This window comes from Microcoleus sp. B13-B6, assembly GCF_036705405.1.
Classification (GTDB): domain Bacteria; phylum Cyanobacteriota; class Cyanobacteriia; order Cyanobacteriales; family Microcoleaceae; genus Microcoleus.
Genome location: NZ_JAUBUJ010000014.1, coordinates 49,908 through 106,949 on the forward strand (window position 1 = coordinate 49,908; position 57,042 = coordinate 106,949).

General features: G+C 46.0%; 59 protein-coding genes and 1 pseudogene (1 of these 60 cut by a window edge). 39 read left to right on the top strand and 21 right to left on the bottom strand.

The genetic code is table 11. From position 1 onward, the window contains the following. Positions 1–1,540: DUF4114 domain-containing protein (locus QUB35_RS08700; RefSeq protein ID WP_333141212.1), on the bottom strand; the 1,540-nt coding region annotated here is incomplete at its 3' end. 703 nt (positions 1,541–2,243) lie between these two features. Here QUB35_RS08700 and QUB35_RS08705 point away from each other — a divergent pair. The 4 genes from QUB35_RS08705 (at position 2,244) to QUB35_RS08720 (ending at position 9,649) form a co-directional block, all read left to right on the top strand. Further along, positions 2,244–5,762 carry a hypothetical protein gene (locus QUB35_RS08705; protein WP_333141215.1) on the top strand — a complete coding sequence of 1,173 codons (3,519 nt, stop codon included), beginning with the start codon at positions 2,244–2,246 and terminating at the stop codon, positions 5,760–5,762. Between the two features lie 106 nt (positions 5,763–5,868). Then, entirely contained in the window at positions 5,869–8,739 is a 2,871-nt protein-coding gene (locus QUB35_RS08710) for a zinc-dependent metalloprotease (RefSeq protein ID WP_333300602.1), read from the top strand. Positions 8,740–8,897: 158 nt separating this feature from the next. Beyond that, positions 8,898–9,326 (top strand): element excision factor XisH family protein, encoded by a 429-nt coding sequence (locus QUB35_RS08715; RefSeq protein WP_333141219.1) that lies wholly within the window; start codon positions 8,898–8,900, stop codon positions 9,324–9,326. Further along, positions 9,302–9,649 (top strand): XisI protein, encoded by a 348-nt coding sequence (locus QUB35_RS08720; protein ID WP_333141221.1) that lies wholly within the window; start codon positions 9,302–9,304, stop codon positions 9,647–9,649. Before QUB35_RS08715 ends, QUB35_RS08720 begins: the two co-directional genes overlap by 25 nt. A 105-nt stretch (positions 9,650–9,754) precedes the next feature. Here the strand turns inward: QUB35_RS08720 and QUB35_RS08725 are convergent, their stop codons facing one another. From QUB35_RS08725 to QUB35_RS08755, 7 genes and pseudogenes are all read right to left on the bottom strand, one after another. Beyond that, positions 9,755–10,378 carry a Uma2 family endonuclease gene (locus tag QUB35_RS08725; RefSeq protein ID WP_333141223.1) on the bottom strand — a complete coding sequence of 208 codons (624 nt, stop codon included), beginning with the start codon at positions 10,376–10,378 and terminating at the stop codon, positions 9,755–9,757. 133 nt (positions 10,379–10,511) lie between these two features. Then, positions 10,512–10,718 (bottom strand): hypothetical protein, encoded by a 207-nt coding sequence (locus QUB35_RS08730; RefSeq protein WP_333141225.1) that lies wholly within the window; start codon positions 10,716–10,718, stop codon positions 10,512–10,514. A 200-nt stretch (positions 10,719–10,918) separates the two neighbouring features. Then, positions 10,919–11,347, bottom strand: a complete 429-nt coding sequence (gene arr, locus QUB35_RS08735; RefSeq protein ID WP_333141227.1) for an NAD(+)--rifampin ADP-ribosyltransferase — start codon at positions 11,345–11,347, stop codon at positions 10,919–10,921. A 104-nt stretch (positions 11,348–11,451) separates the two neighbouring features. Further along, entirely contained in the window at positions 11,452–11,907 is a 456-nt protein-coding gene (locus QUB35_RS08740) for a nuclear transport factor 2 family protein (RefSeq protein WP_333141334.1), read from the bottom strand. Positions 11,908–12,034: 127 nt separating this feature from the next. Next, positions 12,035–12,271: pseudogene (locus QUB35_RS08745) on the bottom strand (DUF433 domain-containing protein). A 94-nt stretch (positions 12,272–12,365) separates the two neighbouring features. After that, entirely contained in the window at positions 12,366–12,566 is a 201-nt protein-coding gene (locus tag QUB35_RS08750) for a DUF2283 domain-containing protein (RefSeq protein ID WP_333141229.1), read from the bottom strand. Beyond that, positions 12,556–12,765, bottom strand: a complete 210-nt coding sequence (locus QUB35_RS08755) for a DUF433 domain-containing protein (protein ID WP_333141231.1) — start codon at positions 12,763–12,765, stop codon at positions 12,556–12,558. Before QUB35_RS08755 ends, QUB35_RS08750 begins: the two co-directional genes overlap by 11 nt. Before the next feature lie 60 nt (positions 12,766–12,825). Here QUB35_RS08755 and QUB35_RS08760 point away from each other — a divergent pair, with 60 nt between their 5' ends. From QUB35_RS08760 to QUB35_RS08780, 5 genes are all read left to right on the top strand, one after another. After that, the gene (locus QUB35_RS08760) at positions 12,826–12,954 is read left to right on the top strand and encodes a hypothetical protein (protein ID WP_333141233.1); all 129 of its coding nucleotides are present in this window, start codon (positions 12,826–12,828) and stop codon (positions 12,952–12,954) included. A 54-nt stretch (positions 12,955–13,008) separates the two neighbouring features. Next, positions 13,009–13,134 carry a hypothetical protein gene (locus tag QUB35_RS08765; protein ID WP_333141235.1) on the top strand — a complete coding sequence of 42 codons (126 nt, stop codon included), beginning with the start codon at positions 13,009–13,011 and terminating at the stop codon, positions 13,132–13,134. Between the two features lie 366 nt (positions 13,135–13,500). After that, complete coding sequence (locus tag QUB35_RS08770) at positions 13,501–14,271, top strand: CPBP family intramembrane glutamic endopeptidase (protein ID WP_333141237.1); 771 nt, start codon at positions 13,501–13,503, stop codon at positions 14,269–14,271. 133 nt (positions 14,272–14,404) lie between these two features. Next, positions 14,405–15,610 carry a transposase gene (locus tag QUB35_RS08775; RefSeq protein ID WP_333141239.1) on the top strand — a complete coding sequence of 402 codons (1,206 nt, stop codon included), beginning with the start codon at positions 14,405–14,407 and terminating at the stop codon, positions 15,608–15,610. Next, the gene (locus QUB35_RS08780; protein WP_333141241.1) at positions 15,610–16,167 is read left to right on the top strand and encodes a DUF1349 domain-containing protein; all 558 of its coding nucleotides are present in this window, start codon (positions 15,610–15,612) and stop codon (positions 16,165–16,167) included. The genes QUB35_RS08775 and QUB35_RS08780 overlap by 1 nt, the downstream gene beginning before the upstream one ends. A gap of 151 nt (positions 16,168–16,318) precedes the next feature. On the opposite strand, the gene QUB35_RS08785 is transcribed toward QUB35_RS08780, so the two are convergent. The 3 genes from QUB35_RS08785 to QUB35_RS08795 all read right to left on the bottom strand — a co-directional run bounded on the left by QUB35_RS08785 (position 16,319) and on the right by QUB35_RS08795 (position 17,394). Next, positions 16,319–16,597 (bottom strand): Photosystem I reaction center subunit PsaK, encoded by a 279-nt coding sequence (locus QUB35_RS08785; RefSeq protein WP_333106132.1) that lies wholly within the window; start codon positions 16,595–16,597, stop codon positions 16,319–16,321. A gap of 297 nt (positions 16,598–16,894) precedes the next feature. After that, positions 16,895–17,107: a chlorophyll a/b-binding protein gene (locus QUB35_RS08790; RefSeq protein ID WP_333041855.1), complete on the bottom strand. Its 213-nt coding sequence runs from the start codon at positions 17,105–17,107 to the stop codon at positions 16,895–16,897. Positions 17,108–17,181: 74 nt separating this feature from the next. Continuing rightward, positions 17,182–17,394: a hypothetical protein gene (locus QUB35_RS08795; RefSeq protein WP_333141244.1), complete on the bottom strand. Its 213-nt coding sequence runs from the start codon at positions 17,392–17,394 to the stop codon at positions 17,182–17,184. Between the two features lie 291 nt (positions 17,395–17,685). On the opposite strand from QUB35_RS08795, the gene hflX reads away from it, so the two are divergent. Next, the gene (gene hflX / locus QUB35_RS08800) at positions 17,686–19,278 is read left to right on the top strand and encodes a GTPase HflX (RefSeq protein ID WP_333141246.1); all 1,593 of its coding nucleotides are present in this window, start codon (positions 17,686–17,688) and stop codon (positions 19,276–19,278) included. 599 nt (positions 19,279–19,877) lie between these two features. Here hflX and QUB35_RS08805 read toward each other — a convergent pair. After that, complete coding sequence (locus tag QUB35_RS08805; protein ID WP_333141248.1) at positions 19,878–20,117, bottom strand: hypothetical protein; 240 nt, start codon at positions 20,115–20,117, stop codon at positions 19,878–19,880. A gap of 484 nt (positions 20,118–20,601) precedes the next feature. Here QUB35_RS08805 and grxC point away from each other — a divergent pair, with 484 nt between their 5' ends. The 8 genes from grxC (at position 20,602) to QUB35_RS08845 (ending at position 31,236) form a co-directional block, all read left to right on the top strand. Then, positions 20,602–20,865: a glutaredoxin 3 gene (gene grxC / locus QUB35_RS08810; RefSeq protein ID WP_333141250.1), complete on the top strand. Its 264-nt coding sequence runs from the start codon at positions 20,602–20,604 to the stop codon at positions 20,863–20,865. Between the two features lie 67 nt (positions 20,866–20,932). Continuing rightward, positions 20,933–21,892, top strand: coding sequence for a glutathione synthase (gene gshB / locus QUB35_RS08815; protein WP_333141336.1), 960 nt, complete (start codon positions 20,933–20,935; stop codon positions 21,890–21,892). Between the two features lie 205 nt (positions 21,893–22,097). Then, positions 22,098–22,244 (top strand): hypothetical protein, encoded by a 147-nt coding sequence (locus QUB35_RS08820; protein ID WP_333141252.1) that lies wholly within the window; start codon positions 22,098–22,100, stop codon positions 22,242–22,244. Next, entirely contained in the window at positions 22,220–23,359 is a 1,140-nt protein-coding gene (locus tag QUB35_RS08825; protein ID WP_333141254.1) for a Gfo/Idh/MocA family oxidoreductase, read from the top strand. The genes QUB35_RS08820 and QUB35_RS08825 overlap by 25 nt, the downstream gene beginning before the upstream one ends. Positions 23,360–23,834: 475 nt before the next feature. After that, the gene (locus QUB35_RS08830) at positions 23,835–25,646 is read left to right on the top strand and encodes a CHAT domain-containing protein (RefSeq protein WP_333141256.1); all 1,812 of its coding nucleotides are present in this window, start codon (positions 23,835–23,837) and stop codon (positions 25,644–25,646) included. A gap of 167 nt (positions 25,647–25,813) precedes the next feature. After that, positions 25,814–26,395, top strand: a complete 582-nt coding sequence (locus QUB35_RS08835) for a hypothetical protein (RefSeq protein WP_333141258.1) — start codon at positions 25,814–25,816, stop codon at positions 26,393–26,395. Between the two features lie 389 nt (positions 26,396–26,784). Continuing rightward, a complete protein-coding gene (gene iscB / locus QUB35_RS08840; RefSeq protein WP_333141260.1) occupies positions 26,785–28,089 on the top strand; it encodes an RNA-guided endonuclease IscB in 1,305 nt (434 codons plus the stop codon). Positions 28,090–28,728: 639 nt separating this feature from the next. Then, positions 28,729–31,236: a glycosyltransferase family 2 protein gene (locus tag QUB35_RS08845; RefSeq protein WP_333141262.1), complete on the top strand. Its 2,508-nt coding sequence runs from the start codon at positions 28,729–28,731 to the stop codon at positions 31,234–31,236. 234 nt (positions 31,237–31,470) lie between these two features. Here the strand turns inward: QUB35_RS08845 and QUB35_RS08850 are convergent, their stop codons facing one another. The 3 genes from QUB35_RS08850 to QUB35_RS08860 form a co-directional block, all read right to left on the bottom strand. Further along, a complete protein-coding gene (locus QUB35_RS08850) occupies positions 31,471–32,898 on the bottom strand; it encodes an ABC transporter substrate-binding protein (protein ID WP_333141264.1) in 1,428 nt (475 codons plus the stop codon). Positions 32,899–33,118: 220 nt separating this feature from the next. Next, positions 33,119–33,286, bottom strand: coding sequence for a hypothetical protein (locus QUB35_RS08855; RefSeq protein WP_333141266.1), 168 nt, complete (start codon positions 33,284–33,286; stop codon positions 33,119–33,121). Positions 33,287–33,508: 222 nt separating this feature from the next. Further along, a complete protein-coding gene (locus QUB35_RS08860) occupies positions 33,509–33,790 on the bottom strand; it encodes a hypothetical protein (protein ID WP_333141268.1) in 282 nt (93 codons plus the stop codon). A 528-nt stretch (positions 33,791–34,318) separates the two neighbouring features. Here QUB35_RS08860 and QUB35_RS08865 point away from each other — a divergent pair. The 11 genes from QUB35_RS08865 (at position 34,319) to QUB35_RS08915 (ending at position 40,332) form a co-directional block, all read left to right on the top strand. Beyond that, positions 34,319–35,233, top strand: a complete 915-nt coding sequence (locus QUB35_RS08865; RefSeq protein ID WP_333141270.1) for a heme A synthase — start codon at positions 34,319–34,321, stop codon at positions 35,231–35,233. A gap of 298 nt (positions 35,234–35,531) precedes the next feature. After that, positions 35,532–36,509: a heme o synthase gene (locus QUB35_RS08870; protein ID WP_333141272.1), complete on the top strand. Its 978-nt coding sequence runs from the start codon at positions 35,532–35,534 to the stop codon at positions 36,507–36,509. A 79-nt stretch (positions 36,510–36,588) separates the two neighbouring features. Beyond that, positions 36,589–36,822, top strand: coding sequence for a hypothetical protein (locus QUB35_RS08875; RefSeq protein WP_333141274.1), 234 nt, complete (start codon positions 36,589–36,591; stop codon positions 36,820–36,822). Between the two features lie 64 nt (positions 36,823–36,886). Further along, a complete protein-coding gene (locus tag QUB35_RS08880) occupies positions 36,887–37,222 on the top strand; it encodes a DUF6883 domain-containing protein (RefSeq protein WP_333141276.1) in 336 nt (111 codons plus the stop codon). A gap of 10 nt (positions 37,223–37,232) precedes the next feature. Beyond that, positions 37,233–37,472 (top strand): DUF4926 domain-containing protein, encoded by a 240-nt coding sequence (locus tag QUB35_RS08885; RefSeq protein ID WP_333141278.1) that lies wholly within the window; start codon positions 37,233–37,235, stop codon positions 37,470–37,472. A gap of 123 nt (positions 37,473–37,595) precedes the next feature. Beyond that, the gene (locus QUB35_RS08890) at positions 37,596–37,832 is read left to right on the top strand and encodes a DUF433 domain-containing protein (RefSeq protein ID WP_333141280.1); all 237 of its coding nucleotides are present in this window, start codon (positions 37,596–37,598) and stop codon (positions 37,830–37,832) included. 185 nt (positions 37,833–38,017) lie between these two features. Further along, on the top strand, positions 38,018–38,764 hold the full coding sequence (locus tag QUB35_RS08895) for a uracil-DNA glycosylase family protein (protein WP_332997913.1): 747 nt from the start codon (positions 38,018–38,020) through the stop codon (positions 38,762–38,764). A 180-nt stretch (positions 38,765–38,944) separates the two neighbouring features. Then, entirely contained in the window at positions 38,945–39,160 is a 216-nt protein-coding gene (locus QUB35_RS08900; protein ID WP_333141282.1) for a hypothetical protein, read from the top strand. Positions 39,161–39,224: 64 nt separating this feature from the next. Then, entirely contained in the window at positions 39,225–39,641 is a 417-nt protein-coding gene (locus QUB35_RS08905; protein WP_333141284.1) for a hypothetical protein, read from the top strand. Between the two features lie 14 nt (positions 39,642–39,655). Further along, on the top strand, positions 39,656–39,985 hold the full coding sequence (locus tag QUB35_RS08910; RefSeq protein WP_333141286.1) for a DUF433 domain-containing protein: 330 nt from the start codon (positions 39,656–39,658) through the stop codon (positions 39,983–39,985). Next, on the top strand, positions 39,982–40,332 hold the full coding sequence (locus QUB35_RS08915; protein WP_333141288.1) for a DUF5615 family PIN-like protein: 351 nt from the start codon (positions 39,982–39,984) through the stop codon (positions 40,330–40,332). The genes QUB35_RS08910 and QUB35_RS08915 overlap by 4 nt, the downstream gene beginning before the upstream one ends. 203 nt (positions 40,333–40,535) lie before the next feature. Here QUB35_RS08915 and QUB35_RS08920 read toward each other — a convergent pair whose 3' ends face one another. Beyond that, positions 40,536–41,213: a DUF2834 domain-containing protein gene (locus tag QUB35_RS08920; RefSeq protein WP_333141290.1), complete on the bottom strand. Its 678-nt coding sequence runs from the start codon at positions 41,211–41,213 to the stop codon at positions 40,536–40,538. A gap of 254 nt (positions 41,214–41,467) precedes the next feature. On the opposite strand from QUB35_RS08920, the gene QUB35_RS08925 reads away from it, so the two are divergent. From QUB35_RS08925 to QUB35_RS08935, 3 genes are all read left to right on the top strand, one after another. Continuing rightward, entirely contained in the window at positions 41,468–42,631 is a 1,164-nt protein-coding gene (locus QUB35_RS08925) for a baeRF3 domain-containing protein (protein ID WP_333141292.1), read from the top strand. Between the two features lie 18 nt (positions 42,632–42,649). Next, the gene (locus QUB35_RS08930; RefSeq protein ID WP_333141294.1) at positions 42,650–43,342 is read left to right on the top strand and encodes an SRPBCC family protein; all 693 of its coding nucleotides are present in this window, start codon (positions 42,650–42,652) and stop codon (positions 43,340–43,342) included. 476 nt (positions 43,343–43,818) lie between these two features. Continuing rightward, on the top strand, positions 43,819–44,193 hold the full coding sequence (locus tag QUB35_RS08935) for a signal peptidase I (protein WP_333141296.1): 375 nt from the start codon (positions 43,819–43,821) through the stop codon (positions 44,191–44,193). Here QUB35_RS08935 and galK read toward each other — a convergent pair. Beyond that, on the bottom strand, positions 44,183–45,262 hold the full coding sequence (gene galK / locus QUB35_RS08940) for a galactokinase (protein WP_333141298.1): 1,080 nt from the start codon (positions 45,260–45,262) through the stop codon (positions 44,183–44,185). The genes QUB35_RS08935 and galK overlap by 11 nt on opposite strands. Before the next feature lie 277 nt (positions 45,263–45,539). Between galK and rsmA the strand changes: the two genes are divergently transcribed. Then, positions 45,540–46,361, top strand: a complete 822-nt coding sequence (gene rsmA / locus QUB35_RS08945; protein WP_333141300.1) for a 16S rRNA (adenine(1518)-N(6)/adenine(1519)-N(6))-dimethyltransferase RsmA — start codon at positions 45,540–45,542, stop codon at positions 46,359–46,361. Between the two features lie 124 nt (positions 46,362–46,485). Here the strand turns inward: rsmA and QUB35_RS08950 are convergent, their stop codons facing one another. Next, complete coding sequence (locus tag QUB35_RS08950; RefSeq protein WP_333141302.1) at positions 46,486–48,012, bottom strand: ATP-binding protein; 1,527 nt, start codon at positions 48,010–48,012, stop codon at positions 46,486–46,488. Positions 48,013–48,102: 90 nt separating this feature from the next. Between QUB35_RS08950 and ispE the strand changes: the two genes are divergently transcribed. The 6 genes from ispE (at position 48,103) to QUB35_RS08980 (ending at position 52,389) form a co-directional block, all read left to right on the top strand. Next, on the top strand, positions 48,103–49,080 hold the full coding sequence (ispE, locus tag QUB35_RS08955) for a 4-(cytidine 5'-diphospho)-2-C-methyl-D-erythritol kinase (protein WP_333141304.1): 978 nt from the start codon (positions 48,103–48,105) through the stop codon (positions 49,078–49,080). Between the two features lie 183 nt (positions 49,081–49,263). Then, positions 49,264–49,617, top strand: coding sequence for a DUF3082 domain-containing protein (locus QUB35_RS08960; protein ID WP_333141306.1), 354 nt, complete (start codon positions 49,264–49,266; stop codon positions 49,615–49,617). Positions 49,618–49,692: 75 nt separating this feature from the next. Continuing rightward, the gene (locus QUB35_RS08965) at positions 49,693–50,319 is read left to right on the top strand and encodes a DUF488 domain-containing protein (RefSeq protein ID WP_333108399.1); all 627 of its coding nucleotides are present in this window, start codon (positions 49,693–49,695) and stop codon (positions 50,317–50,319) included. Beyond that, positions 50,297–50,749 (top strand): DUF488 domain-containing protein, encoded by a 453-nt coding sequence (locus QUB35_RS08970; RefSeq protein WP_333141308.1) that lies wholly within the window; start codon positions 50,297–50,299, stop codon positions 50,747–50,749. Before QUB35_RS08965 ends, QUB35_RS08970 begins: the two co-directional genes overlap by 23 nt. Positions 50,750–50,856: 107 nt before the next feature. Then, positions 50,857–51,537, top strand: a complete 681-nt coding sequence (locus tag QUB35_RS08975) for a dual OB domain-containing protein (RefSeq protein ID WP_333141310.1) — start codon at positions 50,857–50,859, stop codon at positions 51,535–51,537. A gap of 105 nt (positions 51,538–51,642) precedes the next feature. Next, the gene (locus QUB35_RS08980; protein ID WP_333141312.1) at positions 51,643–52,389 is read left to right on the top strand and encodes a hypothetical protein; all 747 of its coding nucleotides are present in this window, start codon (positions 51,643–51,645) and stop codon (positions 52,387–52,389) included. A gap of 127 nt (positions 52,390–52,516) precedes the next feature. On the opposite strand, the gene QUB35_RS08985 is transcribed toward QUB35_RS08980, so the two are convergent. From QUB35_RS08985 to QUB35_RS08995, 3 genes are all read right to left on the bottom strand, one after another. Continuing rightward, positions 52,517–53,119 (bottom strand): prepilin-type N-terminal cleavage/methylation domain-containing protein, encoded by a 603-nt coding sequence (locus QUB35_RS08985; protein ID WP_333141314.1) that lies wholly within the window; start codon positions 53,117–53,119, stop codon positions 52,517–52,519. A gap of 45 nt (positions 53,120–53,164) precedes the next feature. Continuing rightward, a complete protein-coding gene (locus QUB35_RS08990) occupies positions 53,165–56,086 on the bottom strand; it encodes a pentapeptide repeat-containing protein (protein ID WP_333141316.1) in 2,922 nt (973 codons plus the stop codon). Between the two features lie 349 nt (positions 56,087–56,435). After that, a protein-coding gene (locus QUB35_RS08995; protein WP_333141318.1) for a DUF1822 family protein crosses the window boundary here: on the bottom strand, positions 56,436–57,042 show its 3' portion. Its footprint extends 305 nt past the window's final position; the window shows 607 of its 912 coding nt (coding positions 306–912); its start codon lies beyond the right edge, outside the window; it ends in the stop codon at positions 56,436–56,438.

Sequence of the window (57,042 nt, forward strand, 5' to 3'; positions counted from 1 at the left end):
AAATTGTCGGATTTTCAGTTTCTGTCGCAGAGGAGTTTTCCGTTTTTATCTCAACAGGATTTGGATCGGAATTGGGATTTTCGGAAATTGTCGGATTTTCAGTTTCTGTCGCTGAGGAATTTTCCGTTTTTATCTCAGTAGAATTCGGATCGGAATTGGGAATTTCAGAAACAGTCGGATTTTTGGTTTCTACTGCGGGAGAATCTGTTTTTGTTTCAGTAGAATTTGGATCGGAATTGGGAATTTCAGAAACAGTCGGATTTTTGGTTTCTACTGCGGGAGAATCTGTTTTTGTTTCAGCAGAATTTGGATCGGAATTGGGAATTTCAGAAATTGTCGGATTTTCAGTTTCTGTCGCAGAGGAGTTTTCCGTTTTTATCTCAACAGGATTTGGATCGGAATTGGGAATTTCGGAAATTGTCGGATTTTCAGTTTCTGTCGCAGAGGAGTTTTCCGTTTTTGTCTCAGCAGAATTCGGATCGGAATTGGGATTTTCGGAAACAGTCGGGTTTTTGGTTTCTGTCGCTGGAGAATTTTCTGGTTTTGTTTCAACAGGATTTGTTGCAGAAGTAGTATCTGCTTTTTTGTCTTCTAATTTAGTCTCAGTTTTTGGCGCAGCGTCAGCTATCAATTCTTTGCCTTTCTCTGATGTACGCCAATCGGAGTTTTTGGCAATTACATCATCCATTGAAATGACTTTAGGGGTTGCACCTTTGAGCGAAAATATGATATCATTGTAATCAGCATCGCTCCCTTCGCCTCTCCCCATATCTTCCATGACAAATATACTGCCGCCATTCGCAACACTGGCTATTTGTCCCCGTTGAAAAGCATCGCTGGAATTAGTTGTAGCCATTGAAAATAAGGGCTTTTTGTCGCCGCCAAGCGCTGGATTATTGTACGCTTCTTGTATTGTGCCGTTGGGAACTAGGATGATACCAATTTCATCTCCTGGTGTCATTGCAAAGGTTTTGATTCCTCGGTATTCCCCGATATTGAAGTTGTTTTCTCCCTCGAAACTAGAGAATTTCGCTGCTTCTGTACTGTCAGAAATGGCGATATAACCGAGTGAGGAGTTGCTTAAAGCGCGTCTGGCTGCTTCTTTGATAAATGCTTGGGAATCGGGAACAAATTCTTGCATTCCTGTGAGGCTGATAATTGCTAGTTCTCCTTGATACAAGCCTCCGTCTGATAGGTAATCGAACACAATTTTACCTGTTTCGTATGCTTGGAAAATGCCGGAGTCGAAAGAGATGTTATTGTGAGTTGCTGGCTTGGTTGTATCGCCTGTGATTGCGTCGGTTTGAGTTGTAGATGTTTGCGTTTTTTCAGGAATGCTGTTGGTTGTTGGTGGTGAATCTTGGTTGAGGATGAAGGCGTCTATCTCTGCTTGTTGGGGAGATATTTCAGGGCTTTTATCGAGGATTTGGTTGTTTGATGGTAATAGTTCAACGCTGGGGTTTGTGGAGGATGTTTCGTTAACAGTTAAAAGATTTTTCGGGGGAGAAGAGTAATCATTGGTAGAATTTGCTAGCGGCAAGTCTTCTACAATGTCGGTAATGAGAGAAATATTGGCAGTTGTTTGGGGGTTGATGCTTCGATTAATGACATGATTTAAAGTTCTTTTTTTGATGATGAAAGTGACTAAAATTATGCAAAACTTGAGGATGTTAATCTTGAAGTTTTCGCAAGCAAAGCGAGTCCAGATGATGCTGGAATTTTGTTTTTTTTATTGAGGACGCAAGCTGCGATATCGACAGGTGAAAACTTGCCGATGCGGCTCAAAAAAATTGATGTGATGGAATAATTGGGTTGTTTTATTGCTACCGGTAGATTTGAGAATATCAGTAACTTTTATCGATCGCAAGTGCTTTTGGCCATCAGGAAGTAAACTTTATGGAAGCTTTAATCCACTTCCGTGTACTGAAGTGTCACGCTACGAATTTTGGGATTAGCGAGAATTTTGGAGGTGCGATCGCCCAACGGCTTGACGGTATGCTGTATAAAAAGTAACGTAGTTTTTGGGGATTACGCAAAACCCGATCGCAACAGTAAGGCTTTGGAAACTAGGTTGTACAGTCCAGGACGCAGACACACTATATGTAGTGTGGTGGGATTCCTAATAATTACTAACGACCAATTACTGAGGACTTCGCCTAAGTGAAGCCTAATATATGCCAAAATACGGACGAAATGTGCTATCTGTAGAAGACGAAAGCAGCCTTGACGAAATTTAAAGTCCCATGTTGAATGCGAACGGGAGCATATTGGCAGACAATCGATCGGCCGCGTCGCAGTGGGCGCAAGAAGCTTTAGGGCTTCCCGAAGTTCAAGTACAAGCGCGTTTGCGGGGAAATCACCTGCACATTTTGTGCGAAGCAGCGCAGTGTCCGTCTCAAGAATTGGTGACGGCGCGATTTACCAACGCCCTCGAACACACTGATTTAACGCAACTGCTGCCCGATCGACCTAAAATTTACCAGTTGTTTCTGTGCGGCCGCAAAATCGGTTCCCGACAAAATGACTGGACAGTCCGGCTCGATTGTAGCAGTCCCAAGCGACAGCAACAGCCACAGCAACCGGAACCAAAAGTTGCCGAAGTGTCGCCGCCAGCGACTTCCCCCGACGAACCGCCCGCAAGCCCTAAAAGAGGCGGATTTTTCGGCAGATTTAAGAATGACAACCAGAAACTCAAACAGACACCAAAACCGGTAGAAACAGCAGCCAACCCGCCGCAAGTACGGGAAGAACTGGATTTTGACGCCGAAAGTCTGCCCATCGCCTCCCGGATTCAATACCCAGAAGCTTTTGAAACTTCCCCCGTGACGATCGACACTTCGGCTGCTGCGACGCGGGAAGCTTTTAGTTCCGCCGTTCCCCCGCAGCACAAAGCGAACCGTGGCGCGGTGGCTTTGATTCAATCCCCCGAAGCTGACTCAGGCGAGGGCGATCGAGATGGAACATTAACGGTTTCGCCGGAAACGTTGGCGCGCCGGGGCTATCCAGATGCGATCGCCAGCTATCTCAGCGAAATCCTCGGGCCGATGGGAGTTTCGGTGAAAGTAAGCATTCGCGAAAAAGAACTCAAAAGCAGCCGAGAAACCCAGCCGATGAATGGGCCTGAAAATATCAAGCCCAAGGAACGCCGACTGCTGGTGCTGTGCGAGTCAGCTTACAGCCCCGACCCCTCATTGCTGGCCGAACCCATCGCCGGCAGGCTGCGGAAACTGCAACTAGAGGATTTCCGGGAAGCCGTGATCGCCAGCCAAGTCAGCGGCGAAGCGAAGCCGGACTGGCTGCTGCGGGTGGATTTGACTTCGCCCGACAAAATTCTTAAGGAATGGGCTAGGTGGGGAGACGTACAGTCGATCGCCAAACTGCTAAATCAACACTTGGCTGCATCGAGAGTCGAAGTGCGGGCTACTCTCAAAGAAGCAACCCTCCATCTGTTTTGCAGCAAAACTGCCAAAAAAGGACAAAAGCCTAAACGGCAAGAATACCCCGACAAGCAGCAAACCACCGAGGCGATCGCCCCTTTGTTAGCCTCCTTTGCGCCCCAAGGCATCCGCGCAGCTACAATCTACGGCGTAGAACCAGCCAAGGACTCTCAGGCGGCGCCGGAGTCCCCCGTGTGGATAGACTGGGTAGACTTGCCAGCAGCCCACCACCCCGACTTGGCTGCGAACGCTAGAACGCTGGCGGCTGAGGGCGACCAATTGGCTTTGACTTTTTTATTGAACAGGTTGCTCAACCCCAATCTCAGACGCAAGCTGGAAACAGGAGGGATTCGGGCTGTCGTGCTGCAAAAAGCCAACGTGCTGCACGTCATGACAGAAGCTCTGACTTGCCCTTCTCAGTCGAAGGTAGGCCAGCCGGTGGCTAAATTTTTGCGGCACTTACAAATTCCGGGAGTGGCAGGGGTGCGAGTCTACGGACGGCGCGCCGGCCAGAAACTGCCTCTGTGGCGCTACGCAATCGACCTCAGAACGGTTGTTGACGAGGAATCAGCGACGGCACCGGCACCGGCTCCCTCCCAAGTGGCTGTGTTGGAAAAGGAACCGGTGCCGGAGTTTGCGCCGGCGGAGGATGGGAGTTTTTCGGGTTTGGGCGACAATTTGGTGTTCGATGCTCCGATGCCCAACTCCTGGCGGCCCCGCTTCAAAATCAGACTCCCCGGATACAATCTGGGCGAGCAGTTAGTTCAAGCTGTGGTGCAGCCGCTTGTCGCTTCGGGTTTGTTTGTTCCCAACGATGGTTTGTCAACGAATGTTGCTGCGCCCGGGGGCGTGAGAGCCGATCGCGCGGCGGGAATGGCTTTGATTTGGGCGATGGCTGGCTGTTTGCTGACTTTTAATACCGATTGGCTGCTTGGTCTATTTCTGCAATCTGCGACGGTCAGTCAAGCTCCTAGCGCCTCCGAAGTTTGCAGCGGCCCAAATTGTCAAAATTCAGCTCCCAAGGCTTTGGGCGACGTTACAGCCCGACTGCCGAAGGAAACCCCGAACCCGGTTCCCCCTGCGGAGGAGGTGAATTTGCCTCGAATTCCGTTGCAGCAGTCGCCGGAAGCCAACCAGCAAGAGGTTTTTAATGGCTCTGGGTTTACGAAACCGGGAAATACTAGCGTTCCTGTAGCTGATGTTTCTGCTCCTGCGGTGTTCCCAACTTTGAGGAGCGAGCAGCTTGACGATCAGATAGCGCGCTATCAAGAGTACATTCACCTGCACAAAAAACCGCCGGATATTTTAATTGTCGGTAGTTCGAGGGCGCTGCGGGGCATCGATCCGGCGGTTTTGGAAACAGCTTTGGCAGCTTCTGGCTATCCGGGGCTGAGGGCTTACAATTTTGGGGTTAATGGAGCTACTCTCCAAGTTGTAGATTCGCTCATCCGCCGGATTTTGCCGCCGCAACAACTGCCAAAATTGCTGGTGTTGGCTGACGGGGCGAGGGCTCTCAACAGCGGGCGGCCGGATTTGACTTTTAGTGCGATCGCTTCTTCGGAAGGTTACAGGCAATTGAGCCGGGGTAGTTTTCTGATCCCCACCAATCAATTAGAATCCGAAACATCGAAAGAAAGCGCCAACAATCCAGTGGCGACTGCGACTGAATTGGTGCAGAATTTGGGACAAGCTCAAGCTACTGTTCAGCAATTGGTGAATCAAAAGTTGGTGGAGGGTTCTGCAACTTACAAAAAGCGCGATCGACTTAAAGGGTTTTTGCGATCGATCGTTAATCCATCAGCCCCTGTTGCAACCGAGAGTCCCCAAACCGCACCTCTGGGCCAACCAACAACTGAAAACGCCCAGCCAACCGCTGGGAGTAAACCCGTCAGCGAGTTTCAACCAAATGGCTTTTTGCCGATCGATATACGCTTCAATCCCGAAACTTACTTTCAGAAGCACCCGAAAGTATCTGGTTATTACGACTCCGACTATCAAAATTTTAAATTGGTAGGCGAACAAGCTCTAGCACTCAAAAATCTGATCGAATTTACCAAGGTTCGCAACATCAATCTCGTGTTTGTGAATATGCCTCTGACTGAAGATTATTTAGACCCGGTGCGGACAGGTTACGAACAAGAATTCCGGCAATATATGCAAGAATTAGCAGCTCAAAGCGGACTAATTTTCCTAGATAAGAGTTTATTGTGGCCCCAGGCGCGAGAATCTTTTTCCGACCCCAGCCACCTCAACCGTTACGGTGCTGTTGCAGTGTCTAAGCGGTTGGCTCAAGATCCCATGATTCCCTGGCCGGCGAAACAATAGTTATAATTTTTGAGTGGTGAGTTATTTTAGAAGTTAAATGCTCCCAACCTTGCGAGTGCGGCGCGACAATCTCAAAACTATTCTTTCCGGTGGCTAAATACTGACAATGAAAAGATTGATATTTCCTGAAAATAGCAAAAATACACAGATAAAAAATCCTAGAAAAAATCTGCCTGTGATATTTTTTATATTATCTTTAGCATTTTTCTGTTTCAGTTTGTATAAAGGTTTCTTTTTACCTTTAGCTTTATCATCTGGGCCCCCCAGCAACGAACAAAGTAGCGAACAGCCAACTCTGACACCCTTTGAAGAGGTTGTCAAAGACGCGCAAAAGTTAGAGGGACTATTTACTCTTTACCGCAATCAAGCAACTGATAAAGTATATCTGGAAATTAAACCGCAACAACTCGACAAAAAGTTCCTGTGCTTTGTGACATTGGCATCGGGTTTGGGGGAAGCGGGCATTTTGAGCGGAATGCCGATCGGCGATTTCTTGTTTCAACTGCGGCGCGTCCAAAATAACGTGCAGTTTGTGATACCAAATGTAAATTTTCGCACAAGTCCGGGCGACCCGCAAGCAGGTTCGGTAGCACGGGGATTTAGCGAGTCGATTCTCTATTCTTTGCCTCTCAAAAGCATTGATCCGCAAAGACAAACTCTGCTGATCGATTTAGGCGATTTGCTGATGAGCGAAAAACGCGATTTACCAGGGGTAAAAGCGATTTTGCCGATGCTTTTGGGCGCTTCTTACTCGATCGATGCAGACAAGTCTTCTTTTAAAGATGTTAAAGCGTTTCCGCTGAATGTGGAGATTGCTTCGGTCTATGGTTTTTCTAGCGATAATGACAGTGAACTTAACTATTTACCTTCGATTCCTGACAGTCGGGCTTTTAACCTCCGCATTCACTACAGTTTCTCGGAAGTGCCGCTAAATAACGGCTATCGGCCCAGACTTGCGGACGAGCGAGTGGGCTATTTTCTAACAGCATATAAGGACTTTTCTGACAAGAGTAGCCGGGAGCCTTTTGTGCGCTATATCAATCGCTGGCATTTGCAAAAGCAAATCCCGACAGCGCCGATGTCGCCTCCGGTGCAGCCGATCGTCTTTTGGATTGAAAATAATGTGCCTTCCGAATACCGAAACGCAATTCGCGAGGGCGTTTTGGAGTGGAACAAAGCTTTTGAAAAAGCAGGTTTTACTGAGGCAATTCAGGTCAAACAAATGCCGGACAATGCTAAATGGGACCCGGCTGACGTTCGCTACAATACTATCCGCTGGTCGAGTTCTTTTGAGCCTCAGTTTGCCGGCATCGGGCCGTCTCGCACTAACCCGCTGACGGGGGAAATTTTGGATGCTGACATTCTTTTGGATGCTAATGTTGTCCGGGAAATCAAACAGGGTTATCGGTCTTTGGTGGAACAAAATAGATCGCTATCTAAGAGTTTTCAAGGGCGAAACGGTTCTAATACCAATCCCTGTCAGTTCGGGATGTATTCTCGCTATTTGAATGTGCTAGAAAATGGGGATTTAGGAAAAAGCAGCGGGGAAAATGCTCAAGGTGGAATGGCTGATGATTTGCCGACTTTGGTAGAAAGATACCAAGAGCAAAAGCGCTCGCCTTTATCGCGGTTGATGTCGAGTTCGGATATGTGTTTTGGGTTGGAATCGAGCCGCCAGTTTGCGATGGGGGCAATGTCGATGGATCTGTTGGAAAATGCAGCGCCTAGCAGTGGGGCGATTGACAATTATGTTAATCAATATATCAGATATTTGGCGGCGCACGAAGTCGGTCACACTCTTGGTTTGAGGCACAATTTTCACGGGAGTACGATGCTGCAACCGGAGGATTTGAACAATACTCAGGTAACTCGCACGCAAGGTATGATTGCGTCGGTGATGGATTATGTACCGATTAATTTGGCACCTGCCGGAACTGTGCAGGGCGACTATTATCCAACGATTGTAGGGCCTTATGACGATTGGGCGATCGAGTACGGTTACAAGGTGATTGGCGGCGTAAACCCGAACAGCGACTTACCAGCGCTGCAACAAATTGCCAGCCGCGCTGCCCAAGCCCAATTAGCTTACGCGCCGGATGAGGATTCTGTCGATCTCGATCCCGCTGCAAATACCTTTGATCTCAGCGCCAATATGCTGAGGTATTCGCAATGGCAATTGGATAATGCTAGGGCGATGTGGAAGCGTTTGGAAAAGCGAATTCCGGTTGGGGAAGACGGTTATAACGAACTGCGGGTGATGTTTGATTCGGTGTTCGGGTATTATGTCAACCAAGTGATGAATGCTACTTTGTATGTGGGGGGACAGTCGTTTAGTCGGATTCGCCCTGGAGATACTAATGCGAAGTTGCCGTTTGTGCCGATCGAACTTTCTCAGCAGCGAGAAGCTTTAGCAACATTAGAGAAGTACGTTTTTGCACCGGATGCGTTTAGTTTTGCGCCGGAATTGCTGAATAAATTGGCACCGTCGCGCTGGGATCACTGGGGAAGTCCGGCTTTGGTGTTTCCTCTAGATTACCCGATCGGCGATCGAATTACTTTTTTGCAGCGGTTTGTGTTGCGGGTTTTGCTATCGCCGGTGCGCTTGGCGCGACTGCGGGATGCCGAGTTAAAATCAGCGCCGGAAACTACTTTGAGGTTGCCGGAAGTGTTGGATACTGTGCAAAAGGATATCTGGCAAGAGGTTTTGCAGCCGGAAAAGAAGATGCAAATTTCAACTTTTCGGCGTTCTTTGCAGCGGGAACATTTAGCAATTTTGATCGGAATGGTACTGCGAAAAACGAATGTTCCAGAGGATGCGCGGAGTTTGGCGTGGTACGAGTTGCGGCAGTTGCGGGAGGGTTTGAGCAAGAGTATTCGGAATTTGGATCGGAATGCGGATGCTTATACGCGGGCTCATTTAGAGGAAACGCGCGATCGAATTTCTAAGGTTTTGAATTCGCAAATTCAGTCTAATTAATTTGGGGTTCAGAAACCGGGTTTTTGAGGAATATATTTCGTTGCCGCCGGCAGATTTGGTCAAAAACCCGGTTTCGGAGAATCTTAGTCAAGTTAAAATAATTCTGAACTTGCGTCGTATACGATAGATAGACAGGGAAGCTAAAAAGAATAGCCCTTATGCCTGCCAAAGACCTTTATCACGATATTGTCTGCACTGCCCTCATCAAAGATGGCTGGACAATCACTCATGACCCACTGATTCTAAAAATTGGGGGCCGCTCGGTCTTTGTCGATTTGGGTGCCCAGAAACTAATTGCGGCTGAACGAGGGTCTGAAAAAATTGCGATCGAGATCAAAAGCTTTCTGGGCCCTTCGCCCATTAATGACCTCGAAAATGCTTGGGGGCAGTTCTTTATGTACGCCAGAACGCTGCAAAGACGAGAGCCAGAGCGTCGTCTATACCTAGCTGTTAATCGCAACACCTTTGAAACGTTGTTTAAAGAAGAAGCTGGGCAATTGCTGCTAGAAGAACCAGGTTTTCGCCTGATAGTTTTTGACCCAAACACGGAGGAGATTATCCAATGGAAACCGCAAATCAACCCGTAGACGAATGGCGTGAGACGTTGGAGAAAATTCTCCAATACTATGCGGATCTTCCTTATACTTATGGGGATGTGATTACCTATGTGGTGGTCAGCCGCGATCGCAACCATTTTATGCTGATACATGAAGGTTGGGAAAATCATCTGCGAGTTCATGGTACTGTGGTTCACGCCGAAATCCGCAACGACAAAATCTGGATTCATTATGATGGGATTGAAGACGGCATCACTGATGAACTCGTCGCCTCTGGCGTACCCAAAGACCACATTGTTCTTGCTTTCCATCCACCCGAAGTCCGACAGCATACTGGATATGCGATCGCATAGTTTCTCCTCTTGACGAAGATTTTAGATAATATCAGCTTGATAGGGTATATCGTACCTTAATAATTTTTTGGCAATACTGAGTACCTTACAGATAAGTTAGAAACACTAAACTTCTGTCATGGCAAGAATTTGAGCGATGGTTAATACCAACTGAGGAAAAGTTGGAGAAACAATAATGGCTTCTCCTTGATATCGCAGTGCCTGATATTCACCATCGATTAAGCGGTTGATAGTCACCGTAGACTGTTTTGGAGAACCAATATACTGAACGCCTCCCAACCCTGCATAATCAACGATCCAATACTCCAGGATTCCTAAAGTTTCATACTCATTCAATTTGATGCGGTAATCATCCCGCCAATTCGTACTGACAACTTCGATCGCCAAGGGAGGTGGAATATAGGCAGCAGCAGAGGCAGAACTTTGACGCATTCTGACCCATTCTTCTTTGGCAAACACCACAATGTCGGCTTTACGACTCGATTCACTTTCGCCCGGGGCAGCGTTCAATCTGACTTGTTTACTTTGTCGAGGAACGTAGGGAAGGTTCAAGGATTGGCAATGATCCACCAAGAGACGACATAAACCATCGACGACATCCTCATGTTTGGTTGTGGGTTCACTCAGGGGCATGGCAACTCCATTGACTAGCTCAAATGACCTACCGGAGTCGTCATCCCAGTTGAGAAATTCCTCGAAGGAAAGGGTTTTTTGGGCGCTCGCAACCATTGATATTAACCTTTTGCGTAGGTTGGCTCTCTGTTGTCTGTTTCTAGCTTAACGTGAGGTAGAGAGATAGATCGCTGCTCTTGTAGGGTGCGTTAAGGAAGTATACCGTAAACTTTGACACCTCTTCTCGTTTTTACTGCCCGCGTCCTGGTTTGCAATCTACGAAACCTAATGCTTCTGTGTCGAGAAAACTGGCGATCGAAATGGCGATCGCAACTGCGATCGGATATTCAATTTCCGCAGCACGCGCGATCGGATGCGCTTGAATTCGTTCTGGCAAGCGTCTCAAAATGACTTCGGCATCAGCAAGAGAAAGTCGTTCTTGAAGTTTGGCTTGCATGGCATTCACCTGTCAGTTGGAATTTGATAGATATATTCAAGCCACTACCCAACTCAGATTTAGCAGTCTAACGTTTAGTTCAGCCGCAGTTCGTAAGACGAAATTGTGTGGAAAACTTTTGCGAAGCAAAACCATAAAATGGCGGTTTACAAACTGTCGAGCGTAGGCGCGAAGCGCCGGAGCGGTGCTGCAATGCTTTGTTAGTCATTTAATGAATCAATTCCTTGTTCTTTAAGCTTAGCTAATCCGTCTTTCATTATTTTGACTTGCTCTGATGAATGTCCTTGCCAAACTGTAACCTCACCTACAACCTTAAATGGATGTAATGAACGATAAGATTTTGTTGGGTTACCTGGGAATTTTCTGTCAGTCAAATCAGGATCGTCTTCAATGGGTCCTGTTGGTTCTACTAAATAAATTCTTTCACTCCCTTCGCCAAAGGAAAGTTCAGCACCCCAAACAGCGGCATCCAAGGTTGCTGTCAAGAAAATATATTTAGACTTTTTTCTTTGTCCAAAATTTGAATTAAAACCAACTTCGATTAAGTCCCCAATCTTTAGATCAGCCTTTGTTCCATGGAAGAACGTCTGAGAAAAAGGAGTTGCATTAGGTTCATTTGATTTGTTCATGCTTTCTTTCCTCATCGTGCAAGTTATCTATGATTGTTTTCTTTGTTTACTGGGTTGCCCATTACAATGACCACTAACGTTATGCGGCTGTTTGCACCCTGCGCTCAGGAGTGTTCGTAGGGCTTTGACACGTGCTGGTGCTGGACAACCCATGAACCATTCACCTTCATCAGACAGAACGTCGCGCGGACTAAGTCTTGGAAGGCTCTACCGTCGAGCAACGTCCCGCCTCCGCGAATGAACCCATGAGCGAATGCAATATCGCTGCCCGCAGTAATCGTCAGATTCTCAAGATTGAATATCGCCTCTCCCTGCGTTTCTGGCTGCCACTCTTCCCAACTGCGTCTATAGGACTCTGCACTTTCGTAATTCATAGACGGCAATACATCGAAAATCACCAAGTTCGCGACGTAGTTTTTCAGGATGTCATCCTTTCGGTTCTGCCTCGTAGCAGCAGCCCACTCTTCAAGTACGGCGAGGACTTCAGAGTCGGGCGTGTACCAGAGGTTATCATCGTTCGATCTCCAAGGGGCGTAGTTGAAAGAAGCATAACTTATAATTGGATCGCAGTTGCGGTATCATACCCAATACAATAGAAAAATACCGCCGATCGCTAGTCTATTTCACCAAAAGTAGCAGTAATCCACACAGCAAGGGCTGACGATAGACGAGAATTCAACCAAATTTTCATGCAGCTAAAACGGGATGGTCGAGTTTGCGGACTGCATACAGAAGCGCAGCTTTGAGATCCTCAAGTTCCAAGTCTGGCAATTCTTCGAGAATTTGCTAAAAACTCAAACCAGCAGCTAGCAACTCTAGGATATCGATGACTCGAATCCGCATTCCCCGGATGCAGGGACGATCGCCACATTGTCTTGGGTTCACTGTGATTCTGTCAAACAGATAAGCAACGGATGCTGGCATTGTTTGAAACCTTTGTCTATAGCTTACTTCATTTATCGCCCCAAACTCACACCGCGATATAATTCTGCGATGCCATCTCGCTAAAGCGCATCAACTAAGTTGCGATGGTTAGTATGAGCTCTTGAGCATTAAACAGTTTACGTTTGGAGGCATTGAGAAATTCGATGCTAACTGGTTCGTCACTTTCGTCATAACTGACAATCACGCCTCCAAGTTCAGAAATAGCATTGGCTGGAAACGCATCACGTAAGATAAAAATCTGAATGTCTGCTTCTGCATCGTATTTAACTTTCATTGGGATTCTCCGCCGCGAAAGCAAACACAGCTTGTAGAGATTCAGCATTAAGCGTTGGGTAGTTTTCTAGAACTTGTTGCTGCGTCCAACCTTCTGAAAATAACCCTAGAACGAACTCCACTGATATTCGTGTCCCCTTAATTACAGGCTTGCCAAGCAGAATTTTAGGATTTGAGTGAATGTGTGCTTTCCAGTTCATAGCCAGTGCGCCTCTATAGGGTTTTCATCTATTATCAGCATAGTTAAAATTATAAAATTTATGACCACAGCAGTATCTATTGACATTGGTACGCTCATTACACGCCCTCCCCGACTGCATGATGGATGTCCCCACATCGTCGGTAAAGGCGTTACCGTCCGCATCGTAACCTGGTACAAGCGAGGATAGAATGCTCAAGAGATTTGCGATCGCATTTCTCATCTCACCCTTGCCCAAGTCTACGTGGCACTCACCTACTATCATGCCAACACCCAAGAAATTGAAACTGATTTGCTCCATCAAGCAGCAGAAGCCAAGCGTCTTGAAGCTTTGCACAGCAACTTTGGTAAATATGAAATGCTAAGATAATAAATAATACATCGCCCACCGAAAAATCTACTAGATAAGCACTACCCTCAAACTGGGAAAGAGAAACTGATTTTTACCGGATAAATTTAGGGGGTGTAGGAGGAATATCGGCAATGAAGTAAAGTTGGGTAACAAGACTCAACACTTGTGATCCTTAACTAAACTGTAAAGTTCGAGCTCTTCAAACTGCCCTCGGTGAAAAACACGCTGTTTTTGGCTACCTTCCTGCGTCATTCCCAGCTTTTTTAGCACCTTAGCCGAGGCTATATTCGGCCTGAGACAAGTTGCATAAATGCGATCGAGCTTTAATGTTTCAAATATTCAAGACTGATTTAGTGTAATTGATTCGTTTTTTTCTCAAAAATTATGTCTGCTAACACTGCAAAAAATCATTACTTCCGATTGGCATTGTTCTGGGCGTTTCTGGGTAGTTTGGGAAGCTTGGCGGTGTTTCCTTATGCGCTGTCTCTCAATCCGGCAGTAAGTCAATTGCCTGCACCGCTACCTGTTTTGGCGATCGCCTCCGCCCTGCAAACCGGAATTTTTCTAATTCTCTTTTGTTGGATTGGGCTTCGCCTCGGTAACTCGATCGGACTTGATACGCCCATAGCTCGTGCTTTGGTATATCGACAGCCTTTCGCGCCAATATCTAAATCTGCCCTTAACACGGCGCTAATTGTAGGCTGCATCGGTGGAATCGTCCTGATAGGATTGAGTTTAGGGTTTGAACCTTGGATGCCGCCAATGGCTTCAACAACTGCGTTAAAGATTGACCTCTGGAAACGCATATTAGCTTCCTTCTACGGAGGCATCACCGAAGAACTCTTGCTGCGACTGTTCGGTATGACATTGATTGCGTGGCTACTTTGGAAGATTTTTGAGCGAGACAAACTGCAACCCTCTACATTGATTTTTTGGCTGGCAATTGTGGCGGCTGCAATATTGTTTGGTGTGGGTCATTTGCCTGCGGCTGCGAATGTCTGGGCATTAACCCCGATCGTCATTCTCCGCACCATTACACTCAATGCCCTCTTAGGAATTCCCTTTGGTTTTCTTTACTGGCGTTGGGGATTAGAATACGCAATGTTATCTCATTTTTTGGCTGATTTGGTACTGCACGGAATTGGAGGAAGTTAGCAGGAGATGCAAACAATGCAATGGTACAACGAACCTTTACCAAGAAAAGGGGTCTAAAGCCCCGTCCTTTTAGGACGGCTTTAATTTCCCCAGAACTGTGATAGAGTGTTTTATATCCAGTTCCAAGACGTAAATGTTAGTATTTGAAGCCAAGCTAGAAGGAAAGAGCGAGCAGTACCAGAGGCTAGACGAAGCCATTCGTACTGCTCGCTTTATTCGTAATAGCTGCATCAGGTACTGGATAGATACGAAGGGTGTGAATCGATACGACTTGAGTGCCTACTGTGCGGTGCTTGCCAAAGAATTCCCTTGGGCTGCCAAGCTCAACTCAATGGCAAGGCAAGCTTCCGCAGAGAGAGCTTGGTCATCAATTGCTCGTTTCTACGACAACTGCAAAAAGGCAAAACCGGGAAAGAAAGGATTTCCACGTTTCAAAAAGCATGAAACCCGCGATTCTGTTGAATACAAAACCTGTGGATGGAAGCTTTCAGAAGATCTCAGAAGCATAAACTTTAGCGACGGCTTCAAAGCAGGAAGATTTAAGTTGTGGGGAACTCGCGACTTGCATTTCTACCAGCGAAGTCAAATCAAACGAGTGCGCGTAGTGCGTCGAGCCGACGGGTACTACGTGCAATTCTGTATTGATGCTGAACGGAATGAACAGCGAGAGCCTACGGGACGAACCATTGGTTTAGACGTAGGATTGACCCATTTCTACACTGACTCGGATGGTAATACCGTCGAGAACCCGCGTCATTTAAGAAAGTCTGAGCGGTCACTCAAAAAGCTTAATCGCCGACTTTCGAGAACCCAGAAAGGTTCTAAGAACAGAGCTAAGGCGCGGAATCGATTAAGCAGAAAACACCTCAAGGTAAGTAGGCGGCGTAAAGACTTTGCTGTGAAATTAGCAAGGTGCGTAGTCCAGTCCAACGACTTGGTAGCCTACGAAGACTTGTCGGTGCGTAACATGGTCAAAAACAAAAAGCTGTCCAAGTCTATATCTGATGCCGCTTGGACAGCTTTTAGGAATTGGATTGAATATTTTGGCAAAGTGTTGGGAGTAGCTACTGTTGCCGTCGCACCGCACTACACTAGCCAAAATTGTTCTAATTGCGAAAAGGTTGTGAAGAAATCGCTAAGTCAAAGAACACATATTTGTCCGCATTGTGGATTTGTTTTAGACCGCGATTGGAATGCTGCGCGAAATATATTAGAACTGGGATTGCGTACCGTGGGGCACACGGGAACCTATAATGCCTCTGGAGACATCGACCTCTGTTTGAGTGAGGAAACTCCTTCAAGTAAGTCGGGTCGCAGAAAGAGGAAGCCCAAACAGTGATGTTTGGAATCACCGTCGCTTTAGCGGGCGTGAGGATGTCAAAATGGCATGAGGATAACGATGTTATCCACATTACCGCCGGCCCAAAGACTGACTTTTGGCGGCAAACTCATTACGGATTTATTCGCGATAACGGCAACTTTTACTACCGTCAAGTATCAGGCGACTTTACAGCCGAAGTCAAAATTACTGGTTGCTATCGATCGCTCTACGATCAAGCAGGATTGATGATTCGAGAGAGCGAAAATATCTGGCTCAAGTGCGGCATTGAGTTTGTTGAGGGAGTCCAAAACGTGAGTGCGGTTGTGACACGAGACTATTCCGATTGGTCTGTTATGCCGCTTGAAGTGCCGCCTGTTTCCCTGTGGCTGCGGGTAAAGCGCCGAGCTGAAACGGTGGAAGTGCAATACTCGTTGAATGGGTCAGACTATTCAATGATGCGACTGGCCTATTTAACTGAGTCACCAATCGTTCAAGTTGGGTTAATGTGTGCGGCTCCCCAAGGTGAAGGCTTTGCAGTGGAATTTGAAGGGTTTAAGCATAGTAAGCTGATCTAATGTGGATGGTAAAAAAAACGATTTCGGCGCCACTCCATATATAAAATTAAAATTAGGGGTGAGTGCTTTTCACTTACCCCAGCCATTTTTTGTCCGCCTTTTAACAAACCAATTGCAGCAAGAAATCGCCACAAAAGGATCTCAATTGCTACTAGATAGCCTTGCCGGTACTCAGCGACAAAATCGTGAATACTCCCAGCAAATGACCTGCGCTCATGCAAGCCAAAAATGCAGGTACGCTAACATTGTTGAACAGAGACGGGAAGGGCAAAGGCATTTTCGGCCCGACGTGGGGATACCAAATTCGGCGGCTGAGAACTAGCAATGCTAAGAGATTGCAAACAAACATCACCAGAGGCTTTTGCCAATCTCCTGATGCTGTGTCAGTCACTGTCGATGCTACTACTGCCAGTAAATTTGAGTTAATCATCGTTGATGCTCCTATTTTTCATAAATTATCAGAAATGCTTGATGAGATTTCTTGCCAAAAATACAGCAGGGGCGATCGCCTTTACGCAATAAATATCTGTTGCTATTAATATTCACCGCGCCAGCGACAGCGCCCCACCCATAATCATCGAATCACGGCAAGAAGTCTTTTAATGCCATTCAAAAGTAACGAAAGATACAAAGGGACAAAACCATACTCGCTGCCATTTGTAACTTTTAGCCTGTCTGGCAGTGGTGGCATTTTCTCACGCTGCCAGACAGGATAGACTGCTCGTCATTACTGAGCAATGTAGGTAGGCAGAAAGTGGAGAATGTCGCGCAGAACGCTATATCCAGCAGCATCCCAGAGCAAATAAGCTAAGAAACCGATCATCGCTAAGCGACCGTTCCAAAGTTCTGCTTGCGGGTTGAAGCCAAACAAAAAGGCATTCCGATCTTTGCCGTTGTAAGCATTAGCCGTAGGAGGCAGGTTAGTAGGACGAGTTTCCATGTTTTTACATTCCTTAACAATGTTCGCTTCTCATGGTAGCGACCTAATTTCTGCTTTGCTATCTGTCTCTAGGCTCAAGATACAGACAAGTCTAAAGGAGGATTTAGAAACAAAAAATAAAGTGTTAACTTTTGTTGCGCGAGATTTTTCAGCGATCGCCTGTATCTGTAGATACTAAATAAAACTAGAAGTTGAGATTGCTGCTGTGAAAAGCCCGATCGCCCCGTAGCGGCAAACAACGGCGCTGGTGACTCGACAATACTGAAGCCGCGCTCTGATAGAGGCAAGAAAATTTACTAAATTGGAACTTAAAACCCGAACACGATCGTCCTTGAGTTAACTAAAATAAGAGATAAACAGATCGATCGGGAGAAACAGTTATCGAAACCATCTACGGCAATCTTCAAGGTTTAAAGTCCAGCCAGCTCAAGCAACTCGAAAAGCTTTACCACCAGCGACTACCGGGCGATCGCATCACCACTGCAGAATTTGCCCAGCGCGTCGCCGCCATCAGCACGGAAATAGACAAACCAATCTGCACCTACATCAACCGCCGCGGACAAGTAATTCGCGTCGGCGTGGGTACACCCCGCCAAACGCAGATTGCGCCCTTAGAATTGCCCCGCTACGGGGGAGGTCGCCTCAGCGGCATTCGCTGCATCGCCACCCACCTAAAGCCAGAAACCCCAAGCGAAGCAGCCCTCACAGCAATGGCAATTCAGCGCCTGGATGCCCTGGTTTGGCTGACACTGACGGGGGGAGGATTTCAGCGCCGCGGGGGCGGTGCGACTGGTTACATCCAAGAAGCTTATCTCGCTCATTTAATACCCCAGGGAGACCAGCCAAATTTTGAGTTCTCTGTTTTGAGCGCTCAGTTAGAACCAGATGCAACTGATGAAATAGAAGAGCCTTCAATTCAAAAGTCCCTAATCAAAAGTCCACACTTTCCCTGGAAAATATCAGAACCCCTGAATTTGGACGAACTCGCCGACCAAGACTTTCTGGATTTGGTGGAAGGGCTCGAAGCAGAGTTTGAAGCAGAGTTTGTCGCGGGGGAGGTCGATGCAGACCAAGACAAAGTGCTGTTGGTAGGTGTCATGACTCAGCACATGACTCAGTTGGAGTTTGAGGACGGGCTGGCAGAAATCACGCGGCTGGTTGAAAGCGCCGGGGGTCAGGTTCTGCAAACAGTGCGCCAAAAACGATCGCGCCCCAATCCGCAGACAGTCGTCGGCGAAGGCAAAGTTCAGGAAATTTCCCTCACAGCTCAGACGGTTAGCGCTAACCTCGTTGTATTCGATCGCGACCTGTCCCCCGCACAAATACGGAACTTGGAAACTCAGATAGGTATCCGCGTTGTCGATCGAACAGAGGTAATTCTCGACATCTTTGCCCAAAGAGCTCGATCGAGCGAGGGTAAATTGCAAGTCGAACTCGCTCAGCTAGAGTATGCCCTGCCCCGGCTCAGAGGTCGCGGTCAGGCAATGTCGAGACAGGGTGGCGGCATCGGTACCAGAGGCCCTGGGGAAACCAAGCTAGAAACCGAACGGCGGACGATCGCCAAACGCATTTCTCGATTGCAGCAAGAAGTAAATCAACTGCTGGCGCACCGCTTTCGGCTGCGGCAGAATCGGCATCATCACGAGGTACCCTCAGTGGCGATCGTTGGCTACACCAACGCCGGTAAATCTACTCTGCTCAACCTGCTCACAAATTCCGAAGTCTATGCCGCCGACCAGTTATTTGCCACCCTCGACCCCACAACTCGACGGTTAACCATTCCCGGCGTCACCGGGGAACCCCTGTCGATCGTCCTCACAGATACAGTGGGCTTTATTCGCGAACTGCCTCCCGCCTTGATCGACGCTTTCCGGGCTACCCTCGAAGAAGTCACTGACGCCGATGCTTTGCTGCACCTCGTCGATCTCTCCCATCCCGCGTGGCAGAGCCAAATTCGATCGGTGATGAATATTTTGACAGATATGCCCGTAACTCCCGGGCCAGCCCTTGTAGTTTTTAACAAAATTGATGCCGTGGATGGAGAGACTCTCGCCCTCGCGCGAGAAGAATTTCCTCAAGCAGTATTTATTTCGGCGGCCAAAGGTTTGGGGATGGAAACTCTCCGCGACCGATTAGCTCAGCTCATTCAATACGCCCTCTACCCTCGGTAAATACTTAAATACTCCTTTTGAATAGTTGACATGGGGGAATATACGTACATATACTGAGGACAGATATAGTCGGACTATGAGATGATAAAAGAGTAGTCAGATTGTGCATGGCAAAGTACAATACAGCAGCTCTATTTTGCGATCGGTTAAATAAATATTTTCCGGGGGCCGCGGTCAAGGTAAAAAGACTCTTTGTTAATGGCTGTAAGGGCTGTTGGTTCAGATGTTGCCAAAAGAGGTTGCTTCACTCTGTGCCACCTACCTGTGCAAACCAGGGTACGCGATGTCAAAGTAAAAGAGAATAATATTATTATTAAAGTGTTTTGGCACTCACCTCAAGCGCTATACTATCTTTTACAGACGTCGGCCAGAGAATACATCCATTTATTGTAAGAACTCTAAAATCCTTGCCCGTCGTACAGCGCTCATCTCTAGGACTATTTCTATTTTTCGATTTTACCACTGTTTAACTAAATAGTTATGTGTACGCCACTGGCAAAACTAGCAATTGGACTCTCTGCCACAATGGCAACAGCGTTTTACTATCTAGCTGCTGCCCCTCCGGCTTCAGCACAAGCAAATGTGTGTGGGCCTGGAAATTATTCTAGTGCCTGTCTCCCCAGCCGGGCATCAACACCCCCCAGCCGGGCATCAACACCCTCCGGGCAGACATCAACACCAACGGCACCCACCCCGCAGGCGACCCAGCCGAGTTTGTCCCAAATATACAGCACACCTTTGAGAAACGCATCATCAACTGCTATTCCTGAACCGGGTACTGCGATCGCAGTCCTACTGACAGGTGCAGGAATGATCTGTTCGTGCAGAAAGCGAAACAAGCAGGTTGGTCCGCAGCGCTAGGCAGGCTGATGGCCAACCTGTTTGCCTTCAAAAAGTCTCCGTTTTTTTTAGCGTGAGTATTTGTTTACTTAAATTTATATAAAAAATAACTTGACACCTAGCTTGTGCGCTGCAAATAGAGCCGGATGTTGAAGGAAGAAAGCTATAGCGACTTCAGTCAGGGTAAAAATAAGGAAGAAGGCAAATGCACTTCCCGGCAAGGATTTCAGCAATGAATAACCTCCGGTGCAACAGATAAGGTTGCTATATATAATAAAAATTAAAATATAAAAATTAAAATAAGATTGGTTAAGATTAATCCTTCGCAGAGTTTTTGATAGCCTACCGTAGAATAAGGGTTTCAAGGGTCCTAGGCAAGTTTGCTACCAACGAAAAATCGAGGGTTTCAGCCTAGGAACTAAAAACATTCCGCACTATGGTTAAGATTACAATTAAAAAATATTGTTATTGCTTGAGCGTCCCATGACCCCTAAAGTAGAAATTTACACTTGGAGAACCTGCCCGTTTTGCATTCGTGCCAAAGCACTGCTGAAACGAAAAGGGGTTGATTTTACAGAGTACGCGATCGACGGAGATGAAGCGGCACGAGCTCAAATGAGCGATCGAGCCAACGGAGGACGCACCCTGCCCCAGATATTCATTAATGACCAACACATAGGCGGCTGCGACGACATCCACAGACTCGATACTCAAGGCCTGCTCGATCCGCTGCTAGCAGCAAAATGAGGCATTCCCTGTCGAATTTTCCGTTAGCCCAAATTTTCCTGCGACCAATTCTTAATTTTAAGTGACAATGAAATTTGCATTCATCATCGATCCCCTCGCGCGACTAATTCCAGGACACGATACCAGCGTAGCGCTGATGGAGGCCGCTCAAGAGTTGGGTCACGAAGTCTGGGCGACTCAAGCCAACGAACTAAGCGTCATCGGCGGCAAAACCTGGGCAATGCTGAGTCGGGTAGCCCTCACCCCAGTAAAAGTGGTAGAGGGACGCTGGGAGGCGGCTGAGGCTTGGTACCAGGTAGAACAGCCTACTTTGCAGCCTCTGGAAGCAATGGACGCAGTATTTATGCGGACAGACCCCCCAGTCAACATTCCTTACCTCTACGCTACTTACCTTCTAGATGGCATCGATCCGGCTAAAACTTTGGTAGTTAATAGTCCCAAAGGATTGCGGGCGGCGAATGAAAAGATGTATGCTTTGCAATTTGAGGGAGCGATCCCCGAAACAATTGTTTCTCAAAACAAGCAGGTAATTCGGCAATTTGTTGAGAAAAAAGGAGCGGCAGTTCTTAAACCCTTGGGAGGCAAAGCTGGCGAGGGGATTTTGTTTTTAGAAGCGGACGATCGCAATCTCAACTCCCTGGTCGAAATTAGCACTCAACAAGGGCAAATTCCAGTGATGGTTCAGACTTATCTGCCGGAAGCAAAAGAGGGAGACAAGCGGATAGTGCTGTTGAACGGCAAGCCGATCGGTGCTATCAACCGTATTCCCACTGGCAATGAATTTCGCGGCAACATGGCCGTCGGCGGCCGAGTCGCAAAAACCGAAATTACCGATCGCGAATTGCAAATTTGCTCTCAGTTAGAACCCGTGCTGAAACGGGACGGACTGTACTTTGTCGGCATTGATATTATTGGCGGCTATCTCACAGAAGTTAATGTCACCAGCCCTACAGGGATCAGAGAAATTGACTTGTTTGAGGGGGTTAGTTTGGGCAAACAAGTAATTGAATGGGTAGTTAGTCAGTAGTCAGTAGTCAGTAGTCAGTAGTCATTAGTCATTAGTCATTAGTTAGGAGTTAAGCTGTGGAGCATTTAAACCAGTAACGAGGCTAGTAGGGTGCGTCATTCGCGAACCCTTACGCTGAAACGGAAAACCTTAGATGCTGACGCACCTTACGCAAGTCCTTTAAATGCCGAACAGCTTATTAGTCATTAATTAGTCGTTATTAGTTATGAGTTATTGGTCGCAGGTAACAAATAACAACAGTCAACAGTCAACAGTCAACAGTCAACAGTCAACAGTCAACAGTCAACAGTCAACAGTCAACAGTCAACAGTCAACAATTATTAAATTATGTCAAAAATTGGCGTTGCAGTAGTCGGTACCGGTTTTGGTCAAAAAGTACACCTTCCCGGATTCCAGGCCCATCACCGGACAGAGGTTGTGGCTATTTACCACCGGAATTTAGACAAAGCAAAGGATCTCGCCTCTACCCACAATATCCCCTACGCTTGCGACTCGATCGCCGATATAGTAGCCATCCCAGAAGTGGCGGGCGTCAGCATTTCCACGCCGCCATTTTTGCATTTTGAAATGGCAAAAACCGTTTTGGAAGCAGGCAAGCATTTATTATTAGAAAAACCCACAGCCCTGACAGCCAATGAAGCCAGGGAACTTTACCGATTGGCAAACAACGAATCTCAAACCGATTTTAGAAATGGTGGTTCGAGAGCAATTGCCACAATGGACTTTGAGTTTCGCTTCATCCCCGCATGGCAAATGCTAGCAGAATTATTGGCAGCAGAATATGTGGGAGAAAAGCGTTTAATTAAGATTGATTGGCTGGTATCGAGCCGCGCTGATGCGAGTCGCCCTTGGAATTGGTACGCGCAAAAAGAGCGAGGCGGCGGAGTTTTGGGCGCGACAGGTTCTCACGTTTTTGATTATATTAGCTGGCTGTTCGGCGCGCCGCAGAGGCTTTCTGGGCAATTGATTACAGGAATTTCGGCGCGTCCAGATCCGAATGATTCGGGAAAATTAAAATTAGTTGATGCAGATGATTCTTGCACGTTGATGTTGGAATTAGCCGGGGGAACTCCTTGTCAAGTTTGTTTGAGTTCTGTTACTTATCAAGGGCGGGGACACTGGGTGGAAATATACGGGAGTAAGGGTACGTTGGTGTTAGGAAGCGACAACCAGCAAGATTACGTCCACGGATTTCGCTTGTGGGGTTCCCAAGGTGGAGAACCTTTAGGTGAAATCAAAATTCCTCAAAGATTGGAGTTTCCTCAAGTTTATCCAGACGGGAGAATTGCACCGTTTATTCGAGTAGTAGATAGGTGGGTTGAAGCAATAGATGCCGGTAAATCCTTGATACCCTCCCTCAGAGAAGGGGTTTACTCGCAGTTGTTGATGGATTTGACCCAGGAGTCGAATGCTACGGGGACTTGGGTAGATTTACCGAGTATAGATAAATTTTTGGGCACTAAGTAAAAGTAAAAACTGCCAAAGCAATCTCACGCACTCGATCGCACCCCAAACCCGATAAACTACAAATAGAGAAACTCAATCCCACCCTATATCCAGAGTCGGTAGTTGTCAGTAACTCAGGGCTAAAGCCACTGAGCTTGTAAGAGCGATCGAGCAAGCTGTACTGACCAGCCTAAGCCTTAACTGGCTACGTTATTTAGGTCACGACACCCTGGGATGCGAAGCTAGTCCCTTGCTCTGTCGCTAGTAGTTAAACAGCCTTAAAGTCACTGAGGCAGTGCTGCCAGCCTAACAAGCCTCTATAACATTGGCGAAGCTAACATTACCCCGCAAGGGAGATCGAGGCAACCATACCTCACCAGAGGGGCAACCATACCCCTCTACCCCGCAAGGGGATTCAAAGCGATTGAAATCGCCGGGTCGTTTTCCTCTCAGGACTAAAGTCTCTGAGCTTCCCACTTACCGAGCTTTTTTGTGAATGGCGCGCCCTGAAAGTCCTTGCCTCAGTATAGCGATCGCTCGCCTGAGAACCGCTGGGGCAAACCATTTTGCCACTTGGGTTCTACAAGCTCCCTATCCCAGCGGGTACGTTCACCACGACTGTATGTGGCCCGATACCCTCTCCCAATCATGGAAAGCTTGGCAGGAAATGTTTTCGCCCTCCGGGACAATTCACGAATTGCCCCTAAATCCTGATGGCAGTTTCGTCTCGGCGGAAAACAACCAGAATATATTGGCAGAAACTGAACAACGAACACCGACGCCCTTGGTGCCACTCCACCTCGGTCAACAGGGGTGGGGCGACAGGGGGAAGCAGAATCCGCCGCCACCCGCAAGCTACAGCAGTCGCCTGATGCAGCATTTGGGGATTAATCTTTGGCAGTGGCTGTTTGAAGGGCCGATTCAGGGTAGTCTGCAGGAAAGTAAAGGGATCGCGATCGGGCAAAATCTACCCCTGCGAGTGCGCGTAGACTTGCGCGAACCGTATTTAATTGCTTTGCCTTGGGAAATTATGCAGCCTCAAGCCGGTCAACCGGCAATTTCTCTGTCGCAGCAACTGCTTTTCAGTCGCACTACCAGCAATGTTGAACCTTTGCCACCCCTGCATCCTGCGGAGTCGCTCAACATTTTGCTAGTTTTGGGACAAGCAGAACCCGGCCGCGGTGCTAATTCTCAATTTTCCAGCAGCAATAACCGTCATTTGCAGTTGGAAGCAGAAGCACTCGCCCTAGCTGGCGTTCTGGAAAGCGCTTTTCAAACCGACGACAGCGGCAAATATTCTGACATCAGCGTTCCGACTCGCGTCGATACTCTGATCGAACCTACTCCGGCGGAACTCATTTCTCGGCTGGAAACGCAAGGTTACAACATTCTGTTCTACGCCGGCCACGGGATACCGGGCCCCGACGGCGGTTTGCTGTTTTTGGGGCCGGAAACGGTGATTAATGGCACTGAACTAGCTCAGGTATTAGTTCGGTGCCGCGTGACGCTGGCGGTGTTTAATGCCTGCTGGGGAGCTCAGCCGGCGGTGGAGAGGCTGCACTCAACTAACGGCCAGCAACAGGCGATCGCCCGCAGCAGTTTGGCTGAGGTACTGATCCATCACGGGGTGCCTGCGGTGTTGGGGATGCGGGACTCGATCGCCGATCGCGAGGCCCTGAGTTTTATCCAAAGTTTTGCCCAAGCTTTGGCCGGACGGATGTCGATCGATCGGGCAGTCGCCGTCGCCAGACAGCAGTTACTGACGCTCTACAAGTTCAATCAACCGGCTTGGACGCTGCCTGTGCTGTATATGCACCCTGAGTTTGACGGTCAGCTAACTGAGCCGGTAGATGACCTCAAAACTGAATTGCCTTTAAATTCTTCTACTTGGCTGGGACGGTTGCCGTCTTGTGCTTATTTGCGGGGGCGCGATCGACCAAATGCCAAATCCACCGACTCAACCAATCAGGTTTGGCCGATTCGCGCAGGTATGGTTCGAGTCGGACGCTGGGAAGAAAACGACGTAGTGATTCGAGAACAGTGGGTTTCTCAAAAACACGCCGAGATTTTCTGCCGAAACACTATCGGAGATAGCCGCGAAGAACCTAGCTACTTCCTGCGCGATTTTTCTCGCTACGGGACTCTAGTTTTGGGCTCTGAGGGATGGCAGAGAGTTCACCACCAAGAATTGCTGCTACGCAGCGGGACTCAGCTAAAATTTGGCAGTTCTCAAGGTCAGATTTTTGAGTTCACTATTGAGGTTCCTAAAACTTCGGGGTACAGTGAGACTGATTGCGGAACGAATTAAGGTGCGGGTGTAGCTAATGAAGACAAGCGGCGAGTGGCACAGCAAAGTTCTGGGCGTTGAGTCTCCAGTCTGAATTTAAAAGAGTTATTTACCACTGATAGCTCGCAACGCCGCTCTTGGCACAGTCCCCCCTCTGTCTTTTCCTTTTCCCACTTAGGTATTACATCATGGCTACCCAATCTGCTGATTCTGAATATTTTCGCGACTCTCAAACTCAGGCCCAGATGGAACTTCTCGCCACAATTGTTCAGACTGATGTTGCTTACCCCTGGAATCCTGCACAGCTTGAATCCGAATCTTATTTAACTGCCCTAGAGCAGGAATTTGCGCTATCTGATTCATTCAGCGACAGCGATATTGCCCTGAAGTCCCAAGTTTTATTCTCGCAATTAGAACAAGTTTGGCTGACGACTGCTCTGCAAAAGTCTTTGCGCGAGAAATTTGCTCGCGTGCCTCAAGATTTTCTGGCCAGCATCGCTCAAAGCGTACAAAACGCAACTGTTAAGTATCAATCTTTAGCTGACCAAATGGTAGAGTGCGTCTTAGATATTTTGCCTCAGTGGGCTGAGGAAGATTTGCAGGTGTTGGCACGTCCTTTGGCTTATGCGATGCGAGATGTTGATTCGGAGGGGGGGGAATTGGTCATGGCAACTAAAAGACCTTGGGCCCAATTGTCGGAAATAGAACAAGCCAGAGTTAGTTTGGCTGTCGCCCGCTATGCAATCTCGCAATTAGAAATTGCTGATTAGTTTTTTGATGGCTTTGTTTTTGTGCTGCGAGCGCGGTAATTTTTTTAAATTAATATAAAATTTATCTACCTTTAGTTAGATGTCAAATTCATCTAATTGCTAAATCCTAGGGATTGCTATAGTTTGATATAGCAATCCTATTTGATTTGTAGAGTAGCACCAATCCGTAGTATTTCGGCGTAATCCGAGGTATTGCAGCTACTCCAGACCACTCAAAGCGAGTAATCGTTATCTCTAAGCGTTTAAGTTCACACCTTGGGATTCGCTAGTTCCAAGCTCTGTAAGTAGATTGTTAAACATCCGAGATTGGTTAGAGGAAGTGCAATCTGCATAGTACCGAGAAGATAACAGGGTTGAAGCAAACTTTACTTTTAGGAAACAACGCCAAAATGTTGAAACCCAATTTCGTTTTTGTAATTGATGCTAAAAAGAAACCGCTTACACCGTGTAAGCCTTCTATGGCGAGACGTTTATTATCGATGGGTAGAGCATCTGTTTTTAGAAAATATCCGTTCAGCATCATTCTCAAAAAAGAGGTTGCAGATATTCCTAAACCCGTCACAATTAAACTAGACCCCGGTTCTAAAACCACAGGGATTGCTCTTGTTCAAAACGACAAAGTAATCTTTGGTGCTGAGTTGACTCATCGCGGTCAAGCCATCAAAGCATCTTTAGAATCCCGTCGTTCTCTACGTCGGGGGAGGCGTTCTCGTCACACTCGCTATCGGCAAGCACGGTTTCTCAATCGCACCCGCCCTTCAGGTTGGTTGCCTCCAAGTTTGCAGCATCGCGTAGAAACTACTTTGACATGGGTGAATAAATTAATCAAATTTGCACCCATCAGTGAGATCGTTCAGGAGCTTGTCAGATTTGATTTACAACAACTTGAAAACCCAGAAATCTCAGGCATTCAGTATCAGCAAGGCATTTTATGTGGGTACGAAATCCGCGAGTATTTATTGAATAAATGGAACAGGAAATGCGCTTACTGCGACGTGACTGACACACCATTGCAAGTCGAACACATCCAGCCCAAAGCAAAAGGTGGCACAAATCGGATCTCCAATCTGTGCCTGGCTTGCGAGAAATGCAATCTCAAAAAAGGGACTCAGGATATTAGCGTTTTCTTAGCCAAAAAGCCAGATGTTCTGCGATCGGTTCTAGCTCAAGCAAAGCGCCCCTTAAAAGACGCGGCTGCGGTCAACTCAACCCGATGGGCATTGTTCAACCGACTCAAAGAAACGGGTATTCCTGTCTCGGAGGGTTCGGGTGGTCTGACCAAGTACAACCGCACTCGACTTAGCCTGCCTAAAACTCACTGGTTAGATGCGGCTTGTGTGGGTCAGATTGATTCCTTGGAGATGCTCGCCTTACAGCCCTTGCTGATTAAATCAACAGGACAAGGGAATCGACAGTCCACTAGAAACGATAAATACGGTTTTCCTTGTGCCAAGCCTAGACAGTCTTTTACTCATTGTAGGACTGGTGATATTGTTGCCATTCAGCTTCTAGAAGACCGCAAGCGATTCCAATCAGGACTTTACGTTGGACGGGTCAAGACTCCAACAGATAAAGGTGTTGAGATCAAGATCGGTAATTTTCGACTAAGTACAAAAGATCTGAGCAACGTCAAATTCTTGCACAAACAAGATGGCTATCAATATGCGTCAATCAACTCCGCTTTACTCCAATAAAGGCGTTTCTAGTAATTAGACAAGATATAGCCTTTCTCTGTAACATGAGGTGCACGCTTGATAAGCGGGCATAGGCCTCCGTGGGCATAGGCCTCCGTGGGCATACCTCACCAAGATTGAGAACTGGTGTAATTTTTTTTGAACTATAGCAAGCGCGCCCGACGTTTATGACTGAGATGTGGCAGAATTTTTAGTAAGATTTTTATGGGCGGCGTCGCAGAAACGGCCCCCAAGAAATATTTTTTATTATGGAACAGGCCGGAAAGCCTGTTACGGACATTGCTGAAATCCTTGCCGAATATTGCTTCTGACCGAAAGCATCCAGGATACAAGCCCCCCAATTTATCCGGGGGGTCAATGCTTCAATTCTTTAATCTAAAATCTAAAATCTAAAATCGATTGACTTCTCTCCTCGGTAACTAAAGCCTTCTTCCTTCTTCCTTCTGCTATATTTGGCCAGGTTTGGACTCGCTTAGCAGTTTGGCAACAGCAAGCAAGATGAATTATCATACAAGGGTCAGAATGTTAAAAAATGTAAAAATAGTAATTGGGGAGTGTCGGAATTTTCAACTGAAGTAAAAAGTGGACAGCAGGAAACCCTTACTGTGGCATGCACGATCGGGACTTTAAAATTATTTTATGACAACTTCAAGATTTGATTTTCAAGACTTGAAACGCCGCTTTGGGCGGATTTCGCGGGTGCCGGCGGCAACGCTAGTCGTGTTGGGTGCGGTTGCTTTCGCAGGTGCGATCGCCGGGGCCTGGTTTGCCGGTGAAGGTACAGTCAGCGGTATTTTTGCCACAATCAACATTTGGCAGCAAAACCCGCCTGTGTGGCTGCAAGTGCCTGCTACGAGCAAGATGTATTTGTTAGTGCCGACTTTTATGCTGGTTTCGGCCGCTTTAGCTGCAATTAAAATTTCGCCTCAACCGCAGAAATGGTCGCGCGCTGTGGTAGTTGCAATAATTCTAGCTTTAACCATTCGCTACGTTTTATGGCGATCGCTCGCTACTCTAAATTTAACCGATCCCCTCAACGGTATCTTTAGTTTAGGGCTGTTTTTCCTAGAAATGCTACTGGTTTTCAACACCAGTATTCAAATGTATTTAATGCTGAGAATGAAAGACCGGCGTCGAGAAGCCGATCGCATGGCAGTTGCAGTTGAAGCTGGAAACTTCACCCCGCCCGTAGATATTTTTATCCCAACTTACAACGAACCGGCTTTTATTTTACGGCGCAGTGTAATCGGCTGTCAAGCTTTAGATTATCCCCACAAAAAAATATATTTGCTCGACGATACCAAGCGCCCTGAAATCAAGTTGCTGGCAAAAGAACTGGGATGCGAGTATATAACCAGACCCGATAATATTCACGCCAAAGCTGGAAACATTAATCATGCCACACCCCTAACTAATGGAGAACTAATTGTAGTTTTCGATGCAGATTTTATTCCCACTAAAAACTTTTTAACTCGAACAGTTGGATTTTTTCAAAATCCCGAAATCGCCCTCGTTCAAACACCGCAAAGCTTTTACAACCACGACCCCATCTCCCGTAATTTAGGTTTAGAAAATGTGATCGCGCCGGAAGAAGAAATTTTTTACAGGCAAATTGAAATCATCAAAGACAGCGCCGACAGCGTGGTTTGTTGCGGTACATCTTTTGTAGTTAGGCGGAGTGCTTTAGAAACAGCGGGAGGCTTGGTCACAGATTCAATCTGCGAAGATTATTTTACCGGAATTCGGCTGTCAGCAACCGGATATCGCTTAGTTTATTTAGATGAAAAATTGAGTGCGGGTTTGGCGGCTGAAAATATAGAGGCTCATCTAAATCAAAGGCTACGCTGGGCGCGAGGCACGCTTCAGGCATTTTTTATTGATTCCAATCCTTTAACAATTCGCGGTCTTACATTCGTACAGAGGCTATCTCATTTGGAAGGATTGGTGCACTGGTTTACCAGTTTAACCAAGGTTTTATATCTGTTGATACCTTTAGCTTATTCATTTCTCGGCATAATTCCTTTGCGGGCAAGTGCGCGGGAATTGCTGTACTTTTTCCTGCCTTACTATTTGGTGCAACTGACTGTGTTTTCTTGGCTGAACCGCAGATCGGGCTCGGCTTTGCTTTCGGATATTTATTCGTTCGTGCAGTGTATTCCTTTAGCGGTGACGGTGGTGAGTTCCATGCTGAAACCCTTTGGGAAAGGGTTTCAGGTGACGCCAAAAGGAATGGCGAGCGATCGCTTTAATTTTAACTGGAATTTGGGATGGCCTTTGATTGTCTTGTTCGCAGCTACAGCATTCAGTTTATGGCACAATTTAAACATTAATTTAGTGAAAAATGTAGGCACCGTACAGTCAATATCAGAAAGTGCACATTTGTTGTTGTCAAAAGGAATGAGTTTGGGATGGGTTTGGAGCGCGTACAACCTCCTGATGATCGGGATTGCCTTACTAATTTTGGTGGATATTCCTAAGCCGGACATTTACGAATGGTTCAATTTACGCAGGGTGGTACAATTAAATATTGGCGGTAAAAGTTTTTGGGGTATAACTACTGTAATTTCGGAAAGTGGCGCTGAAGTTGCTCTGACGCAGTGGCCAAGTTTTGCGGTGAAAGGTAATGGTAGTAAAGAGAGTTTGACCCCAGCAGAGATTTTGCCAAAATATGCCGTTCAGACAAGTTTATTGCAGGGTAAAATAAAAGCGCTCTCTCGCAGTGCGGCAGTCAAAGCAAGGAGATCCGTAGCGCCCTCTGTTGTTGAGTTGGGCACTGAGCGTCCTTTGGCCCAAGGTTTGATTGATTGCGATTCGGCGACTCTAGAAATTATGGAAGAGAACTGTTTTATTCCTGTGGCTAAGATTGAGTTGGTGAGCGATAAATCTCAGTTGGAGTCAAGTTTTCGGGATGGGAAAGACGGCAGTTTTGTGGAATTTCCCACTGTGCGAATTGCGTTCGATCGCCTGAACATTAGCCAGCACCGCTGTTTGATCGAAATGCTGTACTGTCGGCCCGGCCAGTGGCAGCGGCAGGAAACTCCCGGAGAATGGCGATCGCTGTGGCTGTTGTTGAGAATTGCTTTGAAACCGAGGGCTGTTTTTGAGAGGAATAGGGCAGTTAGGCCGATCGGAGTTTCGCAACTGTAGATCGAGTTTCCCTCCCGGGCGGGTTTCACCAAACATTTATCACGACAACAAACAATCCCATCAAGCCGCCCCCGCCCAGGAACAATGGTAGATTTTATAGCAACCGCCAAGACGGTTAGGACGTTTTTAATGGCTGACACGATTGATTTTATTGCTTCTTCCTTCTTCCTTCTTCCTTCTTCCTTTTTCCTTCTTCCTTCGGCTATACATAGACAAATGACCAGAACTTGTTTTTTAATTAATCGGCACAAACTCGTAACCGTAACTGGTGCGATTTCCGGGTTTAACAGTTACTAATTGAACTGCTCGATTGCGATCGCCCGAAGGTAAAAACCGAATCGGGCCCGATGCTCCATTTGCGGAAAAATCTGACGCCGATAAAGTTTGTTGAATGCCTGTACGAGTCGGATTGCGCCCTAAACCAACAATTAACGCGATCGCCGCGTCGTAGGCTAAAGCTGTGCGCCAACTTACTTCAGCATTCCACAGTTGTTTGGATGTTTGGGGAAAGTTTGACTGCGGATCTGCGAGAATATGCCAAGGAATCGCCAGCACCATATCTGTTGCTCCCGCGCCACCGATTTGCAGGATTTTAGCAGTATAAACGTCGTCTCCTGCGAGTAACGGCAGGCGTTTGGCGTTTACTTGCACTACTTGCAAAGCTTGGTCGAGCGTGGCGGTATTGGCTGCTAACACAATCACTTCTGCTCCCTGGGCGATCGCGCTTTTAAAGCTCTCGGCCGCATTAAAATTGCCCTTAGCCAAGTCAAATTCCGATACTACTTGTCCGCCATCTCCGTAAAGAGCAGTAGTGAATTCACTTTTTAAAGATTTGCTATAATTGCTAGCAGAATTGAAAAATACAGCAGCTTTTTTCTTTTGCAATTTTGTCAGCATATAGCGGGAAATAGCATTAGCCGCAAACCGATCGCTCGGCACTGTCCGAAATATATTGTTGCCAACTCCTGAAAGCTGCACCGACGTACTTGTGGGAGAAATTGCTACTAATTGTTTTTGCTGGTAAATCTGGCTGGCTGCTAGCGTTGCGTCAGAACTAAAATGCCCGATCACTCCTAAAACTTCAGAGTTATTTGCGATCGCGCTGGCAATTTGCGAGGCAATTTCTGGGTTGTTGTCGTCGTTAGCAATTAGCACTTTTAATGGAGTACCGCTAATGCCGCCGCTTTGGTTGATTTCATTTTGAGCTTGAGCGACGCCCCGCAGAATTTCTTGAGCACCATTGATATCGGCGCCAATGGGAACTGCGGCGGCAATTGTGTAGGATTTTTGAGATCCGATGCGGGCGTTGTTGAGGTAAATTAGTGCTTCGGGATCGTTGCGATTGGTTTTCAGCGAAGCTTGTAAGTCGGAAAGAGCTGCGTTATAGTTGCCAGATGCGATCGCCTGTACTGCTGCTTGTTTGGTTGTTGTGGCTTGCTCTGGAATTAACACTTTTTGTCCGGCACTCAGACGCTGCCCAATTGCCTGCTCTGATTGCGGGGAATTCCCCGTCGGAGACTTGGGAAATGTCTGATTTTGGGGTGATAAACCTCCGAGATTGATGCCGCCTCGGCTTGTCAGCCACCAAATACCTGCACCGGCTAGCCCGATCGTAATTAGGAGCGATAATACCAGAACAACGGTTTCATTTTTTTGGGACATGGCGGCAGAATTTTAGATTTTAGGTTTTAGATTCAACGACTTAGGAAGTTCGGTCACGAGCAATGTACGGGATGTAACGCATTTAATAACAAGTTTTCCTTCTTTTAATAATTTATGTAGCAATTATTCTAATTGTGCTACTGGAGATAGATGATTTTTGGCTGACATATACATATATTTTAGCGCTTGGTAATTTATTTCAACTTGATCTTCTACAAATCTAACTGCGTAGCAGCTTTGAGCCAGTGACGTTGACTGTGATACCTGCGGATTGTCCCGTCTCTGAGGGTTTCGCTTCTTCGCCGTATTTGGCGCTGCTGGGGGTGGGAGGCATTTCTGGTGTGATTTCTGGTGCTGTTTCAGCTACCGTGTCTCCTGAGTCTGCCATCGGGGGCAGGGCGGTTTCATTCTCACGAAAATCGCGTTTTTGACTCTTGTAGTGCCAAGAATGCCTACCCCCCCACAGACAACTTCACAGGCGTTTGAGACATGGGGGCAGCCACGGGCGGCAGCCACGGGGGGCAGCCCCTACAAGAGAATGAAACAGCCCTGCGATCGGCGGGGGTGCGATCGCGGTGTTGTACAATTTGAGGATGATTCTTGTGGGGAGTTAAGGGTTAGCGTCCCGCCTGGTGTGAAAATACACGCCTTCGGGCGAAGAGATCCCATCCCACAAAACAATCAAAATCATCCCGCTATTATGCAACGCCATAAATAGGGCTGTGGCGATTGCGATCATTACGTTAAAAAAGCCTCTACCATCGGTGCTTATTCTGAGGCTTGCTGTGGCATCAGGTGGTTGTTTTGACCGTACCACAAGCTGATTGCTGCGAGCTATGCAGCCAACTAGGGCCACCAGCGAACCCGGTATTTTCCCTGTTTCTTTTTCCATCCTTGAGCTGCTTGCTCGCGGTTATGACGCCTGGAGTAAAGAGTGGCTGGCTTATAGCTTGCTTAACTTGTTGACTGCCCTTTTATTTGCGGTCATACTTCCTACTAAGGTAGAACAATCAGCTACATTTAGTTTGTTGCGAATCCTACTTTATAGGTTTTTTTATGTTGTTTAGCTTTTTGTAAACATTTTTGAGCGGTTCATATCACAATTTTTTAATAAATTCTTTTTCTTAATTATATCTTTATTTTTTCGCCCAACCTAGACAGTGGGGGAGTTTTTAATTATCCAGGAGCGGGGAAAGATTAAAGTTTTTTTAAGTTTGACAAAATAAAGGACATCTTTTGTAATATAAAGAAGAAAGTTGAAAAAAATATAAAGACAAACTAATTGGATAAAAGTGTCGCTAAGGTAGTAAAAATGACGGTTGGTCAGAGAAAAAGAGTGTTAAGCTAGGCTAAGCTCAGCCAAAGCAAAACCTCGATATTTAATTAAGTTCGATCGATACCAAAGGCTAAGGTAAAGTTCATGGCAAACTCAGTTTTAAATCAGCCAAACGCAGCAGCAGGAGTGCAGTGGCAGCCAAAAGATATTATCCGCAGCCTAGTGTGGAAAATTGCGATCGCAACCTGGCTGTTAATGGCTGTAGGCAGCGCCACGCGAGTGATGAATGCGGGGCTCGCTTGCCCCGACTGGCCGCTGTGCTACGGTCAATTAATACCTGCAGCGCAAATGAATTTGCAGGTATTTCTGGAATGGTTTCACCGGTTGGACGCTGCGGCAATTGGCTTAAGCGCGATCGCACTTTTAGGACTATCTTTGTTTTACCGCAGCCGCCTGCCAAAATGGCTGCCTTGGGCGAGCGCCGGAGCAGTATTTTTAATCGTTTTTCAGGGCGTATTGGGCGGCTTGACAGTAACACAACTGCTGAGATTTGACATCGTTACCGCTCACTTGGGAACAGCTTTACTATTTTTTGGCGCCCTGCTAGTCATCGGTTTCATGCTGACTCCCTACGAAGCTACAGGAAATGTCGGCAAATTAGCTTGGGTAAGTTCGATCGCAGCATTGTTAGTTTACCTGCAAAGTTTGTTAGGAGCATTAGTAGGCTCTAGATGGGCTCTGCACCAATGTTTGGACTCCTCAGAATTGTGCTCGGTAATGAACAGCCACATCGCCGGTATCGTACCAGCTACAGCAGCGACTTTAGCCGTAGCAGTGATGGCTTGGCGGCAGCCTGCACTGAGTCCAAATTTGCGAAAACTGGCTAATTGGGCGAGTGTTTGTCTAATTGCTCAATTAGTTCTGGGATTAGCAACTTTCCGGCTGCACCTTCAGGTAGAACCGCTGACAGTGGCCCACCAAGCAGTCGGTGCTGCTTTGCTGGGAACCCTGATAGCTTTTAGTGTTTTAGCTTGGCGCGATCGAGTTTTATCAGCTTGAGAGTAATATCATGTCCGGTAGCATCGTTATTATATAGTGCAAGGTCTTGTAGGGGCGGGTTCACCATGATTCTCGATCTAAAAGCCAACAGTTTCATAAACCCGCCCCGCCCATACAAGCACCAATCAACCGGACACTCTCTAAAAGGCAGATTTATCTATTTCTTGAGTAAGAGGGGCCGGATTTATCCCTCGGTGGGGGCGGGTTTATTAATCCTTGTAGCTACAGTAAATATTTCTCGTAAAACCCGCCCCTACAAACCAATGACTGACAACTAACAACTAACAACTAATAACCGATGCAAGAAGTTCTTACCAACGACAGGCCCCGCCTCCACGAAAACTTTTCGCAAGTCGTGAAAAGTTACTATCAACTAACAAAACCTAGAATTATTTTACTGCTGCTAATCACTACCTCAGCAGGAATGTGGATGGCAGCCAAAGGAGAAGTCGATCCGCTATTGCTGGTGTCAACTATTACTGGAGGCGCTTTAGCTTCTGCGTCGGCGAATACGATTAATTGTGTCTACGACAGTGACATCGATTATATTATGGAGCGCACCCGGTGGCGGCCGATTCCTTCCGGGCGTGTCAAGAAGCGGGATGCTTTGATATTTGCGATCGCCCTAGCTACAATATCCTTTACATTGCTGACAGTTGTTGCCAACTTATTAGCCGCATTGCTAGCAATGTCAGGCATCCTTTTCTATGTCCTAATTTACACCCACTGGCTGAAGCGCCACAGCGTGCAAAACATCGTTATTGGCGGTGCAGCAGGGGCGATTCCGCCGCTAGTTGGGTGGGCTGCGGTGACGGGAGATTTGAGTTGGGGTGCGTGGCTGCTGTTTGGGATTATCTTCCTGTGGACACCGCCGCATTTTTGGGCATTAGCAATGATGATTCGCGACGAATACAAGGAAGTAGGCGTCCCGATGTTACCCGTAATTGAGGGCGACGAAGAGACAGCCCGCCAAATTTGGATTTACACGCTATTGATGATTCCTGCAACTTTCCTGCTAGTTTATCCCCTGAATTTAGCGGGCGCGGTGTATGCGGGAACAGCTATTTTCCTCGGTGCTATTTTTGCCCAAAAAGCTTGGTTGCTCTTGCAGACTCCAGAGGATAAGATTGTGGCGCGATCGCTCTTCAAATACTCTATTCTGTACCTGATGCTCTTGTGCGCCGGAATAGTGGTTGACAGTTTGCCTGTGACTCATAATTTGACTACTGCTCTTGTACAAAATGTGCAAACTTTGATTAGTGCAGTTGTGATGTAGTCTGCTTTTAGAGCCCTGACTTCTTGAAGAAGTCGGGGCTCTGGATATATTATAAAATTTAAAGTGGAGGAAAGTTCTGATGGCTGAGAATACTGTGAAAGTAGACATCTCATTTCAATCACTGCTGGAAGCTATTTCGTCACTGGGAATTGCTGAAAGATACAAGATATGGGAATTTTTGGAAGCTGAATTATTCCCGAATGAGGACGATTCTCCAGAAGACATTGCCGAAATTGAAGCTGCCCGTGCTGACTACAAAGCTGGAGATTACACAACTTTCGATCGATATATGGCACAACGGGCAAATTGCTGAGGCAAGTTAATGCGGTTTCTGGCAAATGAAAACTTTCCACCAAGTGACTTGACCATTTCGACAGATGAAATTACCCAACGGAGAGAAGGCACTGCTGGGTGACAAGCTTGAGCGATACTCACTAAATATGCAGCATCCCAAAGGAAAAGATAAAGCCATCCTATTTAGAAATCGATTGGGAATCACACTAGAAAACAAAGCTATTTTAGAAGTTGTTCTATTAGAATCTGCGGTCAATCAGGAGGCGGAAATTTACAAAACAGACAACTATGGAACCCAGTATGATATCAAATTTTTCATGACCACGGAAACGGGAAGCTCTTGGGTGCTGTCATGTTGGATGATTCGCACCGATGAAGACTTTCCTAGGCTAACTAATACCTATCCTGTCAATAAGTGAGGATACTGTGATGACGTTACACGAGTATGATGTTGTTGCCTTGACTGAAGAAATTCACGCAATCCATAAAGCAACCTATCAGCCAATTTTGCTCCGACCTGGACAAGTTGGCACTATTCTGATGAGCTTTGAGGATCGTGCTTATCTAGTAGATTTTGCGGATGCTCAAGGTAATACCTATGCAATGGAAACCATTCCCTCAGAGAAACTCATGGAACTCGTTTATGAGCCACTTCCTGCCTACGCCTAACCTACGAATAATACTTTACAGAGTATTGAGTTGGAAGTGGCGATCGCAGAATTATATCGCGGTGTGAGTTTGGGGCGATAAATGAAGTAAGCTAGAGACAAAGGTTTTAAATAATTTTAACCCATGCCAGCATCCGTTGCTTATCTGTTTGACCGAATTACAGTGAACCCAAGACAATGTGGCGATCGTCCCTGCATCCGGGGAATGCGGATTCGAGTCATCGATATCCTAGAGTTGCTGGCTGCGGGTGAGCAAATTTTTAAGTTTATCGAAGAATTTCCAGACTTGGAAATTGACTATATTAAAGCTACGCTTCTGTATGCAGTCCGCAAGCTCGATCGTCCTGTTTTAGCCGCATGACAATTTGGTTGAATTTTCATCGAACGGCAGCAATTGCTATGTGAATTAGTGCCACTTTTGGTGAAATACATCAGCGATCTGCGGTATTTTTCTCTTCTATTGGGTATTGTACCGCAACTGCGATACAATTATAAGTTCGACTGCTAGATTTTCGTAAACTCGTAATCAGTTGATATATTTCGGGAATGTCTGAAAAAACTCTGCTAAGTGAAATTGTTCATTGTCCCCATGCACGAGAGTGTCAAGAAGATCTTTCTGTTGAAAATCCATGTCGTAAAATTGTTGACTCTCAAAATGCAATTGGGTTAGAAAAATTTCAAGTGCCTGAACCTTGGAGTGGACAGATAGAGCAAGCACCCATTCTCTTCCTGAGTTCAAATCCATCAATTGGCTCTGATGAAGATTACCCAACTTGGGATTGGTCATGTAGCGAAGTACACGATTATTTCAATTACCGTTTTGGAGGAGGACGTAAGCACTGGATCGTTGATGGTACAAAATCCTTGCTAAAAGACGGGAAATATAGTCGCTCTACTCGATTTTGGGCAGCGGTTAGACAACGTGCGATTGAGCTACTTCAACGGAACGTTAGTCCAGGCATTGATTATGCGCTTACCGAGATAGTGCATTGTAAGTCTCGTGCCGAAACTGGTGTAGAAGAATCACAGGAGCAATGTGTGGAAGCCTACTTGTTGAGAGTTTTAGAACTAGCAAGAGCAAAAGTGATAGTGGTACTGGGGGCACGCGCAAAGCAAGTGATTCAAAGCCAATTCAATATCTCTACAGCAAATTCAATATCCGAGTTCGTTGAGATAGGGAATCGTGAAAGATTTTTTGCTTTTCTCCCCCATCCAAATGCTCGGACCCACCGTTCTTTTGCTAAGTGTTTACAGGGTGATGAACTTGAAAAGTTACGCGCTTTTTTGCGGTAGCATCAAAATACGGCAAGAGATGCGCGCACTCGAACAACGCCAATGCACCCGACCGTCGAAATCCTGTCGGTGGCAGTCTGAGGTAATTTGCGGCGGGTGATTGGCAACGTTAGACCGCTAAATCTGAGTTGGGTAGTGGCTTGAATGTATCTATCAAATTCCAACCCAAAGGTGAATGTCATGCAAGCTAAACTTCAAGAACAACTTTCTCCTGATGCCGAAGTTATTTTGGGACGTTTGCCAGAACGAATTAAAGCTGCTCTAATTGCGCGTGCTGCGAAAATTGAATATCCGATCGCCATTTCGATCGCCAATTTTCAAGGGCACAGAAGCATTAGGTTTCGTAGATTGCAAACCAGGACGCGGGCAGTAAAATCGAGAAGTCCCAGGCGATGAAGTTCGATATAAGGTGAAAGCCCGATCGCTAAAATGATGAATAGATGTTGCTGCCAAGATAACCATGACCACCATCACCCTCAACCTCTCTCCCGAACTCGAACACCAGATCCGTACTGAAGCATCTCGACAGGGCGTGGAACCCGATCGTTACATCCTCAACACCCTGCAAGAACGCCTCCAGCCTAGACTTCCAACCACCCAACCTACTGAAGCCGACTTGCTGCAACAAATTAACATCGGCTTTAGTGCACAAACCTGGGAAGAATACCATGCCCTCATCGCCAAGCGTCATGCCGAAACCCTGACTCCCGATGAACACAAGCAACTGATCCAAATGAGCTCGCGCCTTGAACAACTCAACGTTACCCGCATTCAAGCCTTAATTCAACTCGCAACCTTCCGCAACCAACCTCTGACAGATCTGATGCAAACCCTGGGCTGCCTGCGGGTTCTTCCGTCTATGATAATAAGTAGTTAGAATCAAAAAAATGTATGCCAGTTGTAGCAGTTAAAACTTACATAGAGTATCGGAATGATGCCTATTGGGTTGAAGGAACTCGGATTTCTCTTGACTCGATCGCCTATGCTTTCTGTCAAGGATTATCGCCCGAAACTATTGTTCAGTCTTTCCCACTACTGACACTGGAACAGGTTTATGGGGCAATCGCCTTTTATCTAGCCAACCGCGCTGAAATCGACGCTTACTTAGCCGCCGAAGAAGCTGCATTTGATGCCATGCCTCAACCTCTACAAACCAGCGATCCAGCTTTGTACAACAAACTGATTGCAGCTAAAGCAGCAACACAGCAGGTGCAATCGTGAATGTGCGCTATCAAGCTGATGCTGACTTAAATCAGGCGATCGTCACAGGATTACTGCGACGAGAATCTACAATCGACTTTCAAACTGCTTTTGCTGCTGGGTTAGAAGGCGTTAAAGATTTAGAAGTGCTGGCAATTGCAGCACAGCAAAGACGTGTTCTTGTCAGCCACGATCGCAAAACAATGCCATCGGAATTTTCTGAGTTCATTACTACTAATCAGAGTGCTGGAGTCATTATTGTTTCCCGAAAAATACCGATGGAAGTTGTCATCGAAGAACTACTCTTGATTTGGGCAGCATCTAGTGCAGAGGAATGGGTCGATCGTATTGCTAAGCTACCCCTTTGATGCACACTAAAATGGATATTGAAAGCGTTAAGCTAGAAACAGACAACAGAGAGCCAACCTACGCAAAAGGTTAATATCAATGGTTGCGATCGCCCAAAAAACCCTTTCCTTCGAGGAATTTCTCAACTGGGATGACGACTCCGGCAGGTCATTTGAGCTAGTCAATAAAGTACATCTTGAACACTACCAAATTTTTCAATGTTTCAACTTCTGGCTGTTAGCGGGAAACTGCCGATTTCGGTTGCAGATTCTGGCAGAGGGGGGCGCAGACAAAGATAAACTAGCGGCCCTAACAGCGGAACTAGAGACACTGCCCAAAAAATGCGATCGTCCGAGAGTCCGCGGCGTGCCATGTCGTCTCCCAAAAGTGACGGAAATATTACAGCCATCAAGCAACAATCCCAAGTTATTAAATGCACAAAAGGAATTGACTGCCACTGCTTGACATAATCTCCCCAATCTCCATTTAACCAAGCCCAAGCTAACAGCCAGATAGTAGTTAGTAAAAGTACAATGCCTGTCCAGCGGGAGTCTGATATTTTGATCAACATATCTTTGCGGCCGGAAAATTGTGGCTGGGGCTGGCGGAGGAGTAAGTAGGGAATTAAGCCGATGATACCTGCCCCGTTGGAAGCGAGGAAAGCAGGCCCAGCGGATATATTTTGGGTTCTCTCATCAATGAATAGGAGGCAAGCGTAGACCATCGGCCAGACTCCCATGAGAGCGAATATAGTGACAAGGTAGGGGTTGATTCCTTCTAGCTGCAACTTGAGCATTTTTTCGATAACTGTTAACGTTCCGGGCTGATCGAGAGGAGCTAGCAGCAAGGTGTAGGCAATAAATGTTGCCCACAGCAACCCCAGAAACATTTTTGTTTTCATCAGATATAACGAGTAGTGGAAGCCGACTAAAGTAAATTATGGTAAAGTAGCCGCCGAGTTAGCGCCGTCTATCTTAGGTAATAAGCAGTTCGATTGGAACAGCGGCGGGAAACCCCGTTTTAGTTCGGGGATGAAATGCTCTACAGCAGCCGATCATTACTTTAGGCAGACGCAGGGGTCATGTCAGGAGAGATACATTTTAAAGAATCGGTTGTTTTTATTACAAAACCCCCCTTAGAAAAGGAGTTTCAGCAATGAACTTAATATCTGTAGAGGAACTCAAAGCACTGGTACAACAATCTCCTGGATTGTGCGTCTCAATTTATATGCCAGTGACTCAAGGAACAGAAATTCAACAAAACCCGATTCGGTTCAAAAATTTAATCAGAGAGGCTGAAGACAAAATTGTAGAGTACGGATTTGACAAAAAAGAAGCTGCCCAATTGCTAGAGCCAGTCCGAGCAGAAATTGACCAGGAAAACTTTTGGGAAAATCAAAGCAACCTGCTGGCGATTTTTGTCGGTTCGGGATTTTTCCGCTACTATACCTGTCCGGTGAATTTTGAGGAATTAGTGGTTGTGAGCGACAATTTTCACGTCAAACCGCTGATGCCTATGCTGACAGGAGATAATTTATTTTATGTTTTAGCTCTCAGTCAGAAGGAAGTGAGGCTGATTGAGTGTACGCCTTACAGTGCTAGGGAAGTTGAAGTTGAAAACTTGCCGAAAAGCCTTGAGGAGGCTCTGCAATATGACCCGACTGCTAAAGATGGTCAGTTTCGGATTGCTACTTCAAAAGGAGGCACTAATAATTCTTTTCAGCAGCCGGGAAGTTTTCACGGTCAAGGAAGTCCAGATCGAGATGAGCCCCAGCAGGAAATTTTGCAGTATTTCCACATAATTGATGGGGCGCTGCACAAATATTTGCACAATAAAAAAGCTCCTTTAGTGTTAGCTGGAGTTGAGTATTTGCTCCCGCTTTACCGAGAAGCCAATACCTACCCGCATTTATTTGAAGAAGGAATTACAGGCAATCAGAAACTTCTCAAGCCGGAAGAGTTGCGGGCCGAAGCTTTGCCGCTGGTGGAACCTTTGTTTTTGCAGGCTCAGTCAGAGGCGATCGCACAATACCACGATCTGACAGGAAGCGATAAAATTTCTGCTGATTTGAAAGAAGCTGTTTCGGCTGCTTATTTTGGACGAGTCGATCGACTATTTGTTGCTCTTGGCGTTCAGCAGTGGGGTACTTTTAATCCCGATACGAACGCGGTGCAAATCCACCCAGATGCAGAATTGGGCGACGAAGATTTGTTGAATGCGGCAGCAATTCAAACTATTCTCAATGGCGGAACTGTTTACGCGGTGCCACCGGAAAAAGTGCCGGACGAGGCGCCTTTAGCTGCTATTTTCCGCTATTAATTTACCAGGTTTAAAGCAATGGAATCGAGTTCAATGACAAATTCCGACAAACAAAACCAAAGTAGCAGCGGCGATACCGAACGCTGGGCATCTTTAATTGGTGGCGGGGCGCTGGTGCTTTTTGGTTTGTCGCAGCGTTCTTTGAGAGGTGCTTTGCTGGCGGTTGCGGGCGGCGGTTTAGCGGCTCGCGGGCTGGGGGTTGTGGAGGGTTTGCAGTCGGCCGCTGATCCGAATCAAAGCATTAAAGTTGAAAAGACGGTGACGATCGACAAACCGGCGGATGAATTGTACCGTTTATGGCGCAATTTTGAAAATTTACCTCGGTTTATGAAGCATCTCAAACACGTTACGGTAATAGATGAAAAACGTTCTCACTGGATTGCCAGCGCGCCGATGGGCAATAGTGTGGAATGGGATGCAGAGATTGTCCGCGAAGAAGAAAATCGCTTAATTGCTTGGGCGTCTGTGGAAGGGGCTGATGTTGACAATTCTGGCTTTGTGCGCTTTCAACCGGCACCAGCGGGACGCGGTACTGAGGTAAAAGTTGTCATCGAATACAACCCTCCGGGCGGTGCAATTGGTGCTGGTGCTGCTAAACTATTTGGCGAAGCTCCCGAACAGCAAATTGCCAATGATTTACGTCGCTTTAAGCAGTTGATGGAAGCTGGGGAAATAGCGACTACGGAAGGTCAAACTTCGGGCCGCAAGTAAGTATCGCACTTTTGGTGGTAAGCCCTTGTAGGGACAGGGCGAGTGTAGGGACTTAGGACAAGCCCATAGGTGTTCAACTTAAGCTTTTTGTCCACCAGTCCTCCCGCCCACCCGTTAGTCCGCCAGGGAATGAATTCCCTGTCTCATAGCTAAAGTCCTCTCAAAGAGGACTGAAAAACTCATTAGTCGTCTTCAGACGACTTTAGCTTTGAGGCAGCCAGGGAATGAATTCCCTGTCTCATAGCTAAAGTCCTCTCAAAGAGGACTGAAAAACTCATTAGTCGTCTTCAGACGACTTTAGCTTTGAGGCAGGGGTTTCAACCCCTGTCGGACTGTCGGACTATCGGTTGTACGTTAAGTTGACACCTCTGGACTCTTGGAGTGTCCCTACGACACGAGCGATCGAGCGGGATGTCCTTGAGTACAAAACGTAGAGTTTGTGCTCTCAAGCTATTTGTTGTTTACCTGATTAATTGATGTCATCTCAAGTGGTTTTCGGAAATGCGGGCGCTGAAGGTGCAAGTCGGGGCGGTTGGTTTGCGGGTCACTTTATGACTCCTGAAGATGACCCGCGATCGACTTCTGTTTTAGAGGTAAAATGGGGCACTCACCCCGCCGGAGATTGTAGGACTCAGTGGGCGGTAAATGCGGAAGCCACAACGCTTTCTATCCTGGTAAAAGGGCGGTTTCGCCTGCAATTTCCAGAGCAAGAAATCTTGCTGTCTCGCGAAGGAGATTATGCTCTCTGGCTACCGGGAGTGCCTCATTATTGGTCGGCGGAGGAGGATTCGACGATCGTCACTGTGCGCTGGCCTTCTCTACCTGGAGATAGTTCTGGCGTTAAGAATTAACTTTAACTTCGGGAACCAAAACGCGGCCAGTATAACCCGCGCGCTGGTAGCGATCGATCGCCTCGGATGCGATAACACCCGCTTTCCCACTCTCCACCAAGGCTACGCAAGCACCGCCAAAACCTCCGCCCGTCAGCCTTGCGCCGAAGACTCCGGGGATTGACTGCAAGATTGCCGCCAGCGTGTCTACTGCCGGCACCGAAACTTCGTAGTCGTCGCGCTGACTGGCATGGGAAGCATTCATTAACTCGCCAAAACGTTTGGCTGGTAAAGATTTTACCGCTTCGAGTACGCGGTTGTTTTCCGTAACCACGTGGCGCGCTCGTCTTCTGAGGGGTTCCGGTAATACTTCGACAGCTTGGGGGTCGGCGATATCCCTGAGAGCTTTAACTCCCAATATCCGCGCGGATTCCTCGCACTCGGCGCGCCGCTGGTTGTAGCCACTTCCTGCTGCTAGTTCGTGGCTTTCGCCACTGTCAATTATTAAAATTTCTGTGTTTGTGGGAAAAGGTATCGGGCGGCATTCGAGGCTGCGGGTGTCGATCAATAGCATGGTGTTGGTGTCTGCTAAACTCGATGCCATTTGATCCATGATGCCACAGTTCAAGCCGGCATATCGGATTTCGACTTGCTGTCCGATTTGAGCTAGGCGCACGTCGTCTAGGGGGAGGTTCAGTAGGGCGCGCACTCCTCTGAGGGTGGCTATTTCTAAAGCGGCGCTGCTGGACAAACCGGCTCCGATCGGCACAGTCGAGGTAATGTAGAGATTTATTGGCGGTATTTTGTATCCTTCTTTTTCTACAAGTCTCAGGCAGCCACAGATATAACTGACGAATTTTTGCGGTATGGTATCGTCGTCTGAAAAATTTATGAGTTCGTCATATTCTGCTGAATAAACATGGTGTCGATCGTCACTGCTGAAGCCGATTTGTACTGTGGTGCGCTGGGGAATCGCAGTTGGAAGTACAAATCCATCGTTGTAGTCTGTGTGTTCGCCCAGCAGGTTTACTCTGCCGGGGGCGCTGGCTGTGGTTTTGGGTAATGTACCAAATACTCGTTGGAATTTCATTTTTGGGGAAGTGGTAATTGGTTCTTGGTTATTTGTTATTGGTTATTTGTTATTGGTTATTTGAAAAAACCGCTATCCGTGCCTCCGTGACTTACGTGTTGTCCTGTTGGTAATTGGGAAGAAATAAATTTATTTTTTATCGTTTGTCCTTATTATAGTGCCCAAGTTTTTTGGTTAATTCAACCCCTGTTAACAAAAATAAACATCACCGTAGGTTGGGAAGAGATATTGAGCTGTGATAGAATGACAGGCTAAGATTTCTCCAAAAATTCAAAAAATGCGATCGACCAGACCCCGAAAACAGTTTGCTCAACATTGGCTCAAAAGCGAGAAAGCCTTAGATAAGATTGTGAAAGCGGCTTCTTTGGATCGCGATCGCGTCCTAGAAATTGGGCCGGGCACGGGGATTTTGACTCGGCGTTTACTGCCTGCGGCTGAGTCTGTTGTTGCTGTGGAGATCGATCGAGATTTGTGTCTCAAGCTAGCCAAACAACTCGGCAAAACCGACAATTTTTTACTGCTACAAGGCGACATCCTGGAAATGGACTTAGAGGCTGAACTAACGGCCTTTCCCAAATTCCAAAATCCCAATAAAGTTGTTGCCAACATTCCTTATAATATTACCGGCCCGATCCTGCAAAAACTGCTGGGAACGATATCTGTTCCTGCGGCTAAACCCTTCGATGCGATCGTGCTATTAGTGCAGAAAGAAGTGGCCCAAAGGCTTTACGCTAAACCGGGTTCGACAGCTTTTGGCGCGCTATCAGTGCGGGTGCAGTATTTAGCAGAATGCGAGTTAATTTGCGATGTGCCGTCTAAAGACTTTTTTCCGCCGCCAAAAGTCGATTCCGCCGTGGTGCGGCTGCTTCCCAGACAGATAGAAACTGTGGCGGTTAATCCGCGCTATTTGGAGAATTTAGTTAAGTTGGGATTTGGTAGCAAGCGCAAGATGCTGCGAAATAATTTGAAAGGGGCTGTGGATTTAGATAAACTCGTTCAATTGCTAGAAGAGTTACAGATAAATCCTCAATCTCGCGCTGAAGATTTAAGCGTGGATCAATGGGTAAGTTTGAGTAATAATATTATGTGCGATGTGTGAAATTCAGGATTGTGTTAGATACCAGAATTATTAAATAATTCGGATATCGGGGTGTTTTTTTATCCGGGCTTTTCGCTGTGACTCCTAACAGTTTAATTTAGGTTTTATGGGGATTTTTAAAGGTTTATTGCAGCCTCATGGGAATTTTTATAATAAATTCTACACCTTGCCCCGGTGCAGAAATACAGTGCAATTCGCCTTTATGTCTTACTGTGATAATTTGATAGCCAATCGATAAACCCAATCCCGTGCCTTTACCTACTGGTTTAGTGGTAAAAAATGGATTAAATAACTGGTTCCTCACCGATTCTGTTATTTCTGGCCCGTTGTTGCTAATTCGGATTTCTACCACTTGACTCTCTAAAACTTTGGTAGAAATTTTGATGAGGCGACGATCAGCTTCATTGGCTGCAATCCCCTCGCTGTGACTGTCTTCTTCTAAAGCATCAATAGCATTAGCCAGGATATTCATAAACACTTGATTTAGCTGTCCCGGATAGCACTCTATTTGGGGTAAATTGCCATATTCTTTGATAACTTGAATTTTCGCCAAACCGGGCTTAGCATTCAATCTGCTTTGCAAAATCATCAGTGTGCTGTCAATTCCTTCGTGAACGTCGGCTAATTTCATTTCTGCTTCGTCATGGCGCGAAAAAATTCGCAGCGACTTGACAATACCGAGAATGCGCTCTGCCCCGTTTTTCATAGAAATTAATATTTTTGGTAGGTCATAGATAATAAAATCTAAATCTACAGACTGGAGTTTTTCTCTAAGTGTGGGTAAGGGATTCGGATACTGCTCTTGATAGATATTCACCAATTCTAGCAAACTATCGGCATACTCGCGAGCGTGAGTAACATTCGCGTAAATAAAGTTAATCGGATTGTTGATTTCATGAGCAACCCCAGCGACTAATTGCCCCAAAGATGACATTTTTTCGCTTTGAATTAGCTTTGATTGAGCCTGCTGCAATTCAGACAAGGCTTGTTCGAGCTGTTGAGTTTGAGACTTTAACTCTGCGGTGCGTTCCTCAACTCTAATTTCTAATTCTTCTTTAGATTTTTTTAGTGCAGCTTCTGCTAATTGCCGCTCGACAATTTCCGATGCTAGGAGTCGGTTGGTCAATTCTAACTGTTGAGTTTGAGACTTTAACTCTGCGGTGCGTTCCTCAACTCTAATTTCTAATTCTTCTTTGGCTTTTTTTAGTGCAGCTTCTGCTAATTGGCGATCGACAATTTCAGCTTCTAGGAGTCGGTTGGCGGATTCTAACTGTGCGGGACTGGGAAGTGCTAGGGCTTGAGGCATTAAGTCTACCAAAAGTATGGCTGTAGCAAAGGAAATAAGGGCAGTAATTGCTTTCATTGTTCCTGAAAGCCAATAGGTAGGATGCCAAAGTGTCCAGAGTTCAAATATGTGAGTGATGCCACAGGCGACGATAAAGGTTCCAAACAGGGCAAAGATCCAATTAAATGGCAAATCTTCGCGTTTGGAAATAAAATAAACCAATGTAATCGGGATGGAAAAATACGCGAGTGCAATTATAGAATCTGAGGCAAGGTGAAGCCAGACTAACGGGGTATGCCAGAGATAGCAGTGGCCGTGAGGAATAAATGGCCCGGAACTAAAAAAAGTTTTCCACATTTCCTGCATAATATTTCCTTTGAGTTGTGAGAAAATGGACTCGGACTGGTGCCAATTAATTGCAACCAGGGGTTTCTTTCACCTGCGGCTTAATCACCTATGCGTTCATATTCTCTGCTAGCTTCCGCAAAAATCAATCTGTATCTGGAAATCATAGGCGATCGCCCCGACGGATATCACGAACTGGCGATGGTACTTCAAAGTATAGATTTAGCCGATCGAATTGACTTACGCGCGATCGGTACGGACACGATTCGCGTGCGCTGCGATCACCCGCAAGTCCCTCCTGACAAGAATAACCTGGCCTACCGGGCGGCGGATTTGTTGGCGAAGCAATTCCCCGATGCTTTGGCGAAATACGGCGGAGTCGAGATTGCCATTCACAAGCAGATTCCAGTGGCGGCGGGGCTTGCCGGCGGTTCGGCCAATGCGGCCGCGGTTTTAGTCGGGATGGATTTGCTGTGGCAATTGGGACTTACTCAGTCGGAGTTGCAAGAGTTGGGGGGAACTTTGGGTTCGGATGTGCCTTTTTGCATTGCTGGAGGTACGGCTTTGGCAACTGGTCGCGGAGATAAACTGTCGCCGCTGCCTGATTTGGGGGGCTTTTCTGTGGTGTTGGCCAAGTACCGCAATCTCAGTATTTCTACTGCATGGTCGTATCAAACTTATCGCCAGCAGTTCAGTAGTTCCTATTGTGCAGCGGAAGATTTGGTGTGTCGCCGGCAACGGCTGCATTCGGGCCCGATGGTGGGGGCGATCGCCCAAAAAGATCGATCGAAAATTGGTCAATTGCTGCACAACGATTTAGAAAAAGTTGCTTTGCCTGTGTACCCGCAGGTGTTGCAGTTGCGGCAGGCTTTTGAGTCGGCGGGGGCTTTGGGAACGATGATGTCGGGTTCCGGGCCAACGGTGTTTGCGCTGGCCGAGTCTTCAGAGCAGGCTCAGCAAGTTATGGAACGGGTTAAAAGTGCGATCGCTTCTCCAGATTTGGATTTTTGGGTAGCACAGTTTAGCAATACTGGAATTCAGATTTTTTCGGAGGGAAACGAGACGAAACCGCCGATTTCGAGGGTGTAACTCGAAGAGGGTGCGATCGCGATCGCCCGTTAAACCTGTCTAACAGGCGAGGGTCAAGATTAATCTAACTTTTCGCAGAGTCTATTGAGATCGAAGAACTGATAATATGTCATGCAACAGGGATTTTAGTTTTGGTGAATTAACCAGAAATCTAAAATCTAAAATCTAAAATCTAAAATCGCCATGACTGATTTAACTAATCCAAATTCTACTTCTAAACCTCTGAGTTCGGCTGGAGATGCAACCTCTGCATCTTCCACGCCGCCGACGATTTTGCGGTGCGTGATGGGTTCGCTGATCGCGGGTGGCTTTGCGGCGGCTTTGTACGCGCTAACTTTGTCTATAGTCCAAACTTTTGCAAATTCCCCCATTCATTCTGACAATGTGACTGCGATTAACATTGGCGCGGCTGTGCGAACTTTAGTCATGGGGATTGTGGCTTTGGGTGCGGGTGTTTTTGCTTTTGCATCTTTGGGTTTGATGCTGCTGGCTGTGCAACTTTTGATTCAAAAGTTGGTGAAAAAACCCACAGGTTGAAGTCTACAGGTTGAAACCATCGGGATACACAAATTCTCCTCCGCAAGGCAAAGACTGAATAGTAAGATCGAAGCAATGGAATTATTTACGATCGGACACTCCAATCTGAGTATTGAAGCGTTTGTTTTGCTGCTGCAACAACACGGAATTACGGCGGTTGCGGACGTGCGGTCGCATCCTTTTAGCCGCTATTTACCTCATTTTAATAAATCCGAAATTAAAGCTTCTCTGTCAAGTGTCGGCATTCAATATGTTTTTTTAGGCAAAGAGTTGGGCGCGAGACCAGAGGATTTAAGCTGTTACGATACTAGCGGTAAAGCTTTATACGATCGCATAGCAGCAACTCCTCTATTTTCCGAAGGAATTCAGCGCTTGATCCAAGGCGCAGCAAATTATAAAATCTGTTTAATGTGTGCGGAAAAAGACCCGATTACTTGTCATCGGACTATTTTAGTTTGCCAGAAACTCAGAGAATTTAATTTACAAATTCATCACATTCTTTCCGATGGCAATTTAGAATCGCACCAGCATTTAGAAGAAAGACTTTTGAGCAAGTTTAACAAAGGCAAAAAAAATAATGAGCCAATTCAGCTAAGCTTGTTTGAATTAGAGCCTCAAGTTAAACAGGAAATAGTAGATTTAGAAACAGCTTATTATCGTCACGGATTGGAAATCGCTTATGTCACAAAAGAAAGCCATTAATTTATTTACAATTGGTTTTACTCAAAAAAGCGCCGAGCAGTTTTTTGATACTTTGATGAAAGCGGGAGTCCGCAGGGTGATAGATACGCGGCTGAATAATGTATCGCAGTTGGCTGGTTTTGCTAAGCGAAAAGATTTAGAATATTTTCTGCGAACCATTGGTAATATTGAGTATGTTCACATTCTGGATTTAGCGCCGACTCAAGATATTTTGGATGATTATAAAAAGAAAAAGGGAGATTGGGAGGTTTATGAACAGAAGTTTTTGGGCTTAATGGGCGATAGACAAATTGAACACAAGGTTTCATCGGATATTTTAGACTGCGGGTGTCTGCTTTGTAGCGAACCAAAACCTCATAATTGTCACCGCCGCTTAGTTGCTGAATATCTCAGCAAGAAGTGGAAAAATGTTACAATTAATCATCTTTAATATTTAGTAAGGTGCGTCAGATCGGAGATTTTCAATCATCGCCCTAGAACTTCGTCTGACGCACCCTACCACTAATCTAAAATCTAAAATCTAAAATCTAAAATCGAATGACTCGGATAATTTGTCTCGCTAATTCCTGGAAACGCGGCGACAGGTGCATCGCCGGAATTAATGAACTTCAAGGTAAGTGGGTGCGTCCGGTTTCCGACTTACCAGATGGCCAAATTCCTAAAGAAATGCGGCAGATAAATAGACTTGAACCCGCGTTGTTAGATGTTCTAGAAATTCCTCTGGCAAAGACGGGGCCGGACTTTGGCTTTGAGTGTGAAAATCTTTCTGTTTTACCGGGAAAATGGCGGCAAGTAGGGAAAGTTCCGCCAGCATATTTGCTGAAATATTGCCAGAGTCAAGAATATATTTTGCACAACGATTTGCGATATGTTACGGTGGCATATATGCAGTCTTTGCCAATGTGCGATCGCTTAACTTTGCAATTAGTCAAAGCAGTAAGATTTACGGTAAAAAAGCTAAGTCAAAGATTTGAAGGTGGTAATAAATGGGAAGGATCTCTTGTCACGCAGCAGGGTCAAAGATTGACTGCAACAATTACCGATCCAGTGTTTATTAGAAAGTTAGAATTGGGGTATCGACCGCAAAAAGCTTGTTTGGTAACAGTGAGTTTGAGTATGCCTTGGCGGCCCGATGATTGGGAGGGAGATGACCCTTGTTGGAAGTTGATTGCGGGTGTGGTAGAGTTGCCGGAAGATGTTGTTGAGGATGAAATTTAGTTTTGATCAAAATGGGCGATCGATTATTTATTTCTTTTTATTTACCGCAAAAACTCTGTTCGTGCTATAATTCTGCGGGACTGTAGCAGGAAGGGGTGCTTTTTAATGAAAGCAGAATTTTATTTTGACTGTCACAAATATATTTGCAGTTTAGTTCAAGTAGATTTTGTCAAAGAATTAAAAATAAAAAATCATCAAGGTTTTGTTTTGGCTGTTAAGCAAGGACAAAAGATTGGACTTTTGGGAAAAAGTCGCCATAATGCTAAACAAGTTGATGTATCTAAGCCGCATTTTTATAATGTAATTAAAGCGGCTATGAGCGCTTTGGAATTAGAAACTAAAAATGAGGTGATATTAGAGAGAAATCGAACTCTTGCTGATGCCGAAGAAATGATTCAGCAGCAAAACCGAGAAATTCGGGTTCTCAACGAACAGCTAAGAATACTTGCAGAGCGAGTTGAAGAGTTGTTAGCCTCACAGCAGCCGCTACCAATGGAGATCGTAGATAATCAAATCATAGAAAGTGAAGTTAGTCAAGAAGTAGATGACTGTTCAGCGTCAGAGGCAGATTTATCGACCCCGGAAACAGAGAATGAAAGCCGAGAAACTGAAATTAGTCAGAACATAAAACAATTAGCAGTCCAGCTAATAGAACATCAACCGCAGTCGTCGGAATTTGAGGAAGTTGAAGAGGCTGAAATCAGTGGCATTAATGATGAAGAGGAAATTGTCGATTCCCAAGTCGGAGAACCGGAAGAAGACTGCATAGAAGTCAAACTTCCAGTAGGCGATCGTCAAATTAAGCAATTGCCTAAAAGAGCTTCTAACAGAAAGATGAGAAAGAAATATTGATGCTTTAGTTACTGAATCATCTTGTCACTATTCAACGTAAAATGCTCTTCTTTTAGATCCCCGACTTCTTTAAAAAGTCGGGGCTCTGTGTATGCTGTTTTTTCTGTGGGCTTACTTATCAATCTTTTCATGAAAACAACTGAGAGCAATAATTCCCTGGATTCGAGATCAAATTGTTTAATATTCCTAACTGTTGAAACACGGGAGAAGACAAGCTGATAGGTAATGCAACTGGCCCGCAGGTAATGCTGTTGTCTTTGATATACACAATTCCGAAATAAGATTGAACGCCTAATTGTTTAGACAAAGCTACTTGAACAGCCAGCGGATTGTTATTATAAATGGCAAGTTTTATCCCGTATAAATAATTGTTTGTTTCTGCCACGGAAAAGCCAACAGATTTCAAAATACCAGCCGCCGAACTCGGTGTTTCCGGCTGTGGAAATGAGATCGTCCCGAAAGAGTTCGTAAATCCCGATCCTTCTAAATATTGTGCAGTTTGATGTTTGTTCAGATAACTAATATATTGTGTAGCTTCACTTTCTTTAGCTTTGCTGATTAATCTGAAGAAAGTAGGTAAAGCAATAGCTGATAATATCCCAATGATAAATATCACAACCAACAATTCAATCAAAGTAAAGCCGTGGGAGGCATTATGACTTTTTTGTACTCGTAAATAGCGTTTATGGTGACAGACATATAGCAACAATTTTTGAGTAAATACAGACATTAATACCTCCTAAAAATCAACTAGCAGTAAAATAATTACTCGCCCTTAAGTATTCCCTTGCAATCCTCGCCAAGTCTTGGGAAACTCAGCTTGATTCTGATAGATAACAGGCAACCAGCTAGCACCGGGAATTTCCCGATCCCAACGCTGTTTGAGTTTTTCTCGTGCTTCCCGCACGGAAACATAAAAAGAATTGCCGCCAGCAAAAGCTTTGAGAAAAACTTTCAGAAACTCCTGGGCGATTAAATCCGGCACCGGTTCACGCATCACGATAATTTGAGGGATATCTAAATCAGCTAATTGCTTACCCAAGCCTAAGCCATCGCAAGAGTTAAAAATTGCTATTTCCAAACCGTGTTTAATAGCTATTTTCAAGGAATCTTTTAGCTGTTCTACAGTTAACTTATCTGTTTTATTGATACAAATCACCCCCGTACTGCCATCTACTTCGCTCTGACTGTGACCCGAAAAACACAAAATATCCCAGCCTATTTCATCGGTGAGATATTCCTTAAGTTTCTGGTAATTTGGTTCTACCAAAAATATGGTTTCTGCTTCTGACAAATTCTCCAATATCTGCCTGTCTTTATCGACATTGATTTCTGTACTGTCGCCCAAAATTGCCAAAATTCTTACTTTTTTTCTGGGTCGTACTGATTTTTTTACTCTGTTAGATTCCTTGCGACTTAAAGCTACTTCTGGTTGACAGTAAGCATTAAAAAATTTCCATTGATGCCAGGGGAGTTTTCGCAGTAAGTTATCTTCTGTTTGGATGATGACCCGCACTTCGTCAGTGCTGTTTAACTTGTCCTGTAATCCCTGCTTGATTGAGAAAAATTGTTCGGATTCTAGCCACTTATTTACATCTATTTCTACTTCTTCAGCTAAGGTTTTTAGCTCCTGTATGGAACAGTGAGTGATACCGGGTTTTATTTTTATGGCACGGTTTTTTCGCCGATGGTTTTGAATGTTATACATTTCTTGCCACTGTTGATAATGTTGGAAAATTATTGGTTGGGGTGGTAATTTGCCTTCTAATTTTATTGCTAAGCGCTGGCGATCGCACCAAATCTCAACTGTTACGTCAAACCCTTGTTTCAAGTCGCCGCTAGCCAAGTTTAAGATGACTACTTGTTCAGACAACGGTCTGACTATATCCTCCATTACTGACAGCAAGTATTGGCGTTGTTCTGCTGAGTTTTGCAGGGCGGGCGCTTCTGTTCCTAGCACTTGTAGCGCTTCTTGATAGAAACTATTGAAATCATTGTTAATTTGTGCTTTGTCGGTTTCAGGAGGTACGGCGAGTTTAATGACAATTCCATTGCCTTTATTTTCAATACTTTGAATATTGAGTTTTATGCCAGGATTTTTTCGTTGCACCTGTTGGAAAGATTCCATGAAAGCTTTCCAGTCAACACCGTACTTAAAAATCAAGTCAACTGTATTTACAACTTCTGCAAAAAAAGTGGTAAATTCTCCTGGTTGATAGTTGTCGTTACCGCTGGGACGGCGTTCGCGATCGTCCGTTCCCGGCTTCGGTTCTTCTAGCAAATAAACATACTTACAATCTACCCATTCGAGTTGGGTAGTGCTGTCAATATTCCAGGTTCCTAAACCGCAAACACCAGTCATTTTGGCATTGCTAAAATCAGTGCCGATCGCCTGAACTTGACTAAATATTGCATATTCTAAATTAGCTGCTTCCAAAGTCGCTTGACTGAGGTCTGCTGTTTGAAGTTGGGCATAGCTGAGGTCTGCACCTATCAGGTTTGCTCCTCTCAAATCCATGCCTTGATAAGATTTGTGATAGCCGTTGCTGGTGACAAGCAACTCTCGCACTGCAGGATTAATTAATATTGTCTCGTCCACTATTGCCCAGTCGAGAAAACGAGCGTGATGCCACATAGTTCGGTGGATAGTAGCAAATCTAAAATCGGTGTTTTTGAGGGTGGCGTAGCTGAAGTTAGTATTGGCTAATTGAGCGCCGCAAAAGCTGGTGCCGCCAGCCGCACCAATGACGATCGCTAACTGGCGAATTACGGCGTATTTATCATCTTCGGCTAAAACTCTCTGAGCAATGTGAGTTCCTAATAATACCAAAGCTACAGCTAAAATGACAGCTCCAGCGATCGCCGCAATAACTACAGGCGCATCGGGAAATTCTTGCACACATTTTTTTAGGAAATCATAGCATTTATTGTTTGTGTTGTCAACTACTCCAGCTTGGATTAACACGGATGCTTTTAAATATCTCAACGAATTTCTGGCAATAATTCCGGTGGCGATCGCACTTATAGCCAGAGCTTCAAATAAAGCCAAAGCTGCAATCGCCCTCCCCAGAACAACTTCAGCCAATGTTAGGGCTAAAGGAAGAGCGACAATGGCGATCGTAGTTGCAACGACAGCCGCAGTTAAAGTCACAATTAAAAACGGAATATCGTTAGCCTTCGTTTCGCCAGACAAGGCACTCATTAAGGCACCAGTTCTAAAAGACCTTAACCAGGAAAGTATTGGATGTTTATCATTCGAGAACGCAGATAAAAAACCAATTAAAGGTACAAAAACAGCAGCCGCAATACCTAAATAATCCAAAGCTTTTTGTATCCCTTGGCGAATCATGGTAGTCAACAGAATAGCATTGACGAATAAGATGATTGCAGTTGGCAGAAAACCGATATGCTGGGTTGTTTTGGGAATGAGAGATTTGAAGGTATTATCAACAGCAATTACAGCAGCTATTCCTGATATAGCCGAGAGCAGTGCTACAATTATGAAGATTTTGATTTGCGATTTTCTAGCTAGTCCGCACTGAGCGTGATTGAAATTAGCCTCATCGAGAATTGCATTGGTAAAATCTGCACCTCTGATATCTGCATTGGAGAAATCTGTATTAGTCAGATCAAGGCCTTTGAAAGAACAACCTTGGAGATTTTGACCGCGAAAGTTTTGAAATGTTAATGATGACATAGGGGAGTTCGGCAACGGATTTTGTAACGGATGTAACGGATGTTTCTGGTTTATCGTTTTCTCGTTTCCAGGCTATGTCCATTGGTGACAACTTAAGACTGGAATTCATAATAAATGTCGCTTTGATGCGAAGTCTAGATCCCCCTAAATCCCCCTTAAGAAGGGGGACTTTGAGCGATTTCCGGTTCCCCCCTTATTAAGGGGGGTTAGGGGGGATCAGATTTCGATACAAACAAGAGAGACTATCAGTTTAACGTTAACTTGTCACCAATAGACAGAGCCTAGTAACGAGGAATCAGGAACCAATAAAAATGGCTTAGACGCTCTACATAACGCCGACCGGATACAATTACAAACGAAAAGATTGCTTCACATTTACATCTCCCAGTCCTACAGTAATGCTGAACAATTCTCTTAAGTCTGAACAAAATTCAAAATTAAGAAAGTTGTCAGCCTCTCTCGATTCAGCCTTGAAAATCACTTCTTCTGACTCATCCATCAGCATCAATTTCAACCCAGGAGGCAAATAAGTTTGATTTCCCATGGGATACACTCGCACCTGAATATCCACTTCTGAATCCGGTTCTGGGGGCAGCGTGACTACCAGTGCCACGGACTGTTCTCCTAATTGCATTCCCAAATCAATTTTCTGGCCGCGATCGATGGGTAATGCGTTGTTGCTTCTAAAAGAGCGAAGTTGCAATTGTTTGGGATTTAATAGATCGTCAATTACTTGCCATCCCGCATCAAAAATTTCATCGAACCAGTTCATCAAATTAACTGGTTTCAGTTGTTGAATTCGATTCATGTAGACGAGCAAATCTTCGAGGGAATTCATTTCATCCAGAGGGACTTCTTTAGCTACTGTTCTGGTAAATCCTAACAGCGTTGCTTGTTTCAAAGATTGGTCTAACTGTACGGCTATATAACCAATTCTGTCTCCCCAAGCATCGTAG

Coding starts and splice junctions, on each gene's coding strand:
- QUB35_RS08725 (WP_333141223.1), bottom strand. CDS start 10,378: ATGGTTGCGAGCGCCCAAAAAACCCTTTCCTTCGAGGAATTTCTCAAC.
- QUB35_RS08755 (WP_333141231.1), bottom strand. CDS start 12,765: ATGAACTGGAAAGCACACATTCACTCAAATCCTAAAATTCTGCTTGGC.
- QUB35_RS08770 (WP_333141237.1), top strand. CDS start 13,501: ATGTCTGCTAACACTGCAAAAAATCATTACTTCCGATTGGCATTGTTC.
- QUB35_RS08925 (WP_333141292.1), top strand. CDS start 41,468: ATGAACTTAATATCTGTAGAGGAACTCAAAGCACTGGTACAACAATCT.
- galK (WP_333141298.1), bottom strand. CDS start 45,262: ATGAAATTCCAACGAGTATTTGGTACATTACCCAAAACCACAGCCAGC.
- QUB35_RS08850 (WP_333141264.1), bottom strand. CDS start 32,898: ATGTCCCAAAAAAATGAAACCGTTGTTCTGGTATTATCGCTCCTAATT.
- QUB35_RS08970 (WP_333141308.1), top strand. CDS start 50,297: ATGTCACAAAAGAAAGCCATTAATTTATTTACAATTGGTTTTACTCAA.
- QUB35_RS08780 (WP_333141241.1), top strand. CDS start 15,610: ATGTTTGGAATCACCGTCGCTTTAGCGGGCGTGAGGATGTCAAAATGG.
- QUB35_RS08825 (WP_333141254.1), top strand. CDS start 22,220: ATGTCAAAAATTGGCGTTGCAGTAGTCGGTACCGGTTTTGGTCAAAAA.
- QUB35_RS08860 (WP_333141268.1), bottom strand. CDS start 33,790: ATGGAAAAAGAAACAGGGAAAATACCGGGTTCGCTGGTGGCCCTAGTT.
- rsmA (WP_333141300.1), top strand. CDS start 45,540: ATGCGATCGACCAGACCCCGAAAACAGTTTGCTCAACATTGGCTCAAA.
- QUB35_RS08870 (WP_333141272.1), top strand. CDS start 35,532: ATGCAAGAAGTTCTTACCAACGACAGGCCCCGCCTCCACGAAAACTTT.
- QUB35_RS08720 (WP_333141221.1), top strand. CDS start 9,302: ATGGAAACCGCAAATCAACCCGTAGACGAATGGCGTGAGACGTTGGAG.
- QUB35_RS08710 (WP_333300602.1), top strand. CDS start 5,869: ATGAAAAGATTGATATTTCCTGAAAATAGCAAAAATACACAGATAAAA.
- QUB35_RS08855 (WP_333141266.1), bottom strand. CDS start 33,286: ATGGCAGACTCAGGAGACACGGTAGCTGAAACAGCACCAGAAATCACA.
- QUB35_RS08875 (WP_333141274.1), top strand. CDS start 36,589: ATGGCTGAGAATACTGTGAAAGTAGACATCTCATTTCAATCACTGCTG.
- QUB35_RS08760 (WP_333141233.1), top strand. CDS start 12,826: ATGACCACAGCAGTATCTATTGACATTGGTACGCTCATTACACGCCCT.
- QUB35_RS08900 (WP_333141282.1), top strand. CDS start 38,945: ATGCAAGCTAAACTTCAAGAACAACTTTCTCCTGATGCCGAAGTTATT.
- QUB35_RS08835 (WP_333141258.1), top strand. CDS start 25,814: ATGGCTACCCAATCTGCTGATTCTGAATATTTTCGCGACTCTCAAACT.
- QUB35_RS08845 (WP_333141262.1), top strand. CDS start 28,729: ATGACAACTTCAAGATTTGATTTTCAAGACTTGAAACGCCGCTTTGGG.
- QUB35_RS08935 (WP_333141296.1), top strand. CDS start 43,819: ATGTCATCTCAAGTGGTTTTCGGAAATGCGGGCGCTGAAGGTGCAAGT.
- QUB35_RS08930 (WP_333141294.1), top strand. CDS start 42,650: ATGGAATCGAGTTCAATGACAAATTCCGACAAACAAAACCAAAGTAGC.
- ispE (WP_333141304.1), top strand. CDS start 48,103: ATGCGTTCATATTCTCTGCTAGCTTCCGCAAAAATCAATCTGTATCTG.
- QUB35_RS08880 (WP_333141276.1), top strand. CDS start 36,887: ATGAAATTACCCAACGGAGAGAAGGCACTGCTGGGTGACAAGCTTGAG.
- QUB35_RS08965 (WP_333108399.1), top strand. CDS start 49,693: ATGGAATTATTTACGATCGGACACTCCAATCTGAGTATTGAAGCGTTT.
- QUB35_RS08885 (WP_333141278.1), top strand. CDS start 37,233: ATGACGTTACACGAGTATGATGTTGTTGCCTTGACTGAAGAAATTCAC.
- QUB35_RS08865 (WP_333141270.1), top strand. CDS start 34,319: ATGGCAAACTCAGTTTTAAATCAGCCAAACGCAGCAGCAGGAGTGCAG.
- grxC (WP_333141250.1), top strand. CDS start 20,602: ATGACCCCTAAAGTAGAAATTTACACTTGGAGAACCTGCCCGTTTTGC.
- QUB35_RS08980 (WP_333141312.1), top strand. CDS start 51,643: ATGAAAGCAGAATTTTATTTTGACTGTCACAAATATATTTGCAGTTTA.
- QUB35_RS08950 (WP_333141302.1), bottom strand. CDS start 48,012: ATGCAGGAAATGTGGAAAACTTTTTTTAGTTCCGGGCCATTTATTCCT.
- QUB35_RS08750 (WP_333141229.1), bottom strand. CDS start 12,566: ATGAAAGTTAAATACGATGCAGAAGCAGACATTCAGATTTTTATCTTA.
- QUB35_RS08895 (WP_332997913.1), top strand. CDS start 38,018: ATGTCTGAAAAAACTCTGCTAAGTGAAATTGTTCATTGTCCCCATGCA.
- iscB (WP_333141260.1), top strand. CDS start 26,785: ATGTTGAAACCCAATTTCGTTTTTGTAATTGATGCTAAAAAGAAACCG.
- QUB35_RS08975 (WP_333141310.1), top strand. CDS start 50,857: ATGACTCGGATAATTTGTCTCGCTAATTCCTGGAAACGCGGCGACAGG.
- QUB35_RS08920 (WP_333141290.1), bottom strand. CDS start 41,213: ATGAAAACAAAAATGTTTCTGGGGTTGCTGTGGGCAACATTTATTGCC.
- QUB35_RS08910 (WP_333141286.1), top strand. CDS start 39,656: ATGCCAGTTGTAGCAGTTAAAACTTACATAGAGTATCGGAATGATGCC.
- QUB35_RS08705 (WP_333141215.1), top strand. CDS start 2,244: ATGTTGAATGCGAACGGGAGCATATTGGCAGACAATCGATCGGCCGCG.
- QUB35_RS08890 (WP_333141280.1), top strand. CDS start 37,596: ATGCCAGCATCCGTTGCTTATCTGTTTGACCGAATTACAGTGAACCCA.
- QUB35_RS08960 (WP_333141306.1), top strand. CDS start 49,264: ATGACTGATTTAACTAATCCAAATTCTACTTCTAAACCTCTGAGTTCG.
- QUB35_RS08730 (WP_333141225.1), bottom strand. CDS start 10,718: ATGCAAGCCAAACTTCAAGAACGACTTTCTCTTGCTGATGCCGAAGTC.
- QUB35_RS08715 (WP_333141219.1), top strand. CDS start 8,898: ATGCCTGCCAAAGACCTTTATCACGATATTGTCTGCACTGCCCTCATC.
- gshB (WP_333141336.1), top strand. CDS start 20,933: ATGAAATTTGCATTCATCATCGATCCCCTCGCGCGACTAATTCCAGGA.
- QUB35_RS08790 (WP_333041855.1), bottom strand. CDS start 17,107: ATGGAAACTCGTCCTACTAACCTGCCTCCTACGGCTAATGCTTACAAC.
- QUB35_RS08990 (WP_333141316.1), bottom strand. CDS start 56,086: ATGTCATCATTAACATTTCAAAACTTTCGCGGTCAAAATCTCCAAGGT.
- arr (WP_333141227.1), bottom strand. CDS start 11,347: ATGAACAAATCAAATGAACCTAATGCAACTCCTTTTTCTCAGACGTTC.
- QUB35_RS08985 (WP_333141314.1), bottom strand. CDS start 53,119: ATGTCTGTATTTACTCAAAAATTGTTGCTATATGTCTGTCACCATAAA.
- QUB35_RS08775 (WP_333141239.1), top strand. CDS start 14,405: ATGTTAGTATTTGAAGCCAAGCTAGAAGGAAAGAGCGAGCAGTACCAG.
- QUB35_RS08830 (WP_333141256.1), top strand. CDS start 23,835: ATGGCGCGCCCTGAAAGTCCTTGCCTCAGTATAGCGATCGCTCGCCTG.
- QUB35_RS08820 (WP_333141252.1), top strand. CDS start 22,098: ATGAGTTATTGGTCGCAGGTAACAAATAACAACAGTCAACAGTCAACA.
- QUB35_RS08905 (WP_333141284.1), top strand. CDS start 39,225: ATGACCACCATCACCCTCAACCTCTCTCCCGAACTCGAACACCAGATC.
- QUB35_RS08785 (WP_333106132.1), bottom strand. CDS start 16,597: ATGATTAACTCAAATTTACTGGCAGTAGTAGCATCGACAGTGACTGAC.